Source organism: Taklimakanibacter deserti (assembly GCA_003574785.1).
In genome coordinates this window covers 283,423-340,263 of record QORU01000009.1, presented here as the reverse complement: position 1 = coordinate 340,263, position 56,841 = coordinate 283,423, and the positions used below count along the sequence as shown (strand labels likewise).

Annotated in this window: 56 protein-coding genes and 1 pseudogene (1 of these 57 only partly in view); 29 read left to right on the top strand and 28 right to left on the bottom strand. The window is 61.8% G+C overall.

The genetic code is table 11. The features are described from left to right. Positions 1 to 120 precede the first annotated feature (120 nt). The 4 genes from DS839_RS20850 to DS839_RS20835 all read left to right on the top strand — a co-directional run bounded on the left by DS839_RS20850 (position 121) and on the right by DS839_RS20835 (position 3,784). Positions 121 to 1,917, top strand: a complete 1,797-nt coding sequence (locus tag DS839_RS20850; RefSeq protein WP_438816541.1) for a methanol/ethanol family PQQ-dependent dehydrogenase — start codon at positions 121 to 123, stop codon at positions 1,915 to 1,917. 99 nt (positions 1,918 to 2,016) lie between these two features. Next, the gene (locus DS839_RS20845) at positions 2,017 to 2,523 is read left to right on the top strand and encodes a c-type cytochrome, methanol metabolism-related (RefSeq protein ID WP_119272373.1); all 507 of its coding nucleotides are present in this window, start codon (positions 2,017 to 2,019) and stop codon (positions 2,521 to 2,523) included. After that, positions 2,511 to 3,359, top strand: a complete 849-nt coding sequence (locus DS839_RS20840) for a substrate-binding domain-containing protein (protein WP_119272372.1) — start codon at positions 2,511 to 2,513, stop codon at positions 3,357 to 3,359. The genes DS839_RS20845 and DS839_RS20840 overlap by 13 nt, the downstream gene beginning before the upstream one ends. A 161-nt stretch (positions 3,360 to 3,520) precedes the next feature. Beyond that, on the top strand, positions 3,521 to 3,784 hold the full coding sequence (locus tag DS839_RS20835) for a hypothetical protein (protein ID WP_119272371.1): 264 nt from the start codon (positions 3,521 to 3,523) through the stop codon (positions 3,782 to 3,784). 26 nt (positions 3,785 to 3,810) lie between these two features. Here the strand turns inward: DS839_RS20835 and DS839_RS20830 are convergent, their stop codons facing one another. The 11 genes and pseudogenes from DS839_RS20830 to DS839_RS20775 form a co-directional block, all read right to left on the bottom strand. Further along, positions 3,811 to 4,425, bottom strand: a complete 615-nt coding sequence (locus DS839_RS20830) for a hypothetical protein (RefSeq protein ID WP_119272370.1) — start codon at positions 4,423 to 4,425, stop codon at positions 3,811 to 3,813. Further along, positions 4,422 to 5,282, bottom strand: a complete 861-nt coding sequence (locus DS839_RS20825; protein WP_119272369.1) for an ABC transporter permease — start codon at positions 5,280 to 5,282, stop codon at positions 4,422 to 4,424. The genes DS839_RS20830 and DS839_RS20825 overlap by 4 nt, the downstream gene beginning before the upstream one ends. Continuing rightward, positions 5,279 to 6,052: an ABC transporter ATP-binding protein gene (locus DS839_RS20820; protein ID WP_119272368.1), complete on the bottom strand. Its 774-nt coding sequence runs from the start codon at positions 6,050 to 6,052 to the stop codon at positions 5,279 to 5,281. Before DS839_RS20820 ends, DS839_RS20825 begins: the two co-directional genes overlap by 4 nt. 28 nt (positions 6,053 to 6,080) lie before the next feature. Then, positions 6,081 to 7,055, bottom strand: coding sequence for a YVTN family beta-propeller repeat protein (locus DS839_RS20815; RefSeq protein ID WP_119272367.1), 975 nt, complete (start codon positions 7,053 to 7,055; stop codon positions 6,081 to 6,083). A gap of 20 nt (positions 7,056 to 7,075) precedes the next feature. Further along, positions 7,076 to 8,278, bottom strand: a complete 1,203-nt coding sequence (locus DS839_RS20810) for an ABC transporter substrate-binding protein (RefSeq protein ID WP_438816539.1) — start codon at positions 8,276 to 8,278, stop codon at positions 7,076 to 7,078. 12 nt (positions 8,279 to 8,290) lie between these two features. Then, positions 8,291 to 8,608: a hypothetical protein gene (locus DS839_RS20805; protein WP_368911782.1), complete on the bottom strand. Its 318-nt coding sequence runs from the start codon at positions 8,606 to 8,608 to the stop codon at positions 8,291 to 8,293. Positions 8,609 to 8,847: 239 nt separating this feature from the next. Next, positions 8,848 to 9,978, bottom strand: coding sequence for a pyrroloquinoline quinone biosynthesis protein PqqE (pqqE, locus tag DS839_RS20800; RefSeq protein ID WP_119272365.1), 1,131 nt, complete (start codon positions 9,976 to 9,978; stop codon positions 8,848 to 8,850). Further along, positions 9,975 to 10,996, bottom strand: a pseudogene (gene pqqC / locus DS839_RS20790) (pyrroloquinoline-quinone synthase PqqC). The gene pqqE and the pseudogene pqqC overlap by 4 nt, the downstream one beginning before the upstream one ends. Then, on the bottom strand, positions 10,993 to 11,892 hold the full coding sequence (gene pqqB, locus DS839_RS20785; RefSeq protein ID WP_368911792.1) for a pyrroloquinoline quinone biosynthesis protein PqqB: 900 nt from the start codon (positions 11,890 to 11,892) through the stop codon (positions 10,993 to 10,995). Before pqqB ends, pqqC begins: the two are co-directional and overlap by 4 nt. Positions 11,893 to 11,938: 46 nt before the next feature. Further along, positions 11,939 to 12,016: a pyrroloquinoline quinone precursor peptide PqqA gene (gene pqqA, locus DS839_RS20780; RefSeq protein ID WP_119272414.1), complete on the bottom strand. Its 78-nt coding sequence runs from the start codon at positions 12,014 to 12,016 to the stop codon at positions 11,939 to 11,941. A 232-nt stretch (positions 12,017 to 12,248) separates the two neighbouring features. Further along, on the bottom strand, positions 12,249 to 13,106 hold the full coding sequence (locus DS839_RS20775) for a LysR family transcriptional regulator (protein ID WP_119272361.1): 858 nt from the start codon (positions 13,104 to 13,106) through the stop codon (positions 12,249 to 12,251). A gap of 73 nt (positions 13,107 to 13,179) precedes the next feature. Between DS839_RS20775 and DS839_RS20770 the strand changes: the two genes are divergently transcribed. The 5 genes from DS839_RS20770 to DS839_RS20750 are packed head-to-tail and all read left to right on the top strand — an operon-like array spanning position 13,180 to position 19,026. Further along, on the top strand, positions 13,180 to 14,511 hold the full coding sequence (locus DS839_RS20770; RefSeq protein ID WP_119272360.1) for an aspartate aminotransferase family protein: 1,332 nt from the start codon (positions 13,180 to 13,182) through the stop codon (positions 14,509 to 14,511). Position 14,512: 1 nt separating this feature from the next. After that, a complete protein-coding gene (locus DS839_RS20765; RefSeq protein WP_368911781.1) occupies positions 14,513 to 14,941 on the top strand; it encodes a cobalamin B12-binding domain-containing protein in 429 nt (142 codons plus the stop codon). After that, entirely contained in the window at positions 14,938 to 16,629 is a 1,692-nt protein-coding gene (locus DS839_RS20760) for a methylmalonyl-CoA mutase family protein (protein WP_119272358.1), read from the top strand. The genes DS839_RS20765 and DS839_RS20760 overlap by 4 nt, the downstream gene beginning before the upstream one ends. Before the next feature lie 10 nt (positions 16,630 to 16,639). Next, a complete protein-coding gene (locus DS839_RS20755) occupies positions 16,640 to 17,389 on the top strand; it encodes an enoyl-CoA hydratase/isomerase family protein (RefSeq protein ID WP_119272357.1) in 750 nt (249 codons plus the stop codon). 50 nt (positions 17,390 to 17,439) lie between these two features. Next, positions 17,440 to 19,026, top strand: a complete 1,587-nt coding sequence (locus DS839_RS20750; protein WP_368911780.1) for an AMP-binding protein — start codon at positions 17,440 to 17,442, stop codon at positions 19,024 to 19,026. Positions 19,027 to 19,040: 14 nt separating this feature from the next. Here the strand turns inward: DS839_RS20750 and DS839_RS20745 are convergent, their stop codons facing one another. Both DS839_RS20745 and DS839_RS20740 read right to left on the bottom strand, forming a co-directional pair. Beyond that, positions 19,041 to 19,544, bottom strand: a complete 504-nt coding sequence (locus tag DS839_RS20745; RefSeq protein WP_162918696.1) for a flavin reductase family protein — start codon at positions 19,542 to 19,544, stop codon at positions 19,041 to 19,043. An 18-nt stretch (positions 19,545 to 19,562) separates the two neighbouring features. Then, positions 19,563 to 20,999 carry an NAD-dependent succinate-semialdehyde dehydrogenase gene (locus DS839_RS20740; protein ID WP_119272412.1) on the bottom strand — a complete coding sequence of 479 codons (1,437 nt, stop codon included), beginning with the start codon at positions 20,997 to 20,999 and terminating at the stop codon, positions 19,563 to 19,565. A 216-nt stretch (positions 21,000 to 21,215) separates the two neighbouring features. On the opposite strand from DS839_RS20740, the gene DS839_RS20735 reads away from it, so the two are divergent. Further along, a complete protein-coding gene (locus tag DS839_RS20735; RefSeq protein WP_119272355.1) occupies positions 21,216 to 23,162 on the top strand; it encodes a sigma-54-dependent Fis family transcriptional regulator in 1,947 nt (648 codons plus the stop codon). A 12-nt stretch (positions 23,163 to 23,174) separates the two neighbouring features. Here the strand turns inward: DS839_RS20735 and DS839_RS20730 are convergent, their stop codons facing one another. The 7 genes from DS839_RS20730 to DS839_RS20700 all read right to left on the bottom strand — a co-directional run bounded on the left by DS839_RS20730 (position 23,175) and on the right by DS839_RS20700 (position 31,504). Next, the gene (locus DS839_RS20730) at positions 23,175 to 24,626 is read right to left on the bottom strand and encodes an NAD(P)/FAD-dependent oxidoreductase (RefSeq protein ID WP_368911779.1); all 1,452 of its coding nucleotides are present in this window, start codon (positions 24,624 to 24,626) and stop codon (positions 23,175 to 23,177) included. Between the two features lies 1 nt (position 24,627). Beyond that, positions 24,628 to 26,214, bottom strand: a complete 1,587-nt coding sequence (locus DS839_RS20725; RefSeq protein ID WP_119272354.1) for a GMC family oxidoreductase — start codon at positions 26,212 to 26,214, stop codon at positions 24,628 to 24,630. A gap of 7 nt (positions 26,215 to 26,221) precedes the next feature. Beyond that, positions 26,222 to 27,304, bottom strand: coding sequence for an ABC transporter ATP-binding protein (locus DS839_RS20720; RefSeq protein ID WP_119272353.1), 1,083 nt, complete (start codon positions 27,302 to 27,304; stop codon positions 26,222 to 26,224). 9 nt (positions 27,305 to 27,313) lie between these two features. Beyond that, positions 27,314 to 28,102, bottom strand: a complete 789-nt coding sequence (locus DS839_RS20715; protein ID WP_119272410.1) for an ABC transporter permease — start codon at positions 28,100 to 28,102, stop codon at positions 27,314 to 27,316. A gap of 6 nt (positions 28,103 to 28,108) precedes the next feature. Next, positions 28,109 to 29,026: an ABC transporter permease gene (locus DS839_RS20710; protein ID WP_119272352.1), complete on the bottom strand. Its 918-nt coding sequence runs from the start codon at positions 29,024 to 29,026 to the stop codon at positions 28,109 to 28,111. A gap of 105 nt (positions 29,027 to 29,131) precedes the next feature. Beyond that, entirely contained in the window at positions 29,132 to 30,304 is a 1,173-nt protein-coding gene (locus DS839_RS20705; RefSeq protein ID WP_119272351.1) for an ABC transporter substrate-binding protein, read from the bottom strand. A 93-nt stretch (positions 30,305 to 30,397) separates the two neighbouring features. Beyond that, positions 30,398 to 31,504: an LLM class flavin-dependent oxidoreductase gene (locus tag DS839_RS20700; protein ID WP_119272350.1), complete on the bottom strand. Its 1,107-nt coding sequence runs from the start codon at positions 31,502 to 31,504 to the stop codon at positions 30,398 to 30,400. Between the two features lie 280 nt (positions 31,505 to 31,784). On the opposite strand from DS839_RS20700, the gene DS839_RS20695 reads away from it, so the two are divergent. Both DS839_RS20695 and DS839_RS20690 read left to right on the top strand, forming a co-directional pair. Then, positions 31,785 to 32,951, top strand: a complete 1,167-nt coding sequence (locus DS839_RS20695) for a mandelate racemase/muconate lactonizing enzyme family protein (RefSeq protein WP_119272349.1) — start codon at positions 31,785 to 31,787, stop codon at positions 32,949 to 32,951. A 24-nt stretch (positions 32,952 to 32,975) separates the two neighbouring features. Then, the gene (locus DS839_RS20690; RefSeq protein WP_119272348.1) at positions 32,976 to 33,728 is read left to right on the top strand and encodes an SDR family NAD(P)-dependent oxidoreductase; all 753 of its coding nucleotides are present in this window, start codon (positions 32,976 to 32,978) and stop codon (positions 33,726 to 33,728) included. 17 nt (positions 33,729 to 33,745) lie between these two features. Here the strand turns inward: DS839_RS20690 and DS839_RS20685 are convergent, their stop codons facing one another. After that, positions 33,746 to 33,961, bottom strand: a complete 216-nt coding sequence (locus DS839_RS20685; protein WP_119272347.1) for a hypothetical protein — start codon at positions 33,959 to 33,961, stop codon at positions 33,746 to 33,748. A 19-nt stretch (positions 33,962 to 33,980) separates the two neighbouring features. Then, positions 33,981 to 34,358, bottom strand: coding sequence for a hypothetical protein (locus tag DS839_RS20680; protein WP_119272346.1), 378 nt, complete (start codon positions 34,356 to 34,358; stop codon positions 33,981 to 33,983). Between the two features lie 189 nt (positions 34,359 to 34,547). Between DS839_RS20680 and DS839_RS20675 the strand changes: the two genes are divergently transcribed. After that, positions 34,548 to 35,720 carry a M23 family metallopeptidase gene (locus DS839_RS20675; RefSeq protein WP_119272409.1) on the top strand — a complete coding sequence of 391 codons (1,173 nt, stop codon included), beginning with the start codon at positions 34,548 to 34,550 and terminating at the stop codon, positions 35,718 to 35,720. Positions 35,721 to 35,757: 37 nt separating this feature from the next. After that, entirely contained in the window at positions 35,758 to 37,005 is a 1,248-nt protein-coding gene (locus DS839_RS20670; RefSeq protein ID WP_119272345.1) for a serine hydrolase domain-containing protein, read from the top strand. Between the two features lie 21 nt (positions 37,006 to 37,026). Here the strand turns inward: DS839_RS20670 and DS839_RS20665 are convergent, their stop codons facing one another. The 4 genes from DS839_RS20665 to DS839_RS20650 all read right to left on the bottom strand — a co-directional run bounded on the left by DS839_RS20665 (position 37,027) and on the right by DS839_RS20650 (position 42,318). Beyond that, positions 37,027 to 38,751, bottom strand: coding sequence for a ShlB/FhaC/HecB family hemolysin secretion/activation protein (locus DS839_RS20665; protein ID WP_119272344.1), 1,725 nt, complete (start codon positions 38,749 to 38,751; stop codon positions 37,027 to 37,029). An 88-nt stretch (positions 38,752 to 38,839) separates the two neighbouring features. After that, positions 38,840 to 39,985 carry a serine hydrolase domain-containing protein gene (locus DS839_RS20660; RefSeq protein WP_119272408.1) on the bottom strand — a complete coding sequence of 382 codons (1,146 nt, stop codon included), beginning with the start codon at positions 39,983 to 39,985 and terminating at the stop codon, positions 38,840 to 38,842. A 20-nt stretch (positions 39,986 to 40,005) separates the two neighbouring features. Beyond that, positions 40,006 to 41,046 (bottom strand): peptidoglycan-binding domain-containing protein, encoded by a 1,041-nt coding sequence (locus tag DS839_RS20655; RefSeq protein ID WP_119272343.1) that lies wholly within the window; start codon positions 41,044 to 41,046, stop codon positions 40,006 to 40,008. A gap of 207 nt (positions 41,047 to 41,253) precedes the next feature. Beyond that, on the bottom strand, positions 41,254 to 42,318 hold the full coding sequence (locus DS839_RS20650) for a LacI family DNA-binding transcriptional regulator (protein ID WP_368911778.1): 1,065 nt from the start codon (positions 42,316 to 42,318) through the stop codon (positions 41,254 to 41,256). Between the two features lie 82 nt (positions 42,319 to 42,400). Between DS839_RS20650 and DS839_RS20645 the strand changes: the two genes are divergently transcribed. The 10 genes from DS839_RS20645 to DS839_RS36595 all read left to right on the top strand — a co-directional run bounded on the left by DS839_RS20645 (position 42,401) and on the right by DS839_RS36595 (position 50,820). Next, a complete protein-coding gene (locus DS839_RS20645; protein ID WP_119272342.1) occupies positions 42,401 to 43,060 on the top strand; it encodes an RraA family protein in 660 nt (219 codons plus the stop codon). Positions 43,061 to 43,148: 88 nt separating this feature from the next. After that, positions 43,149 to 44,132 (top strand): TRAP transporter substrate-binding protein, encoded by a 984-nt coding sequence (locus DS839_RS20640; RefSeq protein ID WP_368911777.1) that lies wholly within the window; start codon positions 43,149 to 43,151, stop codon positions 44,130 to 44,132. A 64-nt stretch (positions 44,133 to 44,196) separates the two neighbouring features. Next, on the top strand, positions 44,197 to 44,673 hold the full coding sequence (locus tag DS839_RS20635) for a TRAP transporter small permease (protein WP_368911776.1): 477 nt from the start codon (positions 44,197 to 44,199) through the stop codon (positions 44,671 to 44,673). Beyond that, positions 44,670 to 45,953, top strand: coding sequence for a TRAP transporter large permease (locus tag DS839_RS20630; RefSeq protein WP_119272340.1), 1,284 nt, complete (start codon positions 44,670 to 44,672; stop codon positions 45,951 to 45,953). Before DS839_RS20635 ends, DS839_RS20630 begins: the two co-directional genes overlap by 4 nt. A 28-nt stretch (positions 45,954 to 45,981) precedes the next feature. Further along, complete coding sequence (locus DS839_RS20625) at positions 45,982 to 47,064, top strand: C-terminal binding protein (protein WP_119272339.1); 1,083 nt, start codon at positions 45,982 to 45,984, stop codon at positions 47,062 to 47,064. A gap of 11 nt (positions 47,065 to 47,075) precedes the next feature. Next, a complete protein-coding gene (locus tag DS839_RS20620) occupies positions 47,076 to 48,371 on the top strand; it encodes an aspartate aminotransferase family protein (protein ID WP_368911775.1) in 1,296 nt (431 codons plus the stop codon). A gap of 13 nt (positions 48,372 to 48,384) precedes the next feature. Beyond that, on the top strand, positions 48,385 to 48,687 hold the full coding sequence (locus tag DS839_RS20615; RefSeq protein WP_119272338.1) for a 3-hydroxyacyl-CoA dehydrogenase NAD-binding domain-containing protein: 303 nt from the start codon (positions 48,385 to 48,387) through the stop codon (positions 48,685 to 48,687). A gap of 135 nt (positions 48,688 to 48,822) precedes the next feature. Next, positions 48,823 to 49,848, top strand: coding sequence for an amidohydrolase family protein (locus DS839_RS20610; RefSeq protein ID WP_119272337.1), 1,026 nt, complete (start codon positions 48,823 to 48,825; stop codon positions 49,846 to 49,848). Beyond that, complete coding sequence (locus DS839_RS20605) at positions 49,836 to 50,558, top strand: SDR family NAD(P)-dependent oxidoreductase (protein ID WP_119272336.1); 723 nt, start codon at positions 49,836 to 49,838, stop codon at positions 50,556 to 50,558. The genes DS839_RS20610 and DS839_RS20605 overlap by 13 nt, the downstream gene beginning before the upstream one ends. Positions 50,559 to 50,655: 97 nt before the next feature. Next, positions 50,656 to 50,820 carry a hypothetical protein gene (locus DS839_RS36595; protein ID WP_162918695.1) on the top strand — a complete coding sequence of 55 codons (165 nt, stop codon included), beginning with the start codon at positions 50,656 to 50,658 and terminating at the stop codon, positions 50,818 to 50,820. 48 nt (positions 50,821 to 50,868) lie between these two features. On the opposite strand, the gene DS839_RS20600 is transcribed toward DS839_RS36595, so the two are convergent. Continuing rightward, complete coding sequence (locus DS839_RS20600; RefSeq protein ID WP_368911774.1) at positions 50,869 to 52,236, bottom strand: phosphatase PAP2 family protein; 1,368 nt, start codon at positions 52,234 to 52,236, stop codon at positions 50,869 to 50,871. A gap of 237 nt (positions 52,237 to 52,473) precedes the next feature. Between DS839_RS20600 and DS839_RS20595 the strand changes: the two genes are divergently transcribed. Then, entirely contained in the window at positions 52,474 to 52,917 is a 444-nt protein-coding gene (locus DS839_RS20595; protein ID WP_119272335.1) for an NUDIX hydrolase, read from the top strand. Positions 52,918 to 53,009: 92 nt separating this feature from the next. Next, complete coding sequence (locus tag DS839_RS20590) at positions 53,010 to 53,363, top strand: DUF1428 domain-containing protein (RefSeq protein WP_119272334.1); 354 nt, start codon at positions 53,010 to 53,012, stop codon at positions 53,361 to 53,363. Between the two features lie 41 nt (positions 53,364 to 53,404). Here DS839_RS20590 and DS839_RS20585 read toward each other — a convergent pair whose 3' ends face one another. Then, the gene (locus DS839_RS20585) at positions 53,405 to 54,313 is read right to left on the bottom strand and encodes an AEC family transporter (protein WP_119272333.1); all 909 of its coding nucleotides are present in this window, start codon (positions 54,311 to 54,313) and stop codon (positions 53,405 to 53,407) included. A gap of 103 nt (positions 54,314 to 54,416) precedes the next feature. Here DS839_RS20585 and DS839_RS20580 point away from each other — a divergent pair, with 103 nt between their 5' ends. From DS839_RS20580 to DS839_RS20570, 3 genes are all read left to right on the top strand, one after another. Next, the gene (locus DS839_RS20580; RefSeq protein ID WP_162918693.1) at positions 54,417 to 54,899 is read left to right on the top strand and encodes a Crp/Fnr family transcriptional regulator; all 483 of its coding nucleotides are present in this window, start codon (positions 54,417 to 54,419) and stop codon (positions 54,897 to 54,899) included. A gap of 307 nt (positions 54,900 to 55,206) precedes the next feature. Continuing rightward, positions 55,207 to 56,367, top strand: a complete 1,161-nt coding sequence (locus DS839_RS20575; RefSeq protein WP_368911772.1) for an alanine racemase — start codon at positions 55,207 to 55,209, stop codon at positions 56,365 to 56,367. A gap of 59 nt (positions 56,368 to 56,426) precedes the next feature. Continuing rightward, positions 56,427 to 56,841, top strand: the start of a protein-coding gene (locus DS839_RS20570; RefSeq protein ID WP_119272331.1) for an NAD-dependent succinate-semialdehyde dehydrogenase. It continues 1,055 nt past the right edge of the window; the window shows 415 of its 1,470 coding nt (coding positions 1–415); the start codon lies at positions 56,427 to 56,429; its stop codon lies beyond the right edge, outside the window.

Here is a 56,841-nt window from a genome sequence, read left to right as displayed (position 1 = left end):
TTTGTCCATCCACTGGGAGGAACCCTGATGCCTAAATTACTCCTGTCAGCAGTAGTGTGCCTGGGTACCGTGACAGCATTCATGTCGGGAGCAGTCAAGGCAAATGACGAGCTCCAGAAAATGTCCGAGAACCCGAAAGACTGGGTCATGCAGTCGGGCGACTACTGGAACCAACGCTACTCGAAGCTCAACCAGATTACCGCCGAGAATGTCGGGAAGCTTCAGCCCACCTGGACGTTCTCGACCGGCGTCCTGCGTGGTCACGAAGGTGGCCCGCTTGTGATCGGCGATACGATGTATGTGCATGCGCCTTATCCGAACACGGTCTATGCTCTCGATCTCACCAAGGATGGCGCGATCAAATGGGCCTATGAGCCGAAGCAGGATCCCAACGTGATCGGCGTCATGTGCTGCGACACGGTCAACCGCGGCGTGGCCTATGGCGACGGCAAGATCTTCCTCTACCAGGCCGACACGACGCTCGTGGCGCTCGATGCCAATACCGGCAAGGAAGTGTGGAAGGTCAAGAACGGCGATCCGGCCAAGGCCGAAACCGGGACCAACGCGCCGCATGTGATCAAGGACAAGGTGCTGGTTGGAATCTCGGGCGGTGAATACGGCGTGCGCGGGTCGATGACCGCCTACAACATCAAGGACGGAAAGCTCGCCTGGCGCGGCTTTTCCACCGGCCCCGATTCCGAGACGCTGATGGATCCCGAGAAGACCACACATCTCGGCAAGCCGGTCGGCAAGGATTCAGGGATCAATACGTGGGAAGGCGACCAGTGGAAGATCGGCGGCGGCACGACCTGGGGCTGGTATTCCTACGACAAGGATCTGAACCTCGTCTATTACGGGACCGGCAACCCCTCGACCTGGAATCCGGTCCAGCGTCCCGGCGACAATCGCTGGTCGATGACGATCTTCGCCCGCGACATCGATACCGGGATGACCAAGTGGGTCTATCAGATGACGCCCCATGATGAATGGGATTTTGACGGCGTCAACGAGATGATCCTTGCGGATCTCGATATCGGCGGCAAGCCGCGCAAGGCGCTCGTCCATTTCGACCGCAACGGCCTCGGCTATACGCTGGACCGCGAGACGGGCGAATTGCTGGTGGCCCAGAAATACGACCCGACGGTCAATTGGACGACCGGCGTCGACATGGATCCGAACAGCAAGAACTACGGGCGGCCCACGGTGGTGTCAAAGTACTCGACCCAAAGCAATGGCGAGGACACCAATACCACTGGCATCTGCCCGGCGGCTCTTGGAACCAAGGACCAGCAGCCGGCGGCATTCTCGCCCGACACCGGGCTCTTCTACGTGCCGACCAACCATGTCTGCATGGACTACGAGCCCTATAAGGTGAGCTACACCGCAGGCCAGGCCTATGTCGGAGCCACGGTTGCCATGTATCCGACACCTGGAAGCCATGGCGGCATGGGCAATTTCATTGCCTGGGACGCCAAGGAAGGAAAGATCGTCTGGTCCCTTCCCGAGCAGTTCTCGGTATGGTCCGGAGCGCTCGCGACCGCGGGTGGCGTCGTGTTCTACGGCACGCTCGAAGGCTATCTGAAGGCAGTGGATGCCAAGACGGGCAAGGAGCTTTACAAGTTCAAGACTCCTTCAGGCATCATCGGCAATGTCACGACCTATGAGAACAACGGCAAGCAATATATTGCCGTATTGTCCGGCGTCGGCGGCTGGGCGGGTATAGGCCTTGCGGCCGGCCTTCTCAATGCCGAGAACGCGGCGGCCTGGCATAACGCCGTCGATCAGGGCAACGTCCCCGAAGACGCAGAGAAGCAGGTCGGCACCGCCGGTCTCGGCGCGGTCGGCGGCTATGCCGGTCTTGCCAAGTACACCTCTCTCGGCGGCTCGCTGACCGTCTTCGCGCTGCCGGGCGAGTAGAACGTTCCGACAGACTGACAAAATTGGGGCCCGGTGCGTTCAGCACAATGCACTGGGCCTTTTAGTCTCTGGCGTGACAGCTGTTTCAAGAGGTGCTTCATGTTCCGTGGAATATTGGTTGCCGGATTCCTTGTTCTTGCCAGCGGCGTCGCATTTTCCGAACCGCCCGGCGATCCCAAATCGGTCGCCAGCGAGGATGGCAAATATGCGGATGCCAATGGCGACCCGACTTACAATGTCGGGCCCGACGGCACGGTCGACTGGTACACATTCTCGGGCTATCGCCGTTATCATTCCGATTGCCATGTCTGCCACGGCCCCGATGGCCTGGGCTCGAGCTATGCGCCCGCCCTTACCGAATCGGTCAAGCGCATCAGTTACGTGGATTTCATCGGCGTGGTGGCGAACGGCCGCAAGGAAGTCAACGCGGCGAAACAGAATGTGATGCCGGCCTTCGGCACCAACAAGAACGTCATGTGCTATCTCGATGACATCTACATCTATCTGAGGGCGCGCTCGACCGATGCCATCGGCCGCGGCCGCCCGGCGAAAAAGGCGGCAAAGCCCGCCTCCTTCATCGAGGCCGAAAAAGCATGCATGGGCTGATTTGCCGGACCCTCATGGCGCTGGTGATCATGGCCGCCGGCTTCGCGCTGCCGGCGGCCGCACAGCAAAAGGGATTGGGGGCCGCCATCGAGCTGGTCGATCCCACGACGTTGCGCGTCTGTGCCGACCCCAATAACCTGCCCTTCTCGAACGAGAAGGGCGAAGGCTTCGAGAACAAGCTTGCGGAACTGGTCGCGCGCAAGCTCGGCAAGTCGCTTAGCTACACCTATTTTCCGATGACGATCGGTTTCGTCCGCAACACGCTTGGCGCCCATAAATGCGATGTCATCATGGGCTATCCCCAGGGCGATGAGCTCGTGCAGAATACCAATGCTTATTACCGGACGGTCTATACTCTGATCTACAAGCCGAACCATGGGCTTGACGGACTCAAGACGCTGGCTGACCCGCGGCTCAAGGACAAGCGGATCGGCATCATCGCCGGAACGCCGCCCGCGACCAACATGGCGATCAACGGATTGATGGCGAAGGCCAGGCCCTATCCGCTGCTGATCGACACGCGCTACACCTCCTCCGCGGCGCAGATGATCGACGATCTGCATACGGATGAAATCGATGTGGCGGCGCTATGGGGGCCGATGGCGGGCTATTATGCCAAGATGTCGAAGGAGCCGCTTGTCGTCGTGCCGCTGCTCAACGAGCAGAAAGGCTCGCGCATGACCTTCCGGATCACCATGGGAGTTCGCTCTTCCGACCAGGAATGGAAGCGTACCCTCAATCGGCTGATCCGCGAAAATCAGAAAGAGATCAACGCCTTGCTCATCGAGTTCGGCGTGCCTTTGCTCGACGAGCACGATCAGCCGATCACTCAATAGGCACCAAACCTATATGTGCTTGACGTTGCGGCTGGCGCATTAGCCTGTTAAAGTGCCGCTAAGTAAGACTCCTGATTCGGGGCTCAGGCTTTAGATCAAATCGATTCAAGCTCGTGAGAGTCGCTCCATGCGCTTCGCATGTCGGCGAGAAGGAATTTTATTTGCTCAACGCTCTCATCCTCGTCTGCACGGTCCTGGTCACACCGGATCTGCGCGACTGCAATGCTACGAATGCGCGCATGGTGATCGTGGCGCCGGAAGAATTCGCAAGCCCGGTGACCTGCGCCATGTATGGCCAGGCCTATGTCGCCGGAACGTCGATCGGACGGAAGCTCGGCGAAAGCGATCGCATCAAGATCGTCTGCAGGCCGCACCCCTCGCCCGGATCACCGATAGAGGTGCGCAGCGCCGAGCCGCACGACTGACGGTCTGCTCTTTTCCAGACAATCCGTTATTGAAGCGCAGCCTCGATCGCGCGAACCAGCACGAACAGGCGTTGCTCGATCAGGACCGGCACTTCGCAGACGAAGCGCAGCGAGCGCTGGCGCTCATCGAAGACCCGCAGGCTCCAGGTGAGCTGTTCATTCATTTGGGCGAAGCTGGACTTGTCGGCATTGGCGTCCTTGCGCAGGGAATCGAGCTTCGCGGTTTCTTCGCGCAGCGCTTCCGCAAGCTGTTTCTGCTTTCGCCCATAGCGCTCGATCCCCGCGATGATATGCGAGCGCTCGCCATTGATGGTCTCGAAGAGGCCCGCGAGCAACGCCAGGAGCTTGTCCCGCTTGGCATCGCCTGAAGACGCGGCCAGCGCCGTAATGGCTTTTCGGGCCTCGTCTTCGCTGGTTCGGCGCGCCGCCAGGCGTTCGACGAGGCTTGCGATATCGGGATCCCTGCGCCACTTGCCCGAGTCGAGGTCGAGCGGCGGTCCCGACCAGACGGAAGCGAGCGAGAGCTCGGACACCTTGCGCTGGACACAAGGCCAGTCGTCCGAAGCGGCAGCATGCGCCGTCGCCGGCAAAACTGCAACAAAGGTCAAGGCAAGCCAAAGCGGGAGAGTGCCACGCCTCATTCCGATCCTCCCAATGCCGGTGCGCCGCGCCTCGCGATGAAGCCGCGCGTCGGATCATAGGCGATGATGGCGCCGATGAGGAAAGCCGCTGTCGTTGCGACGACGATGACAAGGGCTTGCCAGTTGATCTCGCCATGAAGCGAGAAGCGGATGAGCTCGACGGCGTGCGTGAACGGATTCCACTGGCAGATGTAATAGAGAAGCGGGCTCGATTCCCGCACCCGCCACAGCGGATAGAGCGCCGAAGAGGCGAAATACATGGGAAAGATCACGAAGTTCATGATCCCGGCGAAATTCTCGAGCTGCTTGATGAGCGACGACAGAAGCAGGCCGATGGATCCGAACAGGAGGCCGCATAGAATGAGGGCCGGCAGCACGGCAAGATAGCCGAAAGCCGGCGGCCTCACCTCCCACAGCCAGGCGACGGCAAGGAACACGTAGACTTGCAGGATGGATACGGCGACGCCCGCAACCAGCTTGGAGACGAGGAGATACCAGCGCGGAAACGGGCTCACCAGAAGGGTGCGCATATTGCCCATCTCGCGATCATAGACCATCGACAGCGACGACTGCATTCCATTGAAGAGCTGGATCATCGCCACCAGTCCCGGCGTGATATAGACCTCATAGAGAACATAGGTCTCGTAAGGCGGGATGATGGACACGCCGAGGACCTGGCGGAATCCGGCAGCGAAGATGAAGAGCCACAGAAGCGGCCGCACCAGTGCTGCGATGAAGCGCTCGCGCTGATGCAGGAACCGCAAGCTTTCCCGCCAGACGATGCCGGTGAGGCAAATGACATATTGCCCGACCGAGAATCCGATGCGCGGCTTCGTGGCGGGGATGCTTATCGTCATGCCGCTGCCTCGCTTGCCGCTCGCGGCCGGTCGGCGCCGGTGAGTGCTGCGAATGCCGATCTGATGTCGCGTCCGCCATGCTGGCTCACGACCTCGGCGACCGGCCCCTCGGCCAGAATGCGGCCCTGATGCAGGATCACCACACGATCCTGCATCTCCACCTCCTCGATGAGATGGGTCGCCCACAGGACGCCGATGCCTTCTTCGCTGACGAGGCGCCGCACATGGCCGATGATGTCGGCGCGCGAACGAATGTCGAGACCGACCGTCGCCTCATCGAGCAAAAGGAGATTCGGCCGGTGAAGAAGGGCGCGGGCGATTTCGACGCGGCGCATCTGGCCGCCGGAAAGGTTGCGTACCTTGTCTTTGTGCCGATCGGAAAGATCGAACCATTCGAGCATCAGGGCGGCGCGCCGCCGCCCCTCGGCGCCGGCGATGCCGTGAAGAGCTGCATGATAGGTCAGGTTCTGCATCACCGAGAGATCGAGATCGACGGTGCGCTGCTGGAAGACCACGCCCAGGCGCCGCAATGCTTCTCCCGGCAGCCGCGCCACGTCGTGACCGAAGACCTCGATCCGGCCTTCACGCGCATCATAGAGACGGGTGATCAGCGCGAAGAGGGTCGACTTGCCTGCGCCATTGAGTCCGAGCAATACGGTGAAGCCGCCGACCGGGACGTCGAAGGACACGCCGTCAAGCGCACGCCGCGCGCCGTAAGCATGACCGACATCGGTGACACCGAGCGCTGGCTTCGAGCTGTCTGCGGTCATCGGCAAAGTCGATAGTCCTCCTCTCGCGTCAGTTCGGCGCCACGACGATGCCCCATGGAAGCCCGCCGACGGTGAGCGATTTCACCGCTTCATCGGTCGCAATGTCGATGAAGGTGATGTCGTTCGACACGCCGTTGGTCGAGATCACCATCTTCTCGTCGGGCGTGATGGCGAGCTGCCAGACGCGCTGGCCAACAAGGATATACTTCTCGACCTCATAGGTCTCGCCATTGATCACCGCGACGCGATTGGCGGGACCGAGCGCGACATAGGCCTTCTTGCCGTCCTTGGTGATGCGCACGCCGACCGGCTGGATCGCTTCCGCCCTGAGACCCGGGATCTCGAAGGTGATCTTCTTCTTGATGGTGCGCGTCTTGTCGTCGATGACGCTCACCGTTCCGCCGATTTCGGCCGATATCCACACTTCCGAGCCGTCCGCCTTGTATTCGGCAAAGCGCGGACGTGAGTCGACGAGCACATTATGCGTGATCTCATGCGAGGCCGTGTCGATGAAATGCGCCATGTTCGTCGTCTCGGACGTGTTGACCATGGTCTTTCCATCCGGGCTGATCCCCATGCCTTCGGGCTCGACGCCGACCGGCACCTCGGCGACCACCGCTTTCTCCGCCATGTCGACGACGGTGATGAGGTTGTCGTCCTCATTGGCGATATAGAGCTTGCTGCCATCGGGATTGAGAATGAACAATTCGGGATCGGGACCCGAAGGCAAGGTGCCGACTTGCTCGAAGGTCTGCGCGTCGATCATTTCGACCGTGTCGTCGTCGCTGGCGCAGAGCAATATGTACTTGCCGTCCTTGGTGACGGTGATCCCCCGCGGCCGCTGGCCCACCTTGATGGTCTTGACGACCTCCATCTTCTCCGAATCGACGACGGAGATGGTGTTGTCCTTCTCGTTCGAGACGTAGACCTTGTATGCGCCGGCGGGCGTCGCCGCGACGGCGAGCGCCAAGGTTCCGGAGAACAACAACTGACTCAACTGCATGCGGGTCTTCCTTCTGTGGCTCATGGCAGCTTGCACTTCGTCTCAGGCTGATCGATGCCGAGCGTGTCGAGTTCGGAGAGCTGGTGCAGGAATCCTTCCTGCGGCGACACCGATACGACCGAGCGGGCATCGCTCAGAAGAACCGGCTGCCGGAGCTGCCAGTTCCAGCTCCGGAAGGTGACCTTCTGTCCTTTGAAGGCGGCCAGCGAAAATTGCGGCGACTTGATGTAATCCGCGATCTTCTGCACATCGCCCGAGCCGGTCCGCTGCGCCGCCTCGCCGATGATCCGCACCGCCGTCCAGGCTTGCATGTCCTTGGATTGCATGCGCCGGCCGGTTGCCTTGACGAAGCGGTTCTGGATCTGCGTCGCGCCCCATTGCTCATGCGCCGGATGCCAGCTCGAGGGCACGAGGCCGGCCGAGCCCGCGACCGGGCGCGGCACCCAGGTGCGATAAGGCAGATAGGTCGCGAAGACCTCGCTCTCATCCGCCGCGACCACGACATCATGATCGGCAGCACCTTGGGTGAAGACGGGCATCTGCCTTTGGATCTGCACCTGGCCGGTATCGGTGCGCCGGGCGCCGCCCGTGTCCTCGAAAACGCGCTCTTCGACGATCTTGGCGCCGAAGCGCTTGGCGGCGCGCCGAAGCGCATCGGCCCAGAGCTGGTCCGCCTCATGCGAGCCCCTGATCAGGAACCAGTTGCGCCACTGTTTCCAGACAAGATATTGGCCGAGCCCGTCCGCCAGCATGGTGCGCGTGGGTGCGGTGTGGAAGACATTGACGCGGCACTCCTCTTCTCTCAGCCCATCGTCGGTGGCGCCGGCATTGAAGACGAGCACATGGCGCTCGCGCACGGCATCGGCGATCTTCAGCACCATGGCGGCAGGCAGATCCACGATGAGATAGGAGAAGCCCGTATCGACAAGCTTGTTCGCGGCAGGAAGCGGATCAGCCTCGGGCGCGATCTTCACCTCTTCCAGGATGAAATTCTGCTTGAGGAATTTGCCGGTCGTATTGTTGTCGTTGATGGCGACCTTGGCGCCGCCTACCCCATCATCGGGGGGCGGAACATCGAGCACGGACAGCGCAAGCTTCTTTTCGTCGAGCCGCAAATAACCGATCCGGAATTCGATCGCCTCATTGGCGCGGGCGTTGAGCGCGCCCAAAAGCCACATCGCTGTCGCGAGAAGGAAGAGCCGACCCGGTGACATGTGTTGCATGAAACTCCACCCTCAGAAACAGCGGATCTCGGCTTCGGCTTCCGCCCGGCGCAGCTCGTCGGTCGCCTGCCGTGCCGGCGCGCTCTGGCGGAAGATGACGCCCCTCTCGCCCACGACCTGGCCCATGCTCATGAATGTCTCGGCGGTGACATAGCGCTCGTAGGGCAGGATCGAGGCGATGACGTCGATCGAGCAGGAGCATTTATCAAGCGCCTCGCGCGTCTCGCCATTCACCTTCATGCAGCCATAGACATAATCGGCCCTGGCATTCGTCGGATAGTCGTTGAAGGACTGCGCCGCGGCAGGCAGCGCTGCAACGAGGACTGCCAACGATAGGACTATCGCGTATGGAAGTCGCGAGGCTTCTCCATCATTCCCCTTCTCCCGCGCGCAGCGTGGGAGAAGGTGGCCGAGGGCCGGATGAGGGCTCTTCTGCGCAACGCGCTCTGATCTCAACGAGTATTCCTTGCGGAGACAAAGAGCCCTCACCCGCCCTTCGGGCACCCTCTTCCATTGCTTCGCAACGGGCGAGGGGAAACGTCCCGCGGCAAACAGGGCGGCAAGGAGTTTCATGGCACCGCCTCGGGAATGTTCGTCGCCCGATCGCTGCGTTTCTCGAAGCCGCGATAGTGATATGCACCATTGGGCTGGGCGGCGTCGGCCGCGGCGATGGCTTCGACGCGCTCATGAAACGGCGACTTGCAACAGACGGGATCGGCTTCCTCGGCCGCACCTGCGATCGCCAACGCCTGGCATCGGCATCCGCCCCAGTCGATCTCGCGGCGCTCGCAGCTGCGGCAGGGCTCGCGCATCCAGCCCGTGCCCCGGAACGCATTGAAGGCCGGAGAGGCGGCCCAGATTTCGGCGAGGCTCCTGTCCTTGACGGTCCAGAATTCGAGACCTTGTATCGTCTCCGCCGCATGACAAGGCAGCACCTTGCCTGACGGCGTCACATTGAGCGACTGGCGTCCCCAGCCGCCCATGCAGGCCTTGGGATAGCGGGCATGGTAATCCGGCACGACCGCATCGATGACGATCGTTCCGGCATATTCGCGGCGCAGGCGTTCGACGGTCGCAACCGCGGCCAGCGTCTCTTCGCGGGTCGGCATGAGGAGGCTGCGGTTCTTGAGCGCCCAGCCGTAATATTGCGCATGGGCGATTTCCACGCGCTTGGCGCCGAGATCGACGGCGAGGCGCACGAAATCCTCGATCTCCCCGATGTTGCGGCGATGGATCACCGCATTGAGCGTCAAAGGGATATCAAGGCGCGTCACCAGCCGCGCCGTTTCGAGCTTCTGAGCCAGCGCCCCGTCGAGGCCGCCGATCAGGTCGTTCGTCTCGGGCCTCGTCGCCTGGAAGGACAGCTGCACGTGATCGAGTCCCGCTTCGGCCAAGGCCGTCATCTTCGCCTCGTCGAGGCCTATGCCTGAGGTGATGAGATTGGAATAGAGGCCGAGTTCCGCGCAAGCCCGCACGATGACGGCAATATCCTTGCGCGAAGTGGGCTCGCCGCCCGAGAGATGCACTTGGATGACGCCGAGCCGGGCCGCCTCGGCGAGCACGCGCAGCCAGGTCTCGGTGTCGAGCTCCTGCGAGCGGCGGTCGAGCTCGACCGGGTTCGAGCAATAGGGGCAGCGCAGCGGACAGCGATGCGTCAACTCCGCCAGCATTCCCGTCGGCGCTGCGATCCTCTCCGTCATAGCTCGATGATCCGTTTGGCCGCGAGCCCGCTCAGGAACTCGCGCACGTCGCTCGCCACCTCTTCGCGCGCGGCGCCGAAGGATTGAGTGAGATCGTCGATGATCGCATCGAGCGTCGTCTTGCCGTCGCAGCGCTTGAGGATTTCGAGCGCGATGCCGTCGGGCTTGAGGATCCGTTCGGGCGCCAGCAGCATCCACTGCGAACGAACATCGTCATAGCGCAGCCGCACACCGCGCGGCAGCCGCGGGATGATGTCGCCGGAGATCGCAGCCGCTTCGGTCATGATGAAGCCTCCGGCTTGAAGGCGCCGGGCGGGACATGACCCGGCTCGACATAAGCGTGATGCAGCGCGTCGAGCTGCACCCACAACACCTCGCACTTGAATTTGAGAGCGGCGAGAACGGCATCCTGCTGGTCGGGCCGGCGCGCATGTGATTTCACATAATTGAGAGCGAAATCCGCATCGCGCGGGGCCTGGGTCAGGCGCTTGTCGAAATAGGCCAGTGTCTCTTTGGAAATGAAATCATAATTCGCCAGCATCCCGCTCACTCTTTCGGCGATGATGCTCGGAGCGAACAGCTCGGTGAGCGATGAGGCGATCGCTTCGAGCAGGCTCCGTTCGCGCACGAAATGGACATAGGCGTCGACCGCGAACCGCGTTGCCGGAAGGATGCCGCGGGTCGAGGTGACATAGTTTTGACTGAGGCCCAGCCCATCGGTGAGCGCCAGCCAGCGCACCATGCCGCCGTCATTCTCAGCTTCGCCGTCATGGTCCACGATACGCTGGCGCCAGATGCGCCGCAATTGCGGATCGTCCATTCTCGCCATGATGGCCGCATCTTTCACCGGGATCATGCTCTGATAGTAGTAGCGATTGAGCGCCCAGGCCTGGACCTGGCCGCGGTCGAGCTTTCCCGAATGCAGAAGCCCATGGAACGGGTGCAGGTGGTGATAGCGCTCGGTGCCGATCGCGCGCAGATGCTCTTCAAGCTGGCCCGGGCTCAGCAACGTCGTCACAGCTCGATCTCCATTCCATCATAGGCGATCTCCCAGCCGGCTGCCTCGGCCTGGCGCCGCTCGGGCGTCCCGTCGATGAGAACCGGATTGCTGTTGTTGATGTGGATGAACACCTTGCGTTGGATGCCGAGATCGCCGAGCCCTGCAATCGAGCCCTCAGGACCCGACATCGACACATGTCCCATCCGGCGGCCGGTCTTGCTGCCGATGCCTTGCCGGATCATCTCGTCATCCTGCCAGAGCGTGCCGTCGAACAGGACGAGCGGCGCATTCTTGAGCCGGGCGCGGAGTGCCGGATCTATGTCGGCGCATCCCGGTATGTAATAGAACTGCGTCTCTCCCTTGGAGATCTTGAGGCCGATCGTCGATTGCCATTCGCCCTTAGTCTCGGGTGCATCGGATTCGCGATAGAGCGGAACCTTGCCGGCGACGGTGAAGGGTTCGATCGTGAGCCCGTCGGCCATGACGACAGGTCTGTCGAGCTCGACGCGCTTTCGCGGCACGATGCTTTCATCGACCGCGGCAAAGATTTGATTTCGTCCGATTTCAGCAAGCACAGCCGTAGTTCCAAAGATCACAAAGGGCTGGCTTTCCCGAAGGCTCAGCAGTCCGGCGACGTGATCGATATCGCCATTGGTGAGAAAAACCCCCTCGATCGGTGAGCCCCGTTTCGTCCCTTGAGGGTGAAGCGCACGTGTCTGGAGGATCTGCAGCCGCACATCCGGCGAGCAATTGAGCAAGAGCCATTTCTCGCCACTGGCTGACACGGCGACAGAGGACTGTGTCCGTGCTCGCACCCGAGGGTCACCCTGCCAGAACAGGGCACATGCCTCGCAGCCGCAGTTCCATTGCGGGAAACCTCCGCCCGCCGCTGAACCCAGCACGATGATCCGCACCCGAGCCATCACAGGATGACTCGAGCGCCGCGATCACATTCGAAGATCAGAGTTCGGCCGGGAAGTAGTCGTTGATTTCCAGACCAATGCACACTTCTTCGATAGTCGGTTTCACCCACTTCATGGTGTCCTCCATCGCAAACCCGCCGTGGCTGGCGTTCCATTTTCTACATCCGCGAGTATAGCAGCATTGGCATCTAAGTCCACAGAATCCAGTGGAAAAACCGATGGTTACGCTACGGTAGATCACTGCGACTTTGGTGGCATTTGATGGCCGGCGAGAGCCGTTTCAGCAATCTCGATCCGTTGTTTGCCACTCGGGGCATTCGTCACGCGCTCACGCGCCAATGCACACTTCAGAGCGTGGGAAGAACCCGGCGAATGTGATCGGCAAATGCGTCGATCGCCGGCGACGGTTCGGGCTGGGCGATGGCGATCAGGACACCCAGGCGCGGCAGGCCCGGCAGGGGCTTGTCGAGGATGAAAAGATCGGATGGAACCGCTTCTTGGGTCATGACGCTGATCGCGAGACCCGACCGCGCGACCCCGACCAGTCCCGCAATACTGTTGCTCGCATAGGAGATTTTATATTTCATCCTGGCGCGGTCCATGGCATCGCAGGCCGCGCGATGGTCCATCGCATTCGACGCCGGCAAGGCCAAGGGCACGGTATCGCCGAAGCCGTGAAGCTCGAGAGTGGGCTTGCTGCCGACCCAGACCAGCGACTCCGCACGCACCACACCCCTCGGATCGGCGAGATTCAGCGTGGAGATGAGCGCAAGGTCGATCTGCCGGGACGCCAACAGAGTCAGGAGCTCGACCGTCGGCGCCGATACGACCTTGATTTCGACATCGGGATGGATGGCGCCGAAGGTCTTCAGCAGAGTCGGGAAGAACGCGATCAGATAATCCTCAGGCGAGCCGAAGATCAGCGACCCGCGCAATCCGCGGTTGGAGAACGCCGACAAGGCCTCGTCATGGATTTTCAGGATGCGCTCGGCATAGGCCAGGAATCGCTCCCCTCCCCCGGTGAGCCGAACCCCGCTCCCGCTGCGATGCAGGAGACTTTGGCCGACGATCTCCTCGAGCCGCTGCATTTGCATGGTGACTGCCGATTGGGTTCGTCCGACCTGGACCGCCGTCGCGCTCAGCGATCCGGAATGCGCGGCATGGACGAAAGTGACCAGAAGCCTGAGGTCGATGGGTGGCTGCATATCAATTTAACTTATATCCGATACCAAATACTATCAATTTTACTGAGACCAGGCCAGCCGATAATCTCTTTCGATGGACACATTGACCCCCAGACCATCCAAGAATGACGATCGCGGCTTCTGGTCGTCGGCGGACAAGCACTTGATCAGATATGGCGGGAAATTCGATCCCGCCATCATCGAGCATGCGAAGGGAAGCTTCGTTTACGACGCCGACAACCGGCCGATCCTCGATTTCACATCGGGCCAGATGAGCGCGCTGCTCGGCCATTCGCACCCGAAGATCGTGGCGGCGGTCCGCCATCAGATCGACAGGGTTGCACATCTGTTCAGCGGCATGCTGTCCTGGCCGGTGGTCGAGCTTGCCGAACGTCTGGCGGCGCTGGCGCCCGGTTTGGACAAGGCCCTGCTGCTGTCGACCGGTGCCGAATCCAACGAAGCCGCGATCAGGATGGCGAAGCTCGTCACCGGCAAGCATGAGATCGTTGCCTTCAGCCAGAGCTGGCACGGCATGACCGGCGCCGCCGTCTCGGCGACCTACAGCGCGGGCCGCAAGGGTTTCGGCCCGGCGATGGTCGGATCGCTGGCCATCCCTGCGCCCAATGCTTTTCGACCGCGTTTCAAGAATGCGGACGGCACGCTCGATTGGCAGACCGAGCTCGATGACGCCTTCATGCTGATCGACAGCCAGTCCACCGGCAGCCTGGCTGCGGCCATCGCCGAGCCGATCCTGTCGAGCGGCGGCATGATCGAATTGCCGCGCGGCTATCTCGCGGCCCTGAAGAAGAAATGCCATGAGCGTGGCATGCTGCTGATCCTCGATGAGGCGCAGACCGGAGTCGGGCGAACCGGCGACATGTTCGCTTTCCAGAGAGACGGCGTCACGCCCGACATACTCACGCTCTCCAAGACCATTGGCGCGGGCCTTCCCCTGGCTGCCGTCATGACGACATCCGAGATCGAAGCCGCCGCTCATCAGAAGGGTTTCCTGTTCTACACGACTCACGTTTCGGACCCGCTGCCGGCCGCCGTCGGCCTGGCGGTGCTCGACGCGGTGAAGGAGGAACGGCTGGTCGAAAGGGCGCGCGAGCTGGGCAAGAGATTGTCCGATGGTTTGCTGGCGCTCAAGCAACGCTATCGCTGCATCGGCGATATTCGCGGCCGCGGGCTGATGCTCGGCGTCGAGATCGTCGCGGATGGCCCGGGCAAGAAGCCGGATCAGGAGCTGGGCGCAAGGATAGCTGCCGAAGCCTTCCGGCGCGGCTTGAGCATGAATATCGTGAAACTTCCCGGCATGGGCGGGGTGTTTCGGATCGCGCCGCCGCTGACGATTTCCGAAGCCGAAATCGATCTCGGGCTCGGCATCATGTCCGAAGCGATCGAGCATGAGCTGGCAAGGAATTGAGGTGGACACGACCAACACAGTTCCGCAGGGAGCCATCAGGGTGCTTGTCGCCAAGCTCGGCCTCGACGGCCACGACCGGGGCGCCAAGGTGGTGGCGCGCGTCCTGCGCGATGCCGGAATGGAAGTGATCTACACCGGACTCTACAAGACGCCGGATCAGGTGGTCAGCGCGGCAATAGAAGAAGATGTCGATGTGATCGGGGTCAGCCTTCTGTCCGGCTCGCATGTGCCGCTGTTCCGCGAGCTGTGCAAATGCCTGCGCGACAAGGGCGCCGACCATATTTTCGTCGTCGCCGGCGGCGTCATTCCGGAGCGCGACTATGAGTCCCTGATGGAATCAGGGGTGGACGTCATCGTGCCGCAGGAGGCGCGCGCCGAGCTGATCGTCTCGAGCATCGCCGGGCTGATCGCGGCCCGTGGAAACCGATGAAACTGTTCTCTGAGCAAGCGCTCCAGCGCCTTCGGGCAAACGAGGCCGAGTGGGAAAGGAACGAGCTTGCCGCCGCGCTGAAGACCAGGCCGGAGGAGCGGTCCGAATACCAGACGGATTGCGGCCTTCCGCTCAAGCGGGTCTATACCGCCGCCGATGTCGCGGATATCCCTGAGGACGATCTGGGGCTTCCTGGCGCCTATCCCTTCACCCGCGGTGTCTATCCCACGATGTATCGCGGGCGGCCGTGGACCATCCGGCAGGTTGCGGGCTTCGGCAATCCCGAAGCGACGAACCAGCGCTACAAGTACATGATCAACGCCGGCCAGACCGGACTGTCGACCGATTTCGATCTGCCGACCCTACTCGGCCTCGATTCCGATGATCCGATGGCTTTCGGCGAGGTGGGCCGTGTCGGTGTCGCCATCGACACCATCGAGGACATCGACCGCCTTTTCGACGGTATCGATCTCGAAAAAATCTCGGTTTCCCTGACCATCAACCCATCGGCCTGGGTGATCTATTCGATGTTCGTCGCCGTGGCCGAGGAGCGCGGCTGCGACCTGCGGAAGATCGCCGGGACCTTGCAGGCGGATCCGTTGAAGGAATATGTCGCCCAGAAGGAATGGATCTATCCGGTGCGGCCCGCCGTCAGGCTGCTGCGCGACCTGATCGTCCACAGCACCAGGACGACCCCGAAGATCAATCCGATCAGCCTGAGCGGCTATCACCTCTCCGACGTCGGCGGAAATGCGATCCAGGAAGTCGCCTTCATCCTGGCTTTCACCATCGCCTATTGCGAGGAAGTCATCGCCGCCGGCATGGACATCGACGATTTCGCGCCGCGGCTGTCCTTCTTCTTCATCAGCCATCAGGACTTCTTCGAGCAGATCTGCAAGTTCCGCGCGGCCAGGCGCATCTACGCCAAGATCATGGCGCAGCGCTTCAAGGCCAGGAAGCCGGAATCGATGCGGCTTCGGGTGCATGTCCAGACCGCGGCGATGAGCCTGACGAAGGTCGAGCACCAGAACAACTTGATGCGCACCGCGATCCAGGCCTTGGGGGCGGTCCTTGGCGGCTGCCAGAGCATGCACACCAATGGCCTGGACGAGGCTTTCGCCATACCGACCGAGGAAGCGATGAAGCTCGCCATCCGGACCCAGCAGATCATTCGCGATGAAATCAACGTGACATCGGTCATCGACCCGCTCGGCGGCTCCTATTTCGTCGAGCGCCTGACCTCCGACATGGAGCAGGCCATCTGGAAGGTGCTCGACGAGGTCGACGGACGCGGCGGCGCGGTCAAACTGGTGGAGGAAGGCTGGTTCCAGCAGGAGCTGGCCGACTCCGCCTATGCGACCTTCAGGAAGATCGACAGCGGCGAGAAGGTTTCTGTCGGGGTCAATCGCCATGTCGATGCTCAGAGCGACAAGGCGGATGTCGATATCCATCCCTATGATGAGCAATGCACCGCGCTCCAGATCGAGCGATTGAAGAAGGTGCGCGCCAATCGGGACAACCGGCGGGTCGAGGCGCTTTTGAATGAGCTTAAGCTCGAGGCCCGGTCCGACGATGTCAACTTGCTGCCCAAGACTATCGAGCTCGTGAAGGCGAGAGCGAGCCTTGGCGAGATCTGCGGCGCGCTCCGCGATGTCTGGGGCGCATACAAAGAACCTTTGATCGTCTGAGGAAATCTCCATGCCGAAAGCCGTCATCGCGCGCCACGACGGGCCTGTTGTCTGGATCAGGCTGAACCGGCCCGAGCGCTTGAATGCCATGAACAAGGAGCTCGTCGAAGAGCTGTCCCGCTCCCTCGATGCGGCGGAAGCAGACGAAAAGGCGCGGGTCGTCATCATCCATGGTGAAGGCAGGGCCTTCTGCTCGGGTGACGACCTGAAGGATCTCGATGCGCAGACCGCATCGGAAGAGGCGACCCAGGCCTGGGTCGACGCCATTCAGCGGGTCACCCTGCAGATCATGCAGTCCCGGAAAGTCATCATCGCGGCGGTGCATGGCTGGTGTGTCGGCGGCGCGCTCGAATGGGCCATCAATTGCGACTTCACCTTGTTTGCCGACAATACGCGATGGTTTTTTCCCGAAGTGACCTATGGCCTGTTCGTCACCGGCGGCGTGACGGCGCTTCTGACCAAGCAGGCGGGTCCGCAGGTCGCCAAGGAATTGATGATCCTCGGAGAGCGTCACGATGCGAAGAAGGCGCTCGAGGTCGGCATCGCATGGCGGATCGTCCCCGAGGCTGAATTGCTGGGCGAAGCGCAGAAGCTCAGCCGTCTGATCGCCGAGCGCCCCGCCGGTGCCGTGGCCGACATGAAACAAGCGATCAATGAAGGCTTCCACTCTTCCCTCGCCGACGCCATGGCGCTCGAAACCAAGGCGACCGTCCGTGGCTTTCTGTCGCCCGAAGCACAGGCGCGGGCAAAGGAATTTTGAAAACACTCATGCTGTATCGACTCGCGACTACTATCTCCGATATTCCCGGCATGAGCGACAACGATATCGAGAGCCGGGTGCTGCCCAGAATACTGTTGCGCCAGGCCGAACGGCTTGGGGCAAAGGACTTCCTCAACATCTCAGGCAGATCGGCAAGCTTCGAGGAGGTCCTGACACTCTCGCGCAAGCTCGCCGGCGGTCTTTACAGGTTGGGCGTGCGCCGCTCCGACCGGGTCGCGATCCTTTTGCCGAATTGCTTCGAGTTCGTGGCAGTGTGGTTTGCCGCTTCCATCCTGGGGGCGATCGAGGTTCCGAGCAACCCGGCCTTGAAAGGCGACCTTCTGTGTCACAACCTGAACAATTGCGGCGCGGAGATCCTCATCGCCGATGCGAGCGGGCTCGGCGAGATCGCCAAGGGGCAAGGCAATTTGCCTGGCATCAGGACGCTTATCCTCGTCGGCGCTGATCCCAAGGAAGCGAGAGCCGCCGGCATCACGATCGATCGGATCGTTGCATTCGAGGAATGCCTCGGCCCTGAGATCGACCCCGTTCCGGCTGACGTTCATTACAGCGATCCGATGGCCATTCTCTACACGTCGGGGACGACCGGGCCGGCCAAAGGCGCGCTCATGTCCCATCACCACTGTTATTCCTGGGTTGTCGCGATGGCCCGCAACCTGGGCTATACGGAGCGCGACAGCTACTTCACGTCTTTGCCGCTCTTCCACACCGACGCTCAGATGTTCGGTGTCTATATGCCGCTCGTCTATGGCACCCAGGCGACATTGGTGGACGGCTTCAGCGCTTCGCGATTCTGGGATCAGCTTCGCTTGAGCGGCGCGACCGCGACCAATCTCCTGGGCGCAATGGCGGTCATACTCATGCGCCAGCCGGCCTCAGAGCGCGATCGGGACAATCCGGTCCGGGTGTGCCAATGCATTCCCATGGTGCCGGAGAAGGAGGCTTTCGAGCAGCGCTTCGGCATCAAGCTGGTCACGGGCTACGGGCAGACGGAGACCAGCTTCGTGACCTATGACACGGTCGATGAGTCACGGCCGGGATCCTGCGGCCGGGTTGCTCCCGATTGGGAAGTCGCGATCGTCGATGCGACCGACCGGCAGCTAGCGCCCGGCACGGTCGGTGAGATCGTCGCGCGCCCGAAGAAGAGCTGGTCGATGTTTTCGGGCTACTACCGCGCCGAGGCCAAGACGGTGCAGACCCTGAGAAACCTCTGGTATCATTCCGGCGATGCGGGCCTCATGGACGAGGACGGATGGCTCTATTTCAAGCACCGTCTGAATGAAGCGATCCGGCGCCGCGGCGAGAACATTTCGGCCTATGAGCTCGAAAGCATCGCCGAAAAGCATCCCGATATCGTGGAAAGCGCCGCTTTCGGCATCCCCTCGGAGCTCACCGAAGAGGACATCATGGTCGTGGCGGTCCGTGAAGGGGGATCGACGATGGAACCGGCCGATCTGCTGGCGCATTTCGCCGAGCTGGCGCCCCGCCACATGATCCCGCGCTATATCGAGATCACCGACACGCTGCTTCCCCGAACCCCGACGGAGAAGATCGCGCGAAGCGAGCTCAGGCAGCGAGGGGTGACAGCCGCGACCTTCGACCGCGGAACACGATAATGGATATTCCCAAGTCACTCTTCCTGTGAAGCTGGCTGCGCTGACAGGCTTACAAAGCCTTTGCGATGCCAGAGCAAGCAGCGATCCGCGTTCTTGTTGGGAAGAAGGATGTCATGGATCATGGCCACGACGATGGTGTGGCTGAACCCGTCATGGGTCGCCGAGATGCGGCAGTCGAAGGCGACGGATGCGCCGGCGAGAAGCGGCGCACCGGTTTCCTGAAAACTCCACAGCGCGCCCTCGAACCGGTCCGCGCCCTTCGCCCGGGCGAAGTGATCCGCAAAGGCCAAGAGCGTGTCCGGGATGACGGAGACTCCGAGAAATCCCTGCCGCATGATGACATCATGGGCAGAGGCGCTCTTGTTGATACAGACGATGAGTGACGGCGGATCCGCGGAGAGACTGCACACCGCCGTCGCCATGAGGCCGCTCGGCACCCCATCCTCGATCGTCGTGATCGCCGTCACTGGCCCGGCAAAACGCTGCATCGCTTCCCTGAAGTCGTCCGACCTGATCATGGCAATGCCCTCTTTGAGTTAGATCGCGTCCATCGTGATGAAGCGCGTGGTCAGATAGGCCTCGAGGGCTTCGCTCCCGCCTTCATAGCCGTGGCCCGAGTCCTTCACCCCGCCATAGGGTGTTTCCGGCAAGCCCAGACCGATGTGATTGATGGTCAGCATGCCGGCCTGGATGCCCTGGGCAAGGCGTCGGACCGTCGCGGCACTCGTCGTCCAGGCATAGGAGCCGAGGCCGAAGGGCAGCCGGCTCGCTTCCTCGATGGCTTCGTCGAGATCCACGAAGGACCTGATCCAGGCCACCGGGCCAAACGGCTCTTCATTCATGGCCCGCATGCGGCTTGTGACTTCGGTGACGACCGTCGGCGCAAAGAAATACCCCGTATTGCCGATGCGTTTTCCGCCCGTTGCGACGTTTGCTCCCTTTGCGGTCGCATCCTCGATCAGCGCTTCGACCGCTGCCCTGCGCCGCTCGCTGATCAGCGGTCCCATTTGCGTTCCTTCGGCGAGGCCGTCCCCTACTTTCAACGCCTCGACCTTTTTCAGATAGGTCTCGACGAACTGGTCATGCACCCGCGACTGGATGAGGAAGCGGGTCGGCGAGATGCAGACCTGGCCGGCATTCCTGAACTTGGCGCCGACAAGCGCTGTGGTCGCTGCTTCGATATTGGCATCATCGGCGATGATGACCGGCGCGTGCCCGCCCAATTCCATCGTCACGCGCTTCATATGGAGGCCGGCCAGGCTTGCGAGCTGCTTGCCGACCGGGACGGATCCCGTGAAAGAGATTTTGCGGACCGCGGGATGCGGAATGAGGAACTGTGAAATTTCCGCTGGCGTGCCGAAGACCAGGTTGGCGACGCCTGCAGGCAGTCCGGCCTCCTGCAAACAGCGAAAAAGGACGGCTGGCGCGGCTGGCGCCTCTTCCGGACCTTTGACGATAATGGAGCAGCCCGCGGCCAGTGCCGGACCGAGTTTGCGCACGATCTGGCTCATGGGAAAATTCCAGGGCGTGAAGCCGACGCTCGGACCTACCGGATCCTTTATCGTGACTTGCTGCACGCTGCAGGAGCGGGCGGGAATGGTTCGGCCATAGGTCCGCCGGCCCTCTTCGGCAAACCAGTCGATCAGGTCGGCGGATGAGCCGACCTCAAGCCGCGATTCCGCCAGCGGCTTGCCTTCATCCGTCGTCAACAGGCGGGCTGCGTCTTCGAGCCTTTCGCGCAGCAGTGCCGCGGCCTTGCGCAGGACCTTGTACCGTTCGAATGCCGAAGTCTTCGCCCAGACGATGAACCCGGCGGCTGCGGCGGCAACAGCCCTTTCAAGATCGCCGATGGATGCATGGGAAACAGCACCGATGACGTCGCCGGTTGCCGGGTTCGTCACGGCAATGGTGCGCCGATCCGAGCTGTCGCACCATTCGCCATTGATGAAGAGTCGTGTGTCCGGATAGTTCAACGGTTCCTCCGCTTCGCTGCGCAATGCCTTCAGCTCCTTCAGCAATTGACATGCCAGCAGGTTAATCGATTGAAATCAGAGGATTTTGTTCGTTTGCGGAAGAACTGTAATGGCCCGTCTCCCGCAAGCGAGTCTCATGAGTGAGACTCGCTTGCCAGGCAAACTTGACTTGCGTCGGCTCCAAACCCTTTAATGCAAGCGAGGAAACGAACCGGCATGCATGATCTGGAGCAGCATTTTCGCCTGATCGAAAGAACGGTTCTCGCCGGGCCCAACAAGGCCGACGCGACTTGGCGCACCGCCTCATGGTCTCGCTGCCTGCAAGACTACAAGCTCAATCCGTCGGCAACCGGACTTGTGTGTCTGACGTCAAGGGAGGTGCGAGAGGAAATCGAGATCTATGGCGAGAACCTGTCGTTGGCCGAAACTGAACTCGAATCGACCCTCTCCATGATCGAAGGCGGCGGCTACAGCGCTCATATCGCCAATCGGAACGGCATCATCATCGCCGAGCGGCAAAGCAAGGATTCCACCTACAACTGCAGCTTGGACAGGGTAGGCGCCGTTTGGAGCGAGGAAATAGGCGGAACAAACGGGATCGGCACATCGCTGCGCGATATGCGGCCGACAACGGTCTATCTCACCGATCATTTCTACGCCAACCTCACCGGGGAAGCCTGTGCATCCGCGCCATTTTTCGACCCCTATGGCGAGATTCTGGGGGTGGTCAATCTCTCGACGCGAAATCCCGGTGTTCCGCACTTGGCCCACAGGGTCGTCTTCGGCGTCGCGCAGGCAACCGCGGACCGGTTGGAAACGGCATATTTCCGCAATCTGTTTCACGATTTCCATACGCTGGCGGTGACGGCAGACCATCTGTCATCGGCGATATTCGCCGTCGATTCGGATTTCAGGATCATTGGCGCCACGCGCAGTGCGCGCCGGCATTTCAAGATCGACGACTCGGCCATCGGCGCGCGGTCGCTTTGGGCGATTTTCGAGAAGGTCAGGGGCAACCCATCGCTTGACCAATTGGCCGAGAGGCCCCGGGAGTTGCGCCACCTGGAGACCGGTGCGGCAGCGACTGTGGCCTTGCGCAGGCCCGTCTCGGCGAAGCATACGGTTCCAACGCAAAAGCAGCCCTCATCGAAGCTTTCGCAGCGGCCGAAGGGGGCAAGGCGCGCCATCACATTGGCTGAGTGCGCCGGCAGCGATCCGCAGATGAATCGGAGTATCCGCATCCTGCAGAAGGTTTCCGGCACTGGTCTGCATTTGCTGCTCCTGGGCGAGACCGGCGCGGGAAAGGACACGCTCGCTCGCGCATTGCACATTGAAGGCAGCAGAGCCTCCGGGCCATATGTCGCCTTCAACTGTTCCGCCATGCCGGAATCCCTGATCGATTCAGAGTTGTTCGGCTACAGCGCCGGCGCCTTTACCGGCGCCAGCAAGGACGGCAATAGTGGCCGGATCGTCGAGGCCGACAAGGGCACATTGTTCCTCGACGAGATCGGCGACATGCCCGTGCATCTGCAAACGCGCTTTCTCAGGTTCCTGGAAACGCAGGAGGTCATGCCGCTCGGCGGCGGCAAGCCTCGCCATGTCGACGTCCAGATCATTGCCGCGACGCATCAGGACCTGCAGGCGAAAGTCGCCGCCGGCACGTTCAGGCAGGATCTGTTCTATCGCCTGGCGGGCACGGTGGTCACCCTTCCCGCCTTGCGCGAACGCACCGATCTTCGCGAGATCATCGTAAACCTGCTGGCCATGGTTTCGGAAGGGGCGCCGGTGCCGATTTCCGATCCGGCCATGCAGCAACTGCTGTCCTATTCCTGGCCGGGCAATGTCCGCGAGCTTCGCAATGTGCTGACCCGCGCGGCGCGGCTCGCTGAAAAGGTGATCCAACCTGACGACCTCATGCTGACGCCCGCTTATTCCGCTTCCAATGCCGCCTTTTCGAACTTGCGCGACTTGCCTGGACGAGACGAGCCCCTTGCGTCGGTCTCGAGCCGGCAGGCATCGGACCTTGCCGTCCGGGATGCCATCTTCGCTGTGATTGGGCGCCATGGATCGGACGCCATCGCCTGCAGCAAGGCGCTCGGCATCAGCCGGGCGACGCTCTACCGAAAGCTCCGGCAATACGGACTCTCATTGACCGACAACTGAAGCTGACGCCCCCTATCGCGTTCCGATCTTGAGTCCAAGATAGCCGGGAGCGGCGGCCAGGGCGCGGGCCAGGAATGGCGCGGGCCGGCGCGCATCCTCGGCATCCTCGCAAGCGACGATGGCGTTCCGGATGGCACGTCCGCCCCAATAGCGGAAAGGCTCGGGCGGAAACGCCAGGCGGTCGCGCCGGCAGAAGGGCGACGTCGACCATTTGTCCTTGGTATCGAGCACGAGGGAAGCGAGGCATTCGCCCGCGATGACCGTGGCGTTCACGCCATGGCCGGAATAGCCCGAGCCGTAATGGATCCGCGTTCCAGGAATGGTGCCGAAGCAGGGAATTCTGTCCGAGGTCACCTCGATGGGAAAGCCCCAGCGCGCGGCAATGCCGCTGCCGAGGTCGGGAAAGAAGCGCTGCAATCCCACTTCCGCTCGTCGCAGGCTTGCCGCATCGTCACGCAGTTGCGCGGCGGCATGGGTGCACCCTTTTTCCAACGGTCCCGAGCCCGATCCCATGAGGATTCGACCATCGGGCGTGCGGCGGAAATAATGGGTGAACATCCTGAGGTCCGCAATGCCACGGGCCTGGGCATAATTCATCCGCGCCAGGAGCTCAGGCGCCGGCTCGGACATGACCGGAAAACTGGAAAACAGCGACGTGCCGCGCGCCACGTCGGGGATCGACATTGTCCCCGTATAGGTGGCAAGGACGACATCTCTCGCACTCAGCGCCCCGCCGGCTGTCGTGACCAGGCAGGGACTTCCCTTTGCGATGGACGTCACCGGCGTCTGCTCGAAAATCCGCACGCCGGCCTGCACCACAGCGTCGCGCAGCTTCCGGCAAAGCCGCGCCGGATGGACGGTGGCGCCTTCTTCGAACAACAGCGCCTCGTCGAAGCGGGGCGAGTCGCAATAAGCCGCCACTTCCTCCTTCCGGAGGTGGCGGAGCGTCGACTCGATACCTAGCAGCCTGGCCGTGGAAAGATATTGGCGAAGTTTGATGCTCTGATAGGCCGAGGTGGCGACCCGCAAATATCCTTTCTCCGTCCACCACACGTCCAGTCCTTTGGCGGCCGCGAGCTTCCGCAACCGTTCCTGAGCTGTTGTCCCCAGCCGCGCGATCTCGACGCATTTGTCGGGACCAAAAAGCGAGAGGAGTGTCGGCAGCGCGCTCCAATAGCCGTGGACATTGCCGCCATTGCGGGAGCTGGCGCCGTCACCGCAGCGATAAGAGTCGAGGATGACGACGTCCAGTTCCGGATGGCGCTCCTTCAGGATGAACGCGGTCCACAATCCCGTAAACCCGCCACCGACGATAACCACATCCGCCGAGACCTGTCCGCTGAGGCCCTGCGCTGCGTCTTGGGGAAAAGACTCCCTCATCTCGCGCTGCCACCAGGAGAATTGGCTGGCCACATCCGCCGGCACGGCGGGAAGCAATTGCATCTTCAGGGGGTCCGCCGTCATTCTATTTTCTGTTGCCGCGGATGAAATCCGCCGCGCGCTCGCCGACCATGATGGCCGGCGCGTTGAGGTTGCCGGAAGGCACCCGGGGGAAGACCGATGTATCCGCCACGCGCAGCCCGTCGATACCCCTGACGCGAAGCTCAGGATCGACGACCGCCATATCGTCTGTTCCCATCCGGCAGGCACCGCAAGGGTGCAGCGCGCCTTGGCCGGATTTGCGCACAAACTCCATCCTTTCGGCCTTCGTCTTGAGGATGCTTCCCGGCCGGTAAGGCTGCGCGATGTATTTGGCGATGGGCTTCTGCTGCAGGATCTCCTGAGCCAGGCGCACGCCCTCGGAGAGACCGATCACGTCATATTCCTCCGCGAGGTAATTGGGGTCGACGATGGGAAATACATCGGGGGCGGCGCTGCGCAGGGCGACATGGCCACGTGATCTCGGACGCGACAGATAGACATTCGTCGTGCATCCATTGCCGCTGGGCGCGGAATCCGAGCCTTCTTCGACCCCGGCTCCCGGAAGGAAATGGAACTGCAGGCCGGGCAGACTGTCGGCTGAATCCGTGTACCAGCATAGTCCGCCCTCGCAGATATTCGAGGTCGCGGGTCCATTGCGGAACAGCACATATTGCAGGCCGGCCCAGGCCTGCCAATGAAGCTTCTTGTACTTGTCGTAGCTATGCGGGCCGTTCAGGTCGTAGATCAGGAACATGTCGAAGTGATCCTGAAGGTTCTTTCCGACACCCGGAAGGTCGTGCCGCACCTCTACGCCAACCTCGCGCAGGTGATCGGCGGGTCCCACTCCCGACAGCATCAAGAGATGCGGCGACCCGATCGCGCCGGCGCACACGATGACCTCTTTTGCCGCCAGCGCTCTGGTGACGGTTCCGTCTTTGATATATTCGACTCCGACCGCCCGGTTGTTTTCGATCAGCAGGCGAAGAGTCTTGGCCTTGGTGAGCACCTTGAGAGTCTTGCGGTTGCGAGCGGGACGCAAATAGGCCTTGGCTGCGCTGCATCGCAACCCATCCTTCATGGTGACTTGATAGAATCCGACGCCGGCCTGATCGCCCGAATTGAAATCGGGATTGAATTTGATCCCCAGCTCCTGGGCACCCTGCGCCCACGCTTTGGTGAGATAGTGAATGTGTCGTTGGTCGGATACTTTCAGCGGTCCGTCAATACCGTGAGCCTCGCCGGAAAACCGCTCGTTGCTTTCGGCTTTCTTGAAATAGGGCAGCACTTCCTTGTACGACCATCCGGCGCATCCCCGTTCGGCCCAGCTGTCATAGTCCTGCGGAATGCCCCGCATATAGACCATCGCATTGACTGAGCTCCCCCCGCCCAGCACGCGGCCCTGGACAAACTCCGGCGTGATCCCGCCTTGTTGCGCTTGCGGTTCCAGCCGGTACCGGGTGAGCATGTTGCCCTGCGACGTCTTGTAATAGGTCACCGGGATGTGGATATAGGGGCTCCAGTCGCGCGGACCTTGCTCGAGCAGAAGCACGGTGCAATCTGGATCTTCGCTCAGCCTTGAAGCGATCGTGCAGCCGGATGAGCCGCCGCCAACAATGATATAGTCGTGCATTGGCCGATCAACCCGAAAGAACCACGATCGCCGCCGGGTCATATTGCAGGCTGACATGCGACCCGACGCCGAACCGGATGCCCGCCGCGGTTCTGGGCTCCTGGCATTTCAGCACTGTGCCGCTGGCATGCCGCACTTTGTAGACCACGCGGCTGCCGATGAAGACCACGTCTTCGACGATGCCTGGCACGGCATCGTGCCTGCCCGGCTTGCCGGCCCGCGCCTCCGTCAATGATGCGGCCTCGGGGCGAAGCGATACATGGATATCCGAACCGCTGCGCAAGCCTCCGACGGGGGCCTCGATCTCTCCGATCGGGAGATTGAGCACGGCACCTTTCGCATCGGCGGATTTGACATGCCCGCCGAGGATATTCGTCTCTCCGAAAAACTTCGCGCAAAACAGCGTTTTCGGCGCGCCATACATCTCGTCCGGCGTGCCTATCTGCTCGATCGCTCCCTTGTTCATCAGGACCACGCGGTCAGAAAGGATCATCGCTTCATCCTGGTCATGCGTCACATAGATGAATGTCGTTCCCGTCTCTGTGTGGATGCGCTTCAGCTCTTCCAGCATGATATGGCGGATCTTGAGATCCAATGCCGCGAGCGGCTCATCCAGCAAGAGGACGGATGGGCGGTTGACAAGGGCGCGCGCCAGCGCGACCCGCTGCGACTCGCCGCCGCTGATCTCATTGATCCATCTTCCCGAAAGGCTCTCCAGCTGCACGAGCTTGAGCATCGCGGACACTTGCGCGTTGATCTCTGCCTTCGGCAATCCCTTGAGGCGCAGTCCGAAGGCGACATTGTCGAAGACGTCGAGATGAGGGAAAAGTGCATAGCGCTGGAACACCATGTTGACCGGGCGCTTTTCCGGCGGCATCTGGGTGACGTCCTGGCCTGCGATGACGACCGTGCCCGACGTCGGCGTTTCAAATCCCGCCGTGATGCGCATGAGCGTCGATTTTCCGCAGCCGCTGGGTCCCAGCAGCGTGAGGATCTCGCCTTTCCGGACATCGAGATTCACGGTGTTCAGGGCCTTGACCGATCCCCAGGACTTCGAAATATGTTTCAGCTCGACGATGTTGTGACGCATGTTCCTGTCCTATTCATTCGTGGCGCGCGCGGCGACCGCGCATCTTCTTTGAAACCACAGGCTCGCACCCCCTGCGGCCATCACCAGGATCGAAAGGACGAGCGCCATGACGCTGGCCGCGTTGATGGAGGGATCGACCGTCCTCCGCATCATCGACCAGATGAACATGGGGAGCGTCGTATCGTTCCCCGATACGAACACCGTGATGATCAGCTCATCGAAGGAAAGCGAGAAGGTCAGTATCGCCGATCCGACAATGGTCGGCAGGAGGATCGGAATGGTCACGCGCCGATAGGCCTGGAGCTGCGTGGCGCCCAGGTCCCTGGCGGCTTCCTCCAGGGACGGGTCGAAGTAGTTAACGCGCGAACGCATCGCCTCGACGAAAAAGGGCAGCGTGAAGAGCACATGGCCGATGGTGACGGTCAGGAGCGATCGCTGCAGGCCGATCAGGCCAAAGAGCGTCACCAGCGAGATGCCGAGGAATAGGCCGGGAAGGCCCACGGGGGCGAAATTCAGCCATTCGAAGAACTGTCGGTATCGCCCCTTCATGCGGATCAGCGCGAGGGCGGCGAGCGTTCCGAGGACGGTCGTGACGATGGACGTATAGAAGCCGACCTTCAGGCTGTTGACCAGTGAAGCGACGAAATCAGGCTTGGATAGCAGCGTCTCATACCATCTGAGACTGTATGTCTCTATCGGGAAGGTGAGTGCCGGTGAATCATTGAAGCTGAACAGCACGATCATCGCGATCGGCGCGAACAGGAAGAACAGATATGCGCAAAGATAGGCCCTGAGCATCTTCACTCACTCATGGTAGCGCCGGCCGGGCGCGAGATTGAGGATCCGCAAGAGCAGGGTGAAGGCAAAATATACCGCGACGAAAGTGCCCATCATGACGAACGCCATGGCCGAGCCGAGCGGCCAGTTGCCGGCGCTGCGGAACTGGTTGGCGATGAGAAGTCCGCTCGTGACACCCTCGCGGCCGCCCAGGAGCTGCGGCGTGATGTAGTCGCCCGCGGCGAGGATGTAGGTGAACATGAAGGATCCGACCACGCCTTTATGCGCCATGGGCAGGATGACCTTCGTGAGCACGGCAAGTTTCGACGCTCCGAGATCGCGGGCGGCGTCGAGGTAATCCTGCTTCACGTCCCTGAGCGCCGAGACGAGGATGAGGAGCGAGAACGGCACCATGATGTGGATGAGCGTCAGGACGGACGCGAACGGGCTGAACAGGATCACCTGCAGCGGTTGATCGATGATTCCGCTGCTCACCAGGAACGAGTTGATGACGCCGTTCGTGCCCAGAATGGTTCGCCAGGCATAGACACGCACGAGATAGCTCGAGAACCAGGACAGCAGCACGAGATAGAGGATGAGATTGCTTTTCGTCCTGTAGACGAGATAGTACGCGACCGGAAAGCTCAGCACGACGGAGAAGAAGGCGGTGTAGAAGCCGTTCTTCAGCCCGACCCAGGTGGCCAGCCAGAAGCTGGTGGAGGCGAATATCCTCGTAAAGTTGTCCGTGCTCCACACATATTCGATGACGAATGACCGCGCGGTCAGGAAGCTCACGAAGAAGAGCAGGATGACCGGAAGCACGAAAAACAGGAGGAGGAAGGCGAGCGGCGGCACTCCCAGGCCAAAGCCGCTCGGCAACGTCAGCGCAACCTTGCGCTTGGCGATATCAACTTCATCACTCTTGCTATCAACGAGAGCCGACATGCGTGTTTTGGGTCATCCAGGATAGGTCAACAGGCTATGTACGAAGCGCAACCTCCGGGCGAGCGCGCTGCGTCCGCCCGGAGGTGCGACATTCGCGAACGACCGTCAGAGGCCGGCGCGGAAGTCCGCCCAAATCTGCAACCAGTCGTCATAGGTTGCAAATTGATCGGACGAGCGCGGCGGCTGACCGTAGATCTTGATGGATTTGAACTGCGCATCGAAATTGTCATAGTCGAATAGCGCCTTCGTCTGCGCATCCATCAATGCCGGCGCCTTGTTCGAGACCGAGGAGCAGACGGCCGTCTTGGAAATCGATGCCTGGATCTCAGGCGTCAATGCCTCATTGATATAGGCATAGGCCGTATCCACGTTCTCCGACGTCTTGGGGATGAACCAGGCATCGGCCCAGACGGCTCCACCCTCCTCCGGGTAGATCGAAACCGTCTTCACATTCTGCTTTGCCGTCTCCAGAGGCACGGCACTCCACACGCAGAAGCAGGCGGAGATCTCGCCCGAGGCGAACAGCGAGATGACGTCGCCGTTTGAAGAGGCAAAGACCTTCGTCTGATCGCGATAAGGGATCAGCTTCTGAAAACAGTCCTTGAGCTCTTCCTTGCTCAGGTTCGGAAACCTGTCGCCGTAGCCCGTGACTTTCGCGATCTGCGGCCAAAGCGTCAGCGGGTTGTCGAGGAATGCCAGCTTGCCCTTCACTTCCGGGCGCAGCAGGTCCTTGTAGCTCTTGACTTCGAAGCCGAGCTTCTCCTGATTGACCACGATCGTATCCAGGCCCCAGCACCAGGGGATGCCCCATTGCTTCCCGTCCCAGTACCACATGTCCCCTTGGAAGAATGGCTTGTAGATGTCCGTCTTGTTGTAATTGGGGATCCTGGACACATCGAGCTCCGCCAGCACGCCGAGTTCGTTGTAGATGGCATTATAACCGTTGGAATATTCCGAGAGGTCCAGGCGCACAGCATTGGACCCGGCGATCTTGGCCGTCACGTCGTCCTGGTTGCTCATGATGGCGGCGCGCAGGCTGACATTGTTCGCCTTGCGCCACTCGGCGGTTTCCGGCTCGAGCGTATAGCCTTCCCAGGCCATGATCTCGAGGTCCCCACCGACGGCGGCCCTTGCCGGCGGCATCCAGGCGCCGAGATAGGCTCCGCCTGCGGCGGCGCTTCCCATCAGGAACTTTCGCCGATCCATCATCAGCCGGTTGAATGCACCGGCCGTCCGCGCTTGCGCTACGCCGGCAGGCTGCTTCGTTGCGACGCTCATCTCTTTCCTCCATATCGTTTGTATTTCGTTGAACTTGTCTCGTTGCCTTCCAGGTTGCGCGGGCCGGAGTCCGCGCCGTCTCTCGCGGGCGACCTATTCCGCGGCCTTGAGAGAGCCAAAGTGCTGGCTCAATTTTGGCATCACTTGCGTCGCGAGAAGTTCCATGGACCGCCGATGGATGTTCGGCTTGTCCCAATCCTTCTGGGTCATCAGCAGCTTGCCGACGGGGCCGCCCACATCGTCGACAAAGGCGACAAGCTTGTCCATAACGGTCTTGGGCGAGCCGGATATCACCATCCAGTCGAGGCAGTTCTGCACGGTGACATCGCTGTCCAGCGTGTTCATCGTCGGCTTCAGCACGCCGAGCATCTTGAACGCCTTCATGTCCTCGACGATGTAGTCATAGTACCAGCGGACCGACGATGACGGCTCGGCGAGGTAATCCTTCGCTTCCGCATCGCTGTCGGCGACGAGGATCGACCGGGCGATGCGCCATTTCTTGCGGTCCGGCCGGCGGCCGGCCTTCTCGCTGCCGACGACATACTGTTCCCAGTGCGTCTTGACATTGGCGGTCGGCGTGAAGTTGGCGGAGACGATGCTCCAGTTGTTCTCGCCGGCCTGCCGCGCGCTGCTGGAATTCGGGCTCATCACCGAGATGGCAAGTTCCGGAAATGGATGCTGGTATGGCTTCAGCATCGGACCAAAGCCGAGACTCGGGATGATGGTCTTGTCGACCACGATATCCCAATATTTGCCCTTGATGTTGTAGGGCGCGCTCTGCGACCAGATTTGATGCATCATCTTGATCGACTCGACGGTCATCTCGACCCGGTTCTTGTCGGTCGTGCCGTAAAGCTCGATGTCCGTCACCAGGCCGCCGACGCCGACACCCATGATGTAGCGGCCTTCGGAGAGGTGATCGAACTGGGCGATCTGGCTGGCTAGACGGGCGGGATGATGCTGCGGGACGTTCAGGACGCCGGTCGCGAATTTGATCTGCTTGGTGGCGTGGACGAGCGTCGCGAAGAACTGCAGGGGATCGGCGATCGGCTCGCAGGAGCATGTCGTATGTTCGCCGACCCAGACTTCCTTGAAGTCCAATCGATCGGCGAGAATGATGGCTTCGCGATCCTGCTTCAGCACTTCCGTGTAGTTGCGGCGCTGATCGTGCAGCGGCATCATGAAAAGCCCGAGTTCCATTTGAAATCTCCTCCCAAGAATAGGCATCGGTGTTGCGGAATCTCGAAGACCCGGCAGCAAGCGCTGTGCCAGAGCCCGATCGGCCGTCGATTCAAGGGTTTAGCTGTGGACCGGGCACCGTGGCCCTGACGCCGCCGGTCTCAGTCTTGAGACTCCGGGCGTTCGAATTCTCAAGGCTGCGCCGCTCCCTCGCGGGTTTCATGGACTTCCTGTTGTTCCACGGTCTGGCACTCCAATTGCAAGTCGCGACGAGCAGAGTGGATCCCTTCTGGAGAGAAAGATGCGTGTGACGAATATTCGGGCTTACCGGATTCCGACCGGCGGCGTTCGCCCGGTGCTGGTCGAGATTTCGACGGACGAGGGCATCACCGGATGGGGAGAGGCGGCCGTCGCCTATGGGCTTGGAGCCGCCGGCGCATCCGGCATGATCGCCGACTATGCCCAGCGCGTCATCGGCGCCGATCCGCTCTATCCGCGCCACGTCTATCACGCGATCTATGACAATTCGTTCTGGACCAAGGGCGGCGGCGCCATTGCGTTCGCGGCGATCAGCGCCATCGACCAGGCCTTGTGGGATATCAAGGGCAAGGCGGCGGGCAAGCCCGTCTATGAATTCTTCGGCGCTGCGTTCGAGATGACGGCACCCGTCTATGCCAATGGCTGGAACTATCACTGCAACGATGCCACGCAATGGGCCAAGGCGGCCGAGCGGCCGCTGAAGGATGGCTATAGGATGCTCAAGAGCTATCCTTTTGCCACCCAGCAGCCCGGACGCACGCTGACCCATGTCCAGCGCCGCGCTTTGTCGACCGAAGAGTTTCAGCGGGCCATCGACCGCGTCTCTCTCTTGAAGGACGTGGTCGGCAATCAGGCCGAGCTGCTCATCGACTTGTCCGGCGGCGTCAACAACGACCAGCTCCTCAGATTCCTGGATGTCTGCCAGGAGCTCGATGTGTCCTGGGTGGAAGAACCCCTCGATGCTTTCAATATCGGGGGGCTCAAGAACCTTGCCGGCCGCTACAAGTTTCCGATCGCCGCGGGAGAGCGGGTCTACACGCGCAACGGCTTCCGGAATCTGCTGGAAACGGGCGCCATCGATGTCGTCATGCCGGATGTCGGCAACTGCGGCGGCGTATTCGAGCTCATCCAGATAGCGGCCATGGCCGAGGCGTATAATGCCAGGATATCACCGCACAATTGCGCATCCGCGCTGTGCACGGCAGCGACGCTGCAGGTCTGGGCGGCCTGCGCCAACGCGATGCACCTGGAAATCTATCCCTACTTGCCGGAGTCCCAGGGCTATGTCCAGGTGCTGAAAAATCCACCCGAGGAACGCATCAGCGGCGGGCTGTTGAAGGTCGGCACGGATCCAGGCCTGGGCGCTGAGGTCGATGTTGAACGGCTCAAGCCCTATTGCCGCTACGACTACAAAAGCTCGGCCGATTAGAGATCTTCACCAGGAACAAGAGCAATGATCGCAGACCTCCATGGAAAGAATGCGCTCGTGACCGGAGCTTCATCCGGGATCGGCTTGGCAACGGCCAAACTGCTTGCGAGGCTCGGGGCAAGGGTGGCAGCCTGCGCCCGCAGAAAGACAATCCTCGATGCGCTCGCCAATGAGCTGGGAAATGGGACATTGGCCATTGAAGTTGACGTCTCCGACGATGCGAGCGTCACCTCCGCCGTGTCGACAGCATGGAAGGAGCTCGGACCAATTGACATTCTGATCCACGCCGCCGGCATCGTCACCCCTGCCCGCATCGCCGAGCTGACGCCTGAGGCATGGCGCCATGTGATCGCGGTCAATCTCTCCGGCGCCTTCTATGTCATGCGGGAATGTGGTCTGCGCATGCGGGAACAGGGCGCCGGAAGCATTGTCGCGATCGGCTCAGACCTGTCTTTCAACGGCCTGGAGTATTATGCGCATTATTGCGCGTCCAAGGCGGGATTGGCGGGGATGGCCAAGGCGCTGGCGCTCGAGCTGGCGCCGGCGGTGCGCGTGAACTGCGTATGTCCGGGTCCGGTGGACACGCCCATGATGGAAGCCGAGCTCCAATGGTTCGGCGGCACTCCGGAGTTGAAGGCAAACTACATCGCCCAGGTGCCGCTCAAGCGTTTTGCGACGGCCGACGAGATCGCGCGTTTCGTGGTCTTCGTTGCGTCGGAAGCGACATTCGCGACAGGAAGCATGCTCAGTACCGATGGCGGGACCACCGCACGCTGACAGCCAAAGTCAGAACTCTATTGCAGCAAATATGATCCGCACATGAGCACGGCGCCCAGGCCCAACACGATCACCACTGGAAGGTTGGGACGCCAGACCAGCAGCGCCGTCGAGACCGCGGTGATCAAGGCCGCCTGGATGTCGCCACCGGCAAGGTGAAAGACCGTAAGGGCGCCGGCGATGATCAGACCTACGCCGGCTGGCGCAAGCCCTTCCCGCAGCGCCCATGCCACTTCCTCTCCGCCCGGCGTTCTAGAGCCAGCGCATCGCGGCGGTGTCGGAATCGCCGGGCTGGCTGTTGAAGGCGAGCTTCGCGCCGGGCGCCACGTCACGAAGGACGTTGATCAGGCGCTCGAATTGCAAGGCCATGGGCGCAAGGGTCCGCAGACCGGCGCCGACGACGATGACGTCATAATGCTTTCCGGCAAGCGCATCCCTCACCTGGCGCTCGACTGTTTCCGTATCCCGCGTAAGAAGCAGTGCCGCGGAATGGCCCACGCCTTCGAGGCGCGCCACCGACCCGTTGAGCCCGTCCATGATTTTTGCCGCGGACATGTTCTTGGGCGCGTAGGACGCCGTGAAGTCGATCAAGGCCGGATCTTCACCGATGATAAGGATGGACTTTCCCATAATGACAGCTCCTGTTCCGGGGACTCGACGATCAACGCCGAAGCGGTCATTTGGTGCCTTGGGCCAATCGCAATTTCCGTTGCCGGGCCGTCCCCGCCACCGCCGAGGCAGGCAAACATTCCTGCTTGGCGATGAGACGCCCTTATCGTAGCCTTCCGCCGCACCGTAAATGTGGGGGGCGTGTTCGCGATGCGAGTTCCGGTCTGGGTGGTTTCCGCGCTTGTTCTGTTGCTGATGCTTTCATCCGGCGCGCGCGCTGCCGGCGACGAGCCGATGCTCACGCCGCTCGTTGCCGAGATCATCGCGCCGCCCTATGTCGTTCCGGGCTCGGACGGCAAGCGTCACATGGTCTACGAGCTCGCCCTCACCAACATCACGAGCGGGGATGTTCGTTTCGAGAAGCTTGCGGTCGTCGATCCCGACAGCGGAAAAGTCCTTGCGGTCCTCGGCCCCGATGAGCTCGCACAACGCGTCACGCCGGGCGCCAGCCGGGGCAAGGAGACACGCGTGCTCTCCGCCTATCAGTTCGCGGTCATATTCCTGCATATCCCGCTGCCCGAAGGCATGGCGGCGCCGGCGCGCATCACGCACGAGATCACGGCGCGTTTGGCCGTCATCGACGCCGAGGTGACGATGACGCTGGGCGACAGCACGGTTGTCTCGACACCGCCTGTCGTGCTCGGCGCACCATTGCGCGGCAAGGGTTATGCCGCCGGCGACGGCTGCTGCGATTCCATCCGTCACGTTCGCGCTCTGCTGGCGATCGATGGCAAATTCCATCTCGCCCAGCGCTTCGCCATCGACTGGGAACAGATCGACGAGACGAACACATTGGTCGCGGGCGACACCAAGATCCCGGCGAATTATCATATCTACGGAAAGCCCATCCTCGCCGTCGCCGATGGCACGGTAGTCGCCACGCGCAACGACTTGCAGGACCAGGTGCCCGGTGCGTTGCCGGAGAACCTGCCGCTCGACGAGGCGGACGGCAATTTCGTCGTCCTCGACATCGGCTCCGGCCACTTCGTCAACTATGCCCATATGCGGCCCGGCAGCGTCAAGGTGAAGCTCGGCGACAAGGTTCGGCGCGGCGAGCAGCTCGGCGAGGTCGGCAACACCGGCAACAGCCAGGCTCCCCATTTGCATTTGCATGTCATGGACGGTGTGTCGCCGCTCGCATCGAACGGTCTGCCCTATGTCTTCGACAGCTTCACCATCCCCGCGGTCGATGAGGCGGGCACCGAGGACTTCGACAAGGCGGAAGCGACCGGATCGCCTCTGACGCTGACGCCGCGCGTCCCGCCCCGGACGCTCGAAAACGTCCTGCCGCTCGACCTGTCGATCGTCGACTGGCCGCAATGATGGTATCCGCAATTTGCTTTCATATAAGGAGAATGAAATGGCAGAGACTGGAGTTCACTTGTTCCTTCGCTGCATCGGCTCTGCCGCCCTGCTCACGCTTTTCCCTTTAAGTGCATTCGCGGCCGAGGATGCGCAATGTGTCGCCAATGTCGAAAAGGTGGTTGCCGATGGCGCGACCCCGGCCAAGGCAACGCCGCTGCCACCGGAGCTCGCCGCAAAGCTTGACGCCGCCGTTCAGTCTGCGCTGCCGCAGACTGCGGCTCCGGGAGTCATCGTCGGCGTCGTGACGACTTCCGGAACGTGGAAGGCGGTCTATGGCGTGGCCGACCCTGCCGCCGGCACGCCCATGGCCGTCGGCATGCACACGCGCATCGGCTCGGTGACAAAGACATTCACGGGCACCGCGATCATGCAGCTGGCGGAAGCCCAAAAACTGTCGCTCGACGATACGATCCAGAAATATGTGCCTGGCATTCCCAATGGCGACCGGATCACGCTGCGGCAGCTCGCCGACATGACCAGCGGCATAGCGAGCTATACCCGAAGTCCAAAATTCCAGGATGTGTATTTCGCCAAGCCGGAAACGATCTTCACACCCGAACAGCTTGTCGCGATCGGGGTGAGTGAATCGCCTCTCTTCGAGCCCGGAGCTTCGTTCGACTATTCCAACACCAACACTATTTTGCTGGGGATGGTCATCGAGAAGGTCTCGGGCAAGCCTGTCGGTGAGGTGTTCAAGGAGCTGATCTTCGATCCGCTGAAGCTTCACAACACGTCCTGGCCGGGCGACTCGGTGGATATGCCGGCGCCCTATGCCCAGGGCTTCACCCTGCAGGGCGATTTTGCCAAGCCCGATGCGCCGAGCAACGCGACGAACTGGAATCCGGCCTGGGGTTGGACCGCGGGTGAGTTGATCTCCAATATCGACGATCTGCTCGTCTACGGTCGCGCCTTGGGCACGGGTCACGGTCTGCTGGGAGGGGCGGCGCAGAAGGAGCGGCTGACCTCATTTCCCGGCGTGGCCGGTTATGGCATTGGAGTCGCCTGCATCGGCGGTTGGGTCGGCCATACGGGCGAACTGCCCGGATACAACACCTACGTATTTTATCAGGCGGACGCCGGTATGACTGTCGCGGTCCAGACCAACAGCGACATCGCTTCCGGCGGTTGCGAGGCAAAACCCACGCTGACCGATGATCCAGGCGACACGGAATGCTCCTCGCCGGCAAAGCGCGTGTTTGTCGCAATTTCAAAGGCGCTCGATCACCCGTATGAGGGTCCGTGATCGCTGTTGCTGCACGCGGCTCTAATAAGCGCAGATGATCTGGAACAGGAATCGCGTTCCGGTATCGGTCAGTCTTTCGCTGTCCTCGTAAGGCACGGCGACAAGCGCCCGGGCATTGACGTAGTTCCCGAACCCGGCCCTCGCCCCTATTCCGGTCGAGCCGAGTTCTTCGTGTGTGTAATCGACGCCCGTATCATGGTTCCAGATCGCGCCATAGTCGATGAACGTAAACACGTTCAAATTCGAGATGGGCAAGGTTTCGGGAAGCTCGATGTCGCGCCCCACTTCCAGCGCGGCGGCTATGCCGCTGTCCCCGGAAGCCGCTGAGCCGTCGAAAGCCAGGCCATAGGGATCGCCGCCGAGCACGACTTGGACCGCCGATGGGAGTGCCGTCGGTGCATACTGGGCTTCGACCCGAAGGCGCGCGGCGACATGTGGCGCGATCTCCTTGCGCAGATCGAGATCGGCGCGGAAATACCGGTAGTCGTCCGGAACGCCTTCGCGCGGCGCGCGCGGGTCGTCGCCGCTGCTCGCGCCGAGCCCGTCGAGACCCTGGCCGAAAGTACCGGTCAAGGTGATGGCCCCCTTCTCCAGCTCGCCCGTGTAATTCAGGGATGCTGCCAGCCATCGCAGATCCTCCTCCGTCAGCCTTACTCCGCCTGCATCCAGCGAGTTGTCTTTGAAATTCAGCTCGATCCGGCCGAAAATGCTGTGCTCGATGGTCCGCAGGAATGGATAGTTGGCATAGGCCGTCCCGAAGCTCGACTCTATGTCGAGATCGAGAGGTTCCAGATCGCCGCCGGGCTCTGAAGAAACATGCCCTATGCTGTATCCGACATGCAGTCCGTCATAGCCGATGGGCACATCCTGCGAGCCCAGGATGAATTCGAGTTCCTTGGGGCTCGCGGGAATGGTGACCCCGACGATGTTCGTCGCCTCGAACAGTCTCAGCGCATCGTTGAGGGTGCCAGTGCCGGTCAGTTGATAGGGACCAACCTCGTCGCTGCCCAGATTGTCGAATATGGCGGTTGCACCCCAGCGCTTGAAGCTGATGTCGAGTTTCAGATCGCCGCCCGCGGAAGGCGTGTCGGGCCGAATGAAGAGGCCTTCGATCGTCAGGCCGGCAAGATCGCTCATCAGCAGGAGGACGCGCTCGGCCTCCTTGATCCGGATCGGGCGCATGGCGACCATGCGATCGATATAGGGCTTGAGGCGTCGCTCGATGCCGGGAATGGTGCTGTTGATGATGACCCGGCGAACATAGGATTCATAGAGAACGATGACGACGTGGCCGGAGGAAAAGTCCTGCTCGGGGACGACCGCCCAGGAGAAATAGCCTTCCCGCTGGTAGATGGCATCGATCCGCTCGGCGATCGCATAGAGCTCCGCGAGGCTTATCCGTTTGTTCAAGTCGTGCGCCCAGGCCGGCCGCAAAGTTTCGTTGGCCACCGTCACGGCGCCCTGAACCGTCACCGATCGCAGAGTGAACTTTACTTTTCGAGCGTCGGCGGGCGGCGTTTTCTTGCGCGCATCCGAAACCGAAAGGTCGATCGTGCCGGGCTTTCGCGGCGCCGTATAGCGCCGGATGATCTGATCCTGGTCTGAAACGACCGAATCGATCTGATCGGCAACACTCTGGGCGCGCGATGGCCCCACGGTCAAAGCGCTCGCCGTGATAATCGCGATAACAGCGATTATCCGCTGCGCGGCCTTCAGCAACTCGAGCAGTGCCCCCCGGTCAGGCATTCGCAAGCCCCACTTTGATCGAGCCCATCATCCCCGAGGCCCGACGGGCAAACTCCTACCAAATTTTCCGTTAGGTCGGGGAGATATTTCAACGGCTCAGCAGAGCGCAGACCGCCTGGCCCTGGACCTCCCGCAGGCGTTCGAGCAGCTCGCCGGTCGGCGCGGAGAGGTTGAGCGTGGTGGTCACCGAGCGCGTCCCGTCCGCGGTGGCGGCCGCCCACTGGGTGTAGCCCGGGAAGTTCCCGGTGTGGCCATATACGACGCCGCACGGCGTCGTATAGCGGAACAGCCCGAGACCGGACTCATTGGTCCCGGGGCCGGGTGGACCGGAAGAGCCGGGCACGAACTGCATCTGCTGCTGCTGTTCGGCCGCGCCGAAGAACTTCAGCCCGAGATCGGCCCGGATGAACGCCGCGAGGTCGGCAGGCGTCGACACGATCGCGCCGGACGCCCAGGCCCCGCTCGGGCTGATGAAGCTCGTCACGTCCTGCGGGGCAGACCCGGGCTCGACGGAATAGCCGTGGATGAAGGGCGACGGCAGGTCGAGGCGCTCCGTCGGGAAGCTCGTCTGCCTCAAGCCCGCGGGGCCGAATACGATCTCCTTGAGCAGCGTCCCATAGGACGTGCCGGTGACCGCCTCGGTGATCAGGCCGATAACGACGTTGTCGGTATTCGAATAGCCGTATTGAGAGCCCGGCGCGAAGACGAGCGGCTCGTCGCGGACCCAGCCGATGATGTCATTGGGCAGGACATGGCGTTGCGGGTGCGTCGTCACGTCGTGAATGAAGGCGTCGGAATTGAGGTAATCGGGCAGGCCGCTCGTGTGGTTCAGCATCTGGCGAAGCGTGACCCGCGACCAGGCGGGGGGCAGTCCCGGCAGGCGCTGGCCGATCGTGTCGTCGAGGCTGAGCCGGCCCTTCGACACGAGGTGCAGGGCCACCGCACCGTTGAACGCCTTGGCGACGCTGGCGATGCGCATGTGATCGCCGACCCGCGGCGCGCCGCTATGCGCGACATCGGCGCGACCCGCCTGCAGCACGCTCATGCGACCGTCGCTGTAGAGGGTGACGATCACGCCTGGAGGTCCGCCCTCCGTCGCGACGAGCTGCTCGAGGCCACGCTGCAGGTCGGCTTCGGTCGTCTTCGTCTGGCCGGCCGCGGGGCCTGGCATCGGCGCCGCGAGCGCGGCGCATATGATGCCCATGAGCAGGCGCCGGTGGAGCAAATGGGGCATGCGATCACTTGTGCCCTCGATCACAATCCACCTGGGCACTTCCCTGGTTCTTTCTTTTCGGCGTCGGGCTGTTTCAGATACAGACCGGGGTCGAATTCTTCGGGAGACACGGTGACTTCGTCCGTAACGCCGGAGTCGATATAGCCATCGGTAATCGCAAGGCCCGCGAGAAGCTGTTTCTCGGTGAGAGGATACCAGAAGCCCAGCTCGTGAGAATAGGCGGCAATGGCCAGCCGGGCCAGTTCCGCGTTGTCATACAGGTCGATCTCATAATCTTCAGTCAATTTTCCGTCCGAGTATTTCTTGTAGCCGTCGATATAGGGAGTGCGGCTGTTCGTTCCTCGATACTTGTCGACAATTTCGCCGACGGTGACCTTTTCCTTCTTGCCGTTGAAATAGATCTTCCGGATGAGAAACCCCCAGGCAGCCACCCCTTGCTCGGGAGTTTCATATACAGTGGTTACATTGCCATCGGGACCGGGAAGGGTCGTTCCCACATATCCCTTCATGCTGTCTCTCTGCCATTTCGAGATATTTATGGCGCCGGGATTGTTCGTTCGAAGAGCTCTTCGCGTAAGCGTGTCAGATGAGCTGTATTGGGCGTCCGGTTGACCGCTGAAGAAATTGCCGGCCTCGGTCAGGCTTCTGAAATTGAACTCATTGCCTTGCGGATATTTCGCGTCGCGAAAGGGCGTGTCCAGACGGCGCACCAGGTGCGTGTCCCAGAACGGCAGTCCCATGGCTTTGCCGGTCTCGGGGCCGACAATACCATCGACCTTCAATCCCTGCGCCGTCTGAAAGGATTTCACGGCACTTGTCGTTCGCGCACCAAACAATCCATCGACCATGCAGGAGTAAAGCTCTCTGTCCGCGAGCACGTGCTGAACCAGCGCCACTCTGCGATCAAGACTGTCGCTTTCGGTTTGCCGAAACAGAGGACCTTGGGATCCGCCTTGGGCGAGCGCAATTTGTACCAGGCACAGCGCCGAGAAAATGCCCGAAGCCGCTGGGAGCACGTATTTGCGCCACGTCCCCGCTCGCCCAGCAGAAGGCAAATCCATTGCTCTTCTCCGCCGCCGCCGATCAAACTTCCCAGATTTGACGGTGGTATCCAAACGTCAGCTTGTCAAGGTGCAACAGGATCATGTCCTGTGGCGTGGTGCAGCTGAGGCGTCGGTTCCTGCCGCTGCATTGGCGGCCAAACGGCAGCGGCAACCGACCGAGCAGGATCGGTCGAGCACTCACAGCGGCCGGTCACTGCCGGCATGCTACACTGACGAACCCGCGACCAAGTCGACCGCGAGAACATGCTCCTTTTGCCTGAAGTGCCCCGTCTCCAAGCGGTCGAGGATAACCTCGGCGCCTAGCTGACCCAGTTCGTAGGCTGGGGAGCGTGCGGTCGTGAGCGGCGGATCGGCGAAGCCCGAGAATGGAAAGGCGTTGAACCCAGACACGCCGACATCCCCCGGGACGCGGATGTCGTGCCGCTTCAGCACTTGCATGACTGTCAAGGCCACTTGGTCGTTCTGCCCGATGAAGACGTCGGGCAGTGCCGCGCGCGCGAGACAGCTCTCAGCGGCGGCGGCAATGGACTCCGCGCGGGTCTCATCGCAGCGCACCAGGTCGAGCGCGACCCGCTTGCTGCCGAGCACCTGGCGGAAGCCGCTCACGCGCTGCTCGATCGCCGGCCACGACAGCTCAGAGATGAACATCACCGCCCGCTTGACTCGGCGCTTTTGCAGGATGTGGCGCGCCAGGCTGACGGCGCCCGCCCGATCGTCCTGGCGCACGAAGCAGGCGTCCGCGGCGGCGACGGGCTGGTCCTGGAAAGCGACGAAAGGCTGCCCCAACTCGGACAGCAGCTTGATGTAGCCGAGGCGCTCGCGCCGCGAACCGGATAGCGTCACGCAGAGCGCGTCCACTTCCGATTCCCGCACCAGAAAAGAGCTTTTCAACTCGTGCGGCCTGATGCCATGCAGCAACAGGCCGAAACCCTGTGTGCTGAGATGGTTGCTGAGCCCCGCCACCAGATTGGTGGTGAAGGGATCGGCCAGAAAGCTCGGCGATACATCGACGATCGCCATGCCGATGATCGACCGGCGCAACTTGCGCAGGCCGCGCCCGACGCGGTTGGGGCGATAGCCGATGTCGCGGATCGCATCTTCGACGCGCTGACGCGTCGCTTCCGAGACGCCGACATTGATCCGGTTAACGACTTTGGACACCGTCGCCGTCGACACGCCGGCGCGCGCGGCGACGGAGTGAATGTTGGGTGGCTTGGCCATTTTTTCTTCCGCTTCCTCGGGGGCCCAGTAGAGCAGGTTGACGATCAACCCAAAATGCCATACGAATTGCCCATCGTAGTTAAACGTTTAACACACGACAAAATTGCTGCAATGCACAGTCGGGGTTCTGATGGCGATCGATTTCTTGGCTCTCAAGGGTCAGCTCTATTCGGCGGTTCTGTCCGACGTGCTCGACAATTTTGGCTTCAAGCACCAGGCGATGTGGCCTTTCATCCGGCCGCTCGATGAATCGCTGGTGCTGTTCGGGCGCGCACGGACCGGTATGTACATGAATACCTATGCCGTCGCCGAGGGCGAGAACCCCTACGAAATCGAGATTGCGCTGGTCGACGATCTGAAGCCGAACGACGTCGCGGTCTTTGGGTGCAACGGGCCGACCACGCGGCTGGCCCCCTGGGGCGAATTGCTGAGCACCGCAGCCAAGCACCGCGGTGCCGCCGGTTGCGTGACCGACGGGCTGGTGCGCGACGTCCGCCACATCCGGAAGATGGGTTTCCCGGTCTTCAACGGCGGTATCGGCCCGCTCGATTCCAAGGGTCGCGGCAAGATGATGGCGATGGACGTTCCGATCGAATGCGGTGGCGCGCGGGTCGCGAGCGGCGATCTGATCTTCGGCGACGTGGATGGCGTCGTCGTCATTCCGCAGGCCGTCGCAGAAAAGGTGATCGAGGCGGCGCTGGAGCGCATCAACGGTGAGAACCAGACGCGCGCTCATCTCGAACAAGGGGAGCTGCTCTCGCAGGTCTATGCGAGATACGGCGTCCTTTGACGGCGCCAAACGAGCCCTCTGAAAACATGAACCAGGGAGAGTAACAATGAATCTAAGACTGAAGATAGTCACGCTGGCGAGCGCTGCCGTGCTCGCCTGCATGGTGTCCGCAGCCCAGGCGGCCGAGTTCGCAATCCGCGGCAGCCATTCGGAATCGACCGAAAGCCCGCTGCACAAAGGCTGGCTGGTATTCGAGGCTTATGTTGAAAGCGCCAGCGGCGGGCGCATCGACGTTAATATCTCCCCCGCCGGCCAGCTCGGCGGCATCAAGGACGGCCTGGAACAGGCCAAGGTCGGGGCTATCCAGCTGGCGCATGGCGACGAGCAGACGCTCGACACCTTCTATCGCCCGATGATGATCCTGGCGACGCCGTATCTTTTCGCCAATGACGAGGAAGCGCAGCGCTTCCTGCGCAGCGACTTTTTCATGGGCATTCGCGAGCAGATGGCGAAGGAATCCGGGCTGCGCCTCCTGGCCGCCGCCTCTTACGGCTTCCGCTGCTTCACCAACAACGTCAGGCCGATCAAGTCGGCCGCCGACATGAAGGGCATTCGCATGCGCGTTCCACCCAGCCCGATGTCGCTGGCGATGGTCGAGGCGATGGGCGGCTCGCCGACCCCTGTGCCATGGGAAGAACTCTACAGCGCCATGCAGGCGGGCGTCGTCGACGGCCAGGAGAATCCCGTCGGCATCGCGCTCGACTACTCCTTCGACCAGGTGCAGAAGCACATGACCCTGGACAACCACCAACTCGGCCTCAACAGCCTGGTTATCAATGAGGCGTTCTACCAGAGCTTGCCGCCGGAGCTGCGCGCCATCGTCGTGACCGGTGCCGAAATGGCCGCGGCTACGGAATATGGCGAGCGCAACTATCAGGCGCGCGTCAGCGCCGTCAGCGCGCTGCAGGGCAAGGGCATGCAAGTCTACGCGCCGACGCTGGAAGAGCAGGACAGCTTCCGCAAGGCGGTTGCCCAGCCGATGCAGGCCTACCTGAAGAAGGAACTCGACCCTGGCTACGTCGATGCCGTTTACAAGGAAATCGCCGATCTGCGCGCGGCGGCTCTGAAGTAGTCGTCATCGGGTGATGAACCGTCCCTGGGCTCCACCGCCCAGGGACGCTTCTATGGAGGGGAACGTGGTCGGCTTTGTCCGCGCGCTGGATCGCTGCATCGACGTCATTCTCGTCCTGTCGATGGCCATCGTCGTCATCGCCTTGGCGAGCCAGGTGACGCTGCGCTACTTCTTCCATTCGCCACTGCCTTGGCCGGAGGAGCTCTCGCAGTTCCTGCTGGTCGGGATGTCGTTCCTCGGAATGTACGTCGCGATCCGCCGGAATCAGCACATCCGCATCGAGTGGCTGCCGAAGAGCGGCTCCGGCTTCATCCGCGGGCTGAAGCTGGCCGGTCTGCTGTCGGTCTGCCTCTTCCTCGCCTATATCGGCTATGGCGGCTGGGAACTGGCCATGGCCGCCTGGGGACAACCTTCTACCGCTTTGCGCATTCCCATGGCCATCCCGTACCTCATCATTCCCATCGCCTGTTTCCTGTCCTTCGTCGCCATCATTGCCTTGATGCGCCGCACGTTGCGCGGGCAAGAGAGCAACCCGTCATGATGGCCGCCATCGTCATCCTTCTTCTCGTGCTGCTGCTTGCGGCCGAGACACCGATCGCATTCGCCGTCGGTGTCGCGGCGTTCCTGGGGTTGATGCTGACAGGCCTCGGCAATGCGCCGATTTCGGCGCAGCGGATGTTCTCCGGCATGAACAGCTACGGCCTGCTGGCGCTGCCGCTCTTCATTCTGGCCGGCAACATACTGGTCGCCGGTGGCGTCATCAACCGCCTGGTGGAATTCGCCGACCGCATCGTCGGCCGCATCCGGGGCGGTCTCGCCCATGCCAACGTCGTTGCCAATCTGATGATGGCCGGTGTCTCCGGTTCGGCGACCGCCGACACGGCGGCGCTGGGATCGGTCATGACCCCGATGATGACGTCCCGCGGCTATACGAAGGATTTTGCCGCGGCGCTGACCATCTCCGGCGCCATCATGGCGCCGATCATCCCACCCAGCCTGATCATGGTGATCTACGCCATTCCGACCAAGCTCTCGATCGGGGCGATGTTCTTTGCGGGCGTCCTGCCCGGCGCGCTCATCGCGCTCCTGCTGATGGCGTACATCGCCTATGCCTGCCGTAGGCATCCGAAATCGCCGCGGCAATCCGGCGAGAAGTCGCTGGGGCGCGCCATCGTCGAGGCCATTCCGGTGCTGATTGCACCGGTCATCATCGTCGGTGGCGTGCGCGGTGGTGTGTTCACCGCCACCGAGGCCGCCGCGATCCTCGTAGTCTATGCCCTGTTTCTGACACAGGTCCTTTACCGATCGGTCAGCAGCCGGGAACTGTTCTCGGTGTTCCGGGAAAGCGTGCTCACGACCGCGACCGTGATGATCGTCGTGGCGACCTCGACCATGTTCGCCTGGTTCCTCGCGCTGGAAGATATCCCGACCGCAGCGAAGACGCTGTTCACATCGATCACGGACAATCGCTATGTGTTCCTGCTGATCGTCAACGTGTTTCTTCTCTTCGTCGGTTGCCTGGTCGATACCGTGCCGGCCATCCTGATCTTCGTGCCGATCCTGCAGCCGGCTGCAGTCGCCTTCGGGATCGACCCTATCCACTTCTCGATCATCGTGATCGTCAACCTGATGATCGGCCTCAACACGCCGCCGGTCGGGACCAACTTGTTCGTGATCTCGACGGTGACGGGCCGGCCGGTCAGTGCCATCACGCGGGCCTTGATGCCGTTCTATTGCGTGAAGCTGGTCGCGCTAGCACTGATCACCTATATCCCGACGCTTTCGCTCTGGCTGCCGAAACTGGCAGGCCTGATCCGATGAATACCTTCTCTGACTACCGGAGCCACTGATGCCCGAGATCATTCTCCATCCCGACGTTCAATATGATGGTCCTGCCGATGTCGAGGCGGCCGTCTATGGCGATCAGTTTCAGATTCACGCGTCGCTATCCCGCGATCTCTCGCAGATCGGCGACGAGCTCTGGAAGAAGGCGGCCGGCCTGGTGTGCTATCACGAAGTCACGGTCACGGCCGATCTGCTCGATCGCATGCCAAACTGCCGGGTGGTGGTGCGCGCCGGCGTCGGTTTCGACAACATCGACCTGAAGGCGGCGGGCGAACGCGGCATCGCCGTCTGCAACACGCCGGATTACGGGACGATGGACGTGGCGGACCATGCCATCGCCCTGACCCTGGCCTTCCTGCGCGGCATCACGATGTACAATGCGGCCATCCTCGAAGATCCGGTCGCGGGCTGGCGCTTCGATGCCGTACCGACCATCCGGCGCCTCTCCACCCTGACCTTCGGAGTCATCGGGCTTGGTCGCATCGGCACGGCAACCGCTCTCCGTGCCAAGGCGCTCGGCATGCGCGTCATCTTCTTCGATCCCTACCGGCCGACGGGGACCGAGCTTGCGTTTGGCATCGAACGCGTAGCGACGCTGCAGGATCTGCTGGCGCAATCCGACGTGATCTCGATCCACACGCCGCTGACCGCAGAGACGCGGCATCTGATTTCCACCGCAGCACTCGCAACCATGAAGCCGGGTGCGATACTGGTCAGCACGGCGCGCGGCGCCGTCATCGACCTCGCCGCCCTGGCGCCGGCGCTCAACGACGGACGGATCGCGGGCGCCGCCCTCGACGTGCTGGAGATCGAGCCGCTACCGGCCAACCATCCGTTGATGAAGAGCTGGCGCGCGCCCGGCTCGCCGATCCGCAACAAGCTCATCTTGACCCCACATGCCGCCTTCTACAGTCCGTCGAGCCTGATCGACCTCAGGCGTAAATCGGCGGCGACGGCGGCCCAGTATCTGCGCGAAGGCCGCTCGCGCGATTGCGTCAATCTGGACATGATCGACCGAAGTAAGGCGGTGACCGGGCGCGGACGGCGTGATACCGCCGAGGTCTCGATGCCAGCAAGGAGTCAATGATGTCGCCGGCCGTGTTTGATCGTTCGCGGGAACGTGTCGCTGCAGCGAAACGCTATATGCCGGGCGGCGTCAGTAGCCACTTCCGCTATGGCGTATCGCCGACGCCGCTGGTCTTTGAACGGGCCGACGGCGTCTATCTGCACGATATCGATGGTAACCGCCTGATCGACTACTATCTCGCTTTGGGGCCGATGATCCTCGGCCACACGCCGGCCGATGTCATCGCCGCCGCCAAGGCGCAGCTCGATCGCGGCGTCTTGTATGGCGGGCAGAGTGAGCTCGAGTTCGCTGCCGCCAAGCTGGTCTGCGAGATGGTACCCTGCGCGGAGCGGGTCCGGTTCTGCGCCTCGGGAACCGAGGCCGATCAGCTGGCTCTGCGCCTGTCGCGGGCCGTGACGGGGCGCGACGTGATCGTCAAGTTCGAGGGTCACTATCACGGCTGGATGGACTCGGTGCTGTGGAGCGCCGCACCCACCGGCAATGCGATGGGTCCGGAATCGGAACCGACGCCCGTTGCCGGCAGCGCCGGCCAGGACGCGTGGGCGGGCCGCAACATCGAGGTTCTGTCCTGGAACCGCCCGCAGCAGGTGATCGACCGGCTGGCGCGCGGCGATGTCGCCGCCGTCATCATGGAAGCCGCCATGTGCAACAGCGGCGCCATCATGCCGCAGCCAGGCTATCTCGAAGTGGTGCGCGAGGCTTGCACGACGAACGGCACGATCCTGATCTTCGACGAAGTGATCACCGGCTTTCGTGTCGGTCCGGGCGGCGCTCAGAAGCGGCTCGGTGTGACGCCCGACCTTGCTGTCTTCGCGAAGGCGATCGCCAACGGCTTTGCGGTCGCCGCCGTGGCCGGCCGCGCCGACATCATGGATCAGCTGGCCGGCGGGAACATCATTCACGGGGGCACCTACAATGCCCAGGCCGTCAACATGGCGGCGACTGTGGCGACGCTGAAGCGGCTTATCACGCCGGGGGTCTATGACCTGATGGAGGAGCGCGGCGGTCGTCTGATGCAGGGTTTGGCCAAGGCCTTCGCGGATGCCGGCGTCACCGCCACCGTGACCGGCTTCCCGCAGGTCTTCCATGTCTGCTTCGGTCTCAGCGAAGCGCCGGTGAATTATCGCGACATGTTGCGGGTCGATCGCCCCGGCTATGTTCGCCTGACGACCCTGCTGCTGAAGCACGGGGTGCGGGCCTTGGAGCGCGGCGCCTGGTTCCTCTCGACAGAACATGACGAGGCGATCGTCGACACGACCATCGCCGCCATGCGGGCGGCACTGGCGGAATGGGTGAAGGTCCGATGAGGGAGAGGACACCATGACGACAAGCCTGCATGCGCGCGTCACCCTGGTCGGCGCCGGTATCATCGGTCGCGGCTGGATCCGCGTCTTCGCTCGGCACGGCGTGCCCGTCACGGCCCATCATCCGAAGCGGGCGCAGATCGACCAGACGCTGGGATGGCTGGCACAGGATCTCGCGGCCGATGTCGCGGCCGGCTTCCTCAGCGCAGAGGCGCGCGAGCGGATGCTGGCCTGCACGCGGGGGCGAGGCCGATCTCGCCCCCGCTCTGGTGCAGGCGGATTACGGTTCAGGAAAGCGCTCCCGAAGAGCTTGCACTGAAGCGCGCTTCCTTGCATCGACTTGTCAAGACGGCGGCTTGGCATCACACAGCGCAACACGGCCAAGCGCCACAGGCCATATCTGGACAATTCCCATCCGGCCTGATTGGATCATGCGCCGTGACGGGCGCCTGGCATGACGGACAACAAGCACGAGTCGACAAGGCCGATCGAGCCCGAGGCGGCACCCATGCCGCAAGGCATCCGGTCGACCCGGCGAGCGATCGTCGATGCCCATGCGCATCTCTATGACAGCCGCGCGGTTCGCTACGGCATCTTCGAGCAGCGGAACCCGACATTCGAAGCGCTCATCGGGGACTATAGCGCCCTGCCCCGCAGCCATGGCCTCGACGACTATCTGCGGGCCACGCAGTCGCGCGCCGTCAAAGGTCTCGTCTGGCACGAATTCATCGCCGACGACACGCTCGCCGAGATCGCATGGGCGCAGCGGCTGGTCGCTTCCGCCGCCTTGCCCATGGCGCTCGTCGGGCTGGTGGACTTTGCAGATCCGGGCTTAGGGCGGCGGCTCGAAGCCTATCGCGATGTACCCGGCCTCTCCGCGGTGCGCCAGCATCTGGGCTGGGACAATGAGGATCCGCTGCGCCGGATGGCGCAGCGCCCGGACTTCATGAGCGACCCCAACTGGCTCAAAGGGCTTGGCACACTCAAGGGGTTCGATCTGCGCTGCGGGCTCGAGGTGTTCGCGCCGCAATTAGCGGACGTGCTTGCCGTGGTCCGCGCCAACCCTGAGATCGGCTTTACCATAGCCGTGATGGGCTGGCCGACCGATCGCAGCGCCGATGGCTTCTCGCGCTGGCGCTCGGACATGCTGGCGCTCGGCCGCTGTGACAACACCTGTGCCAGCGTCTCCGCTATCGAGTGTATTTTCGGTCTCGACTGGCGCGCGGCCGATGTCGGGCCCTGGATCCTGGCCGTGATCGAAGCCTTCGGCCCGGCGCGCTCGATGTTCGGCAGCCATCTCCCCATCACCGGTCTGTCCCATGGATTCGACCGCCTCTACGACATCTATGAGCGTATCGTCTCGGGCTTTTTCGACAACGAGAAAGACATGATGTTCCGCGGCACGGCTGCGGCCTGGTTCCGAATCCCGCAAGGAAGCACCGTATCATCGGCGGAAAGGACAGCGCGATGGCCAGAATGACGAAGAAGGTCGCGTTGGTGGCGGGTGGTGCCAGGGGCATCGGCTATGCCATTGCGCAGCGCCTGGCGGTCGAGGGTGCGGCGGTGTTTCTCACCGGGCGCGGCTCGCAAGAGGTCGAGAGCGCCGCGGAGAAGATCGGCCAAGGGGCGCGTAGCGTTGTCGCGGATGCCTCAGTGCCGCACGACATGGCGAAGGCTATCGCTGCGGTCCGGGACGAGCATGGGCGCATCGATGGGCTGGTCCTGAACGCCGGGATTTCGGAACCGGCGCTCCTCGCCGAGGAGACGCCCGAACATTTCGAAAGCCATTTCCTGGTCAATGTCCGCAGTTCCGTCCTCACCCTCCAGGCGGCAATCGGCATCATGGGGAGCGGCAGCGCCGTCGTGCTCGTCGGCTCGGCCGCGGATACGGCGGGCGTGCCGTCCTACGGCACCTATTCCGCAAGCAAGGCGGCTTTGCGTTCCTATGCGCACACCTGGGCTGCGGAACTCGGACCCCGCGGCATTCGCGTCAACGTCGTGAGCCCGGGGCCCACCGACACGGCGATCTCGCCGCAACGTCCGATGAGGTGCGCGCGGCGCTCGTCGGGCGCATCCCGGATGGGGCGTCCGGAGGAAATCGCGGCCGCGGTGCTGTTTCTGCTCAGCGACGAGGCGAGTTTTATCGCGGGCGCCGAGCTCTATGTCGATGGTGGCATGCAGCAGGTCTGACAAATCCTTACCGTCAAGCCTTCAACCTTGGCGGGATTTGCCCTAAGCTTCGCCCGCAGCAAATTGGGGGAAACGCGCCGGAAAAAGAACGGAGACATTGATCGGCGCTTTAAGGCCCCCGAATTTCACGGAAGGCATCTTCATCGACGATGATGGCCACTACGCCTTCACGGTCCGCGACGCGAGCACCATCGACCTTTGCTATTACCACCTCGTTCGCAAGAGCAAGGTCGTCGCCTGCTACACTTTGAAGAAGCAGTAATCAGCGCCCGTCGCGCCTTGCCCAGGCCAACAGATTAGGCGATGCGATTTACTCTCGACTGCCGTCGCTCTTGGCCCATTCCACATACTTGCCGGCAACCTTCTTTCCCAGCTCGACGCCGGCCTGGTTGTCCATCTGGTAGTGGATGCCGGCCCAGATCCGGGAGTCACCCGCTTCTTTGCCGAGCTTGCGGATGAACTCGGCACGAGCGGGAAACAGATAGGCCAGGACTTCGCATCTCGCCGTCGAGAGGGTGGAATGGTTCGATGGATAGCTTGGATGATTGGGCACCGTGAACAGGGGCTTTATTTCAGGATCGAGCTGATGCGGCCGCAAGTACCAGTAGGCGTATTTGCCATCATTGCTCGCGATAAAGGCGTCGTAAAAAGCCGCGCCAAGAAGGGCATAGACGCGCGCCGCGCGGGGCGGGTTCTGGTCGGTCTTGTCTTCGAACATCCATGTGTTGGCATAGTCATAAAAGCCCGTTATCAGCCCCGACGGGCTCTGCCAGTAGAAGGCCTTCCAATCGGTCACGAATGTCCGCTCATGCTTGAGAACCGCGCTCACTTCGGCCTTGACCGCTTCCGACTTGCAATCGGGAGGAGCCGGGGGCCTGAATTCATTCGCTGCCTTGAGCAGGATCGGTTTGTAGTTTGGCATGGTCACATTGCCCGGCTTGGTTCCCGTCCATTTGCATGGCCCGGTCGGGACGGTGCCGCTCCACATGGCATCGGATCCATCTGCCTTGGCGCGCGCGATCACCCGCTCCGCCACGCGCCGGCCGAGGTCGCGGCCGGCGATAGAGTCGCTCGGAAACTCGACACCTGCCTCCAGGCGCGACTGCGCCGCTTCGGCCGCCATCTTTTCGAACTGGGCAGCCTCCTTGGGAAAGAAATAGGTTAGCACCAGTGCCGCGGCTTCGGCTGTCGCGGCATATTCGGAAGGATAGGAAGGGCTCATGGGCGTGGGCAGCGCCGGGCGCAGCGCCGGATCCACCGCGATGGGGCGCGGCCGATTGTAGAAGTACTTGGATTCCCACGCGGCGATGGTCGCATCGTAGATGGCGATGGCCAGGTAGGCATTGATGCGATTGGGAAATGGCGTTTCCTTGTCACCGGCGTTGAAGCGGCCGTTGACGATGCCCATCCAGCGATAGGCAGGGGAACCCGCGTCCCAATATCTGATCTTCTCCAGTGCCTTGGGGTCCTTCCCGGCCATCATTTTCTGGAGTTCCGTGATCTCCTTGGCTGTCGCCGAAGCATCCGGCGGTGGCGGCACGCGAAGGTCCTTGGCCGAAGAGATGATCCATGTCCGCCATGATCCGGCATTCGGTTCTATCTGTTCGGATTGGGCAAAGGCGTAGCTTGCGGAGAAAACCACAAGCAGAAGCATTTTGCTTATGAGCAGACGCAGCATCTGGGCCTCCCCTGGTTGGTGCCCCCGTGGCGGGATGCACCAGCCGTATGCTGGCTGTCCCGCAATGCGCGTATATCATCAGATTATATCACAAAATGCTCTTGGCGGGAAGTTCACTCCATGTGGATGTCGCACGACGGATGCGAATGATCCGACTCGGACATTGCGAAGCTCGCCTGCATTGGTTGGGAATTGTAAAGTCGTATCTTGCTGATGAATTAAACCAGGTTCCCGCCCATGTCTGTTTGGCGCCCACCCTCCTTCGTTCGACCCATTGCCGTCGGTCTCATCCGCCGGCACGAGGAACTGCTTCTGATGGCCGTGCGCGATGACGACGGCGCCATCAAGGGATGGCGGCCGCTCGGTGGCTCGATCGAATTCGGTGAACGCGCCTCAGATGCGCTCAGGCGTGAACTCGCCGAGGAGGTTGGCTTGTCCATTGCCGAACCGACATTGCTGACGGTCATGGAAAATCTCTATTCGCATAACGGTGCGCCCGGGCATGAAATCGTTTTTGTATTTGAAGCGAAATTGGCTGACGATACCCATGGCGGCCGCGAGGAGTTTTCCTTCGACGATGGCGGCGTTCGCAACGAGGTGCGGTGGGTTGCACTCGCGAATTTTGAACGTGGCGAGGCCGAGTTGTTCCCTGCTGGGCTCCTGAAGCATTTGCTTCAGTGAGAGTTTTACAGAGCTGTTCGGAACCCGGCCCCTGACGCTGGCGTTATCATCGATATCGTCCACCAGCCCCTCTCAGCTCAGGAGAATAAGCCATGAATTACGTCGATGGTTTTCTGATCCCCGTACCCGCAAGCAAGAAGAAGGAATTCATCGCCCAGGCCGCAAGGATGGCCCCGATTTTCAAGGAGTTCGGCGCAAAGCGGGTGGTCGAGTGTTGGGGCGATGACGTGCCTGACGGCAAGGTCACCGACTTCAAGGGCGCGGTCAAGGCCAACGACGACGAGACCGTCGTGTTCAGTTGGATCGAATATCCTTCCAAAGAAATTCGCGACGCTGCCAACAAGCGGATGATGGAAGATCCACGCATGAAGGCGATGGGAGAGCATATGCCTTTCGACGGCAAGCGCATGATCTTCGGCGGTTTCGCGCCAGTTCTCGACGAATAGAGCTCTTGCGATGCGCGATGGCGGCTCAAAGCCATCGCGCTTCAGACGAAACCCAGCAGCCACCACCAGGCCGGGAGCGTCAGGAATGAGAGCGGGATTCCGACGCCGACCATCAGCGTGAGCAGCGGCGGGTCGAGCTCATGATCCATGGCCACGATACTTGCCCCGATCATCGGTGCCATCGCGGATTCGAACACGGTCACCCGCATGACCTGTCCCTCGGCGCCGAAAAGGCCTGCGAAGAGGAGAAGAATCAGCGCCGGGCCGAGCACGAGCTTGAAGGCGAGGCCGAGGCTGAGCGGCACCGCCTTGCCCCGCACCTGGCTGAGCCGGATCTGGTAGCCGACCGAAACGAGGGCGAGCGGGACCGTCGTCGTGCCGAGGCGCCTCAAAAGATCGCCGAGCCAGGTCGGATACTCGACCGGCATCAGGATGAGCGCCAGCAAGAAGGCCTGGAACGGCGCGAAGAGAGCGATCTTGCGGGCCACCGCCTTCGCATCGATGGCCTGGCCGGACGAGTAGATCGAGGCGACGAGGATGCCGAGCGTCGAGAGCACGAAATAGGACCCGACCTGATCGATCAGGATGCCGAAGCCGAGAAACTCAGCGCCGTAGAAGGTCTCGATCATCGGCAAGCCGATGAAGGCGGTGTTGGCGAGCCCGCCCGTCAGCATGAGCCCGCCGGTGGTGGCCCGCGAGAGGCCGAGGACCCGCCCCGCCGCCCAGAAGAAGGCGCAGCCGATGCCGAACAGGATCCAGGCCATCAGCGCCGGAAGGATCAGGCCGGTGTCGAGATCGAGGGCGTGCACGTAGCTGAGTGTCAGCGCCGGCAGCGAGATATTGAGGATGAAGCCGTTCAGCGCGGCAGCGGCATTGTCGGGCAAACGTCCGGAGCGGCGGAGCGCCATTCCAAGAAGGAAGCAAACCGCCAAGAGAAGGTAGTTGTCCATCCGTCTGCTGCCCCCGCCGCGTGAAAGTAAGAGAATATATGACCACAGGAAGGTGCGAAAAGCGAATTGATACGACGGCGGTCCTGGCGGTAGTCTCATGTCCATGAGCATGACCGACCTCGACACGGCAATCGCCGGCTTTCGTGCTGACTCCTCGGCATCGGGCGACCAGCTGTCGCCGCGCAACTGGAACGAAGAGGACTGGCGGGAGCTGTTTCGCTTCACCAGTGTCCGTCGCATAAAGGCCGGGGAACTGCTGATCCAGCGGGGCGATCCTGACCGGACGCTCTATTTCGTCCTCGCTGGCAAGCTCGAGGTCGTGGTCCGGTCCGGCGACGGCATGAGCATGGGGCCGCTCACCCGGATCGGTGCTGGATCGGTGCTCGGAGAGCAGTCCTTTTTTGACGGCCACCCCCGGTCAGCCAGTGTCTGGGCAACGGACCAGAGCGAAGTCGCGGCGATGAGCCCCGAGCAGTATGCGGCCTTCGAGGCGGCGAACCCTGCCCGCGCCCATGAGTTGATTTTCGCTCTTGCCCGGGTTCTTGCCTTCCGGCTCCGCCGGACGACGGCAAGGGTCCTGGGTTAAGGCAGGCGTCTTCCGGCCGCCTTTGGCGACTGACAGCGGAGGGGGTCCCGATCAAGGAATCTTTTCAGGAGTGAGGGCGCTTCCGCGAACCGCCCAATGCACCTTCAATCCGGTCATCGGTGCAAACGCCGGACCGCCAGTGCAGAGCCCGCGAAGTTCATCAATTTAACTGGTCTATTAAACATTGTCTTATGTAGCGATTAATTGCCTTCCCGTCGGTGCGATGGCTTCCTAGGGCCTGGAAACCTGCATATCTCCGCTCCCCAGGATGAGGAGCGAGACGGATAAGCCTGGAAGTTGATTGCTCATGCTGGCCGATGCAAAGCGCACCTTGACGCTATCTGATCTCGACACCCCCTGTCTGGTGGTGGACCAGACAATCATGTTACGCAACGTGGCGCGAATGAGATCGCACTTGGCCTCGCTCGGCGTGCCCCTGCGCGTGCACCTGAAGACGGTGAAGTCGTTGGCGGCCGCTCGTCATGTCATGACCAGCCCAACCGGACCGGCTGTGGTCTCCACGCTTCAGGAAGCCGAGCAGTTTGGTGACGCGGGAGTGCGCGACATCCTTTATGCAATCGGCGTAACGCCAAATAAGCTCGATCGGGTCGCAGCAATTCGAGCTCGAGGAATAGACTTATCGGTGATCGTCGATAGCGTTGCAGCAGCCGAGGCTGTGGCCGCGAAGTCCCGGCAGATCAGTTCACCCATTCCTACGTTGGTCGAGATCGACTGTGATGGACACCGCGCCGGCGTCCCATCTACAGATTTGCGCCAGCTGGTAGCCATCGCAACCGTGCTGCAACGGGGGGGTGCAGAACTTCGTGGCGTGCTTACCCACGCGGGGAAGTCCTATAGCTGCGTTGGCATGAGCGCTTTGGAGGCGATGGCCGAGCAGGAGCGTAATCATGCCGTCGCATGCGCCAACGCGTTGCGCCAGGCCGAACTGCCGGTATCAACGGTGAGTGTAGGATCGACGCCGACCGCGGCTTTTTCGCGCAACCTCGAGGGTGTGACTGAGGTCCGCGCGGGCGTATTTCCGTTCTTCGATCTTTTCATGACAGGACTTGGGGTCTGTTCGGAGACCGATATCGCCCTTAGCGTCCTTACCACCGTTATCGGACATCAGCCTGATCGCGGTTGGATTCTCGTTGATGCGGGTTGGATGGCGATGTCGCGCGATCGGGGCACGGCAAGGCAGAAGGTTGACCAGGGTTACGGACTGGCGTGTGACTTGATGGGACGTCGATATCCGGATCTGATCATGGTCGACGCCCACCAGGAGCAAGGCATCCTAGCCGTACGAGAGGGCAGTTCAGCGAAATTGCCCGACCTCGCTATAGGAGATCTGGTTCGCATACTACCTAATCACGCATGCGCGACGGGAGCGCAGCATGACGAGTACGTTGTCGTACAATCGTCCTCTGATTGTATAGACGCCCGGTGGCCACGATTTCGTGGCTGGTAAAAGCCTCGCATTATGACAATGGTGCGGGGCCTGAGCAGGATTGACGAATAGGGAGTGGAATGTCTGACTTGCCGATCAACCTGGACGATCCCTCTCTGTGGCGAAGCGATTCTTATGTCGATGGATCGTGGACGCCGGCAGATAGCGGGTTACGCTTCAAAGTTGAGGATCCGGCAACTGGCAGGATCATCGCCGAGGTCGCCGATCTTGGCGTAGGCGAAACCCGAAGAGCCATCAGCGCTGCCGCAGGGGCATTCGAGAATTGGCGAGCGACCAGTGCCCAGGATCGCGCCAACTGCCTGCGTCGTTGGACGGATGAGATCTTGCGAAATCGCGAGGATCTTGCCCGGATTCTTTCGGCAGAAGTCGGTCGATCGATGCAGGAGGCGCGCAACGAAATTGACTACGGCGCCAGTTTTACACAGTGGTTTGCGGAAGAGGCCCGACGTGTCTATGGCGACACCATCCCTTCGC

Coding starts and splice junctions, on each gene's coding strand:
- DS839_RS20850 (WP_438816541.1), top strand. CDS start 121: ATGTCCGAGAACCCGAAAGACTGGGTCATGCAGTCGGGCGACTACTGG.
- DS839_RS20845 (WP_119272373.1), top strand. CDS start 2,017: ATGTTCCGTGGAATATTGGTTGCCGGATTCCTTGTTCTTGCCAGCGGC.
- DS839_RS20840 (WP_119272372.1), top strand. CDS start 2,511: ATGCATGGGCTGATTTGCCGGACCCTCATGGCGCTGGTGATCATGGCC.
- DS839_RS20830 (WP_119272370.1), bottom strand. CDS start 4,425: ATGAGGCGTGGCACTCTCCCGCTTTGGCTTGCCTTGACCTTTGTTGCA.
- DS839_RS20825 (WP_119272369.1), bottom strand. CDS start 5,282: ATGACGATAAGCATCCCCGCCACGAAGCCGCGCATCGGATTCTCGGTC.
- DS839_RS20820 (WP_119272368.1), bottom strand. CDS start 6,052: ATGACCGCAGACAGCTCGAAGCCAGCGCTCGGTGTCACCGATGTCGGT.
- DS839_RS20815 (WP_119272367.1), bottom strand. CDS start 7,055: ATGCAGTTGAGTCAGTTGTTGTTCTCCGGAACCTTGGCGCTCGCCGTC.
- DS839_RS20810 (WP_438816539.1), bottom strand. CDS start 8,278: ATGCAACACATGTCACCGGGTCGGCTCTTCCTTCTCGCGACAGCGATG.
- pqqE (WP_119272365.1), bottom strand. CDS start 9,978: ATGACGGAGAGGATCGCAGCGCCGACGGGAATGCTGGCGGAGTTGACG.
- pqqA (WP_119272414.1), bottom strand. CDS start 12,016: ATGAAGTGGGTGAAACCGACTATCGAAGAAGTGTGCATTGGTCTGGAA.
- DS839_RS20775 (WP_119272361.1), bottom strand. CDS start 13,106: ATGCAGCCACCCATCGACCTCAGGCTTCTGGTCACTTTCGTCCATGCC.
- DS839_RS20770 (WP_119272360.1), top strand. CDS start 13,180: ATGGACACATTGACCCCCAGACCATCCAAGAATGACGATCGCGGCTTC.
- DS839_RS20760 (WP_119272358.1), top strand. CDS start 14,938: ATGAAACTGTTCTCTGAGCAAGCGCTCCAGCGCCTTCGGGCAAACGAG.
- DS839_RS20755 (WP_119272357.1), top strand. CDS start 16,640: ATGCCGAAAGCCGTCATCGCGCGCCACGACGGGCCTGTTGTCTGGATC.
- DS839_RS20750 (WP_368911780.1), top strand. CDS start 17,440: ATGAGCGACAACGATATCGAGAGCCGGGTGCTGCCCAGAATACTGTTG.
- DS839_RS20745 (WP_162918696.1), bottom strand. CDS start 19,544: ATGATCAGGTCGGACGACTTCAGGGAAGCGATGCAGCGTTTTGCCGGG.
- DS839_RS20735 (WP_119272355.1), top strand. CDS start 21,216: ATGCATGATCTGGAGCAGCATTTTCGCCTGATCGAAAGAACGGTTCTC.
- DS839_RS20730 (WP_368911779.1), bottom strand. CDS start 24,626: ATGACGGCGGACCCCCTGAAGATGCAATTGCTTCCCGCCGTGCCGGCG.
- DS839_RS20725 (WP_119272354.1), bottom strand. CDS start 26,214: ATGCACGACTATATCATTGTTGGCGGCGGCTCATCCGGCTGCACGATC.
- DS839_RS20720 (WP_119272353.1), bottom strand. CDS start 27,304: ATGCGTCACAACATCGTCGAGCTGAAACATATTTCGAAGTCCTGGGGA.
- DS839_RS20715 (WP_119272410.1), bottom strand. CDS start 28,102: ATGCTCAGGGCCTATCTTTGCGCATATCTGTTCTTCCTGTTCGCGCCG.
- DS839_RS20710 (WP_119272352.1), bottom strand. CDS start 29,026: ATGTCGGCTCTCGTTGATAGCAAGAGTGATGAAGTTGATATCGCCAAG.
- DS839_RS20705 (WP_119272351.1), bottom strand. CDS start 30,304: ATGAGCGTCGCAACGAAGCAGCCTGCCGGCGTAGCGCAAGCGCGGACG.
- DS839_RS20700 (WP_119272350.1), bottom strand. CDS start 31,504: ATGGAACTCGGGCTTTTCATGATGCCGCTGCACGATCAGCGCCGCAAC.
- DS839_RS20695 (WP_119272349.1), top strand. CDS start 31,785: ATGCGTGTGACGAATATTCGGGCTTACCGGATTCCGACCGGCGGCGTT.
- DS839_RS20690 (WP_119272348.1), top strand. CDS start 32,976: ATGATCGCAGACCTCCATGGAAAGAATGCGCTCGTGACCGGAGCTTCA.
- DS839_RS20680 (WP_119272346.1), bottom strand. CDS start 34,358: ATGGGAAAGTCCATCCTTATCATCGGTGAAGATCCGGCCTTGATCGAC.
- DS839_RS20675 (WP_119272409.1), top strand. CDS start 34,548: ATGCGAGTTCCGGTCTGGGTGGTTTCCGCGCTTGTTCTGTTGCTGATG.
- DS839_RS20670 (WP_119272345.1), top strand. CDS start 35,758: ATGGCAGAGACTGGAGTTCACTTGTTCCTTCGCTGCATCGGCTCTGCC.
- DS839_RS20665 (WP_119272344.1), bottom strand. CDS start 38,751: ATGCCTGACCGGGGGGCACTGCTCGAGTTGCTGAAGGCCGCGCAGCGG.
- DS839_RS20660 (WP_119272408.1), bottom strand. CDS start 39,985: ATGCCCCATTTGCTCCACCGGCGCCTGCTCATGGGCATCATATGCGCC.
- DS839_RS20655 (WP_119272343.1), bottom strand. CDS start 41,046: ATGGATTTGCCTTCTGCTGGGCGAGCGGGGACGTGGCGCAAATACGTG.
- DS839_RS20645 (WP_119272342.1), top strand. CDS start 42,401: ATGGCGATCGATTTCTTGGCTCTCAAGGGTCAGCTCTATTCGGCGGTT.
- DS839_RS20630 (WP_119272340.1), top strand. CDS start 44,670: ATGATGGCCGCCATCGTCATCCTTCTTCTCGTGCTGCTGCTTGCGGCC.
- DS839_RS20625 (WP_119272339.1), top strand. CDS start 45,982: ATGCCCGAGATCATTCTCCATCCCGACGTTCAATATGATGGTCCTGCC.
- DS839_RS20615 (WP_119272338.1), top strand. CDS start 48,385: ATGACGACAAGCCTGCATGCGCGCGTCACCCTGGTCGGCGCCGGTATC.
- DS839_RS20610 (WP_119272337.1), top strand. CDS start 48,823: ATGACGGACAACAAGCACGAGTCGACAAGGCCGATCGAGCCCGAGGCG.
- DS839_RS20605 (WP_119272336.1), top strand. CDS start 49,836: ATGGCCAGAATGACGAAGAAGGTCGCGTTGGTGGCGGGTGGTGCCAGG.
- DS839_RS20600 (WP_368911774.1), bottom strand. CDS start 52,236: ATGCTGCGTCTGCTCATAAGCAAAATGCTTCTGCTTGTGGTTTTCTCC.
- DS839_RS20595 (WP_119272335.1), top strand. CDS start 52,474: ATGTCTGTTTGGCGCCCACCCTCCTTCGTTCGACCCATTGCCGTCGGT.
- DS839_RS20590 (WP_119272334.1), top strand. CDS start 53,010: ATGAATTACGTCGATGGTTTTCTGATCCCCGTACCCGCAAGCAAGAAG.
- DS839_RS20585 (WP_119272333.1), bottom strand. CDS start 54,313: ATGGACAACTACCTTCTCTTGGCGGTTTGCTTCCTTCTTGGAATGGCG.
- DS839_RS20580 (WP_162918693.1), top strand. CDS start 54,417: ATGAGCATGACCGACCTCGACACGGCAATCGCCGGCTTTCGTGCTGAC.
- DS839_RS20575 (WP_368911772.1), top strand. CDS start 55,207: ATGCTGGCCGATGCAAAGCGCACCTTGACGCTATCTGATCTCGACACC.